This is a genomic window from Streptosporangium sp. NPDC051022 (assembly GCF_040683035.1).
Classification (GTDB): Bacteria; Actinomycetota; Actinomycetes; order Streptosporangiales; family Streptosporangiaceae; genus Streptosporangium.
The window spans coordinates 1-41,818 of record NZ_JBFBCF010000055.1 but is presented as its reverse complement, the minus strand read 5'-3'; the positions used below and the strand labels follow the sequence as shown (position 1 = coordinate 41,818).

Sequence of the window (41,818 nt, the reverse complement as noted above, 5' to 3'; positions counted from 1 at the left end):
CTTTTTCGTGTCAAACCGATCCGTTCGGATCCATTTGATTCGATCTTGCTTGCCTGAGGGGAATTCAGACCGCCCCGTCTCCGGAGCAACCCTTCAAACTTACCAGCCTCTGAGCGGCTCTGCGAACCGATCTTCAAAAGCGTTGGTCTGACGGGATCGCCGACGAACACGGAACAAGCCACACCGGTATCACCGGAGTGAGTGGAGTGGTTTGTGCCGAACCCTGCCGACGCCAGAACATTAGCAGTCCTCGAAGACCGCTCGGGACCTAACGGCGAAGCTCGTACGGAAGATCACCGCCGACGGGAGGGCCGCGAAAGGACCGCGAGACGCCTGCGAGAGGACCGTGAGAGGCCCGTGATCGGCGTGACGGGAAACATAGACTCGGCTGGGTGAGCAGCCAGACACCGCCTACGGCGAAGAAGGTTCCCAGCGAGCGCGTACACCACGGGGACACCGTGGTCGACGACTACGCGTGGCTGACGGTCAAGGACGATCCCGAGACGATCGCCTACCTCGAAGCGGAGAACACCTACACCGAGCAGGCGACCGCCCATCTGAAACCCCTCCAGGAGACGATCTTCCAGGAGATCAAGTCCCGGACCCTGGAGACGGACCTGTCCGTCCCCAGCCGGAAGAACGGCTGGTGGTACTACTCCCGTACCGAGGAGGGCAAGCAGTACGGGATCCAGTGCCGGGTCGCGGCGGACGGGGACGCGCCTCCGGAGCTGAAGGCGGGCGAGGCGCTCCCCGGCGAGCAGATCCTGCTCGACGGCAACGAACTGGCCGGGGACAGCGACTTCTTCTCCGTCGGCACCAGCTCGGTCAGCCCCGACGGCACCCTGCTGGCCTACTCCGTCAACTTCACCGGCGACGAGCGCTTCACCCTGAGGGTGAAGGACCTCACCACCGGCGAGACCCTCGACGACGAGATCCCCGGCATCTTCTACGGCGGAGCCTGGGCGGCCGACGGCAGCGCGTTCTTCTACACGACCGTCGACGACGCCTGGCGGCCCAACCGCGTCCACCGGCACACGATCGGCACCTCCTCCGAGGAGGACGTGCTGGTCCACGAGGAGGGCGACGAGCGGTTCTGGATCGGCATCGGCCTGAGCCGCAGTGAGCGCTACCTCGTGCTCTCGGCGGGCAGCAAGATCACGAGCGAGGTCCGCATCCTGGAGGCGGACGATCCGACGGGCGAGTTCCGCCTCGTCAGGGCCAGGGAGACCGGGGTCGAGTACGGCCTCGACCACGCGGGCGACCGCTTCCTGATCCTGCACAACCGGGACGCGGAGAACTTCGAGCTGGCCACCGCGCCGCCCGACGCCCCCGGTGAGTGGACCCCGCTGATCGAGCACCGCGACGACACCCGGCTCCTGAACGTCGAGGCCTTCCAGAGCCACACCGTCGTGCACTTCCGCCGCGACGGCCTGACCGGCATCCGCATCCTGCCGGCGGTGTCCGGGGAGGCGGGGGGCGCCGAGCCGTACGAGATCTCCTTCCCCGAGCCGATCTACGACGTGGCGCCGTCGGGCAACCCGGAGTTCGTCAGCGAGCGGCTGCGTCTCGGCTACACCAGCATGGTCACCCCGCCCTCGGTCTACGACTACGACCTGCGGACGCACGAGCTGATCCTGCTGAAGCGCAAGGCCGTGCTCGGCGGCTACGACCCGGCCGACTACGAGCAGTTCCGCGAGTGGGCGACCGCCGCCGACGGCACCCGCGTGCCCATCTCGATCGTGATGCGCAAGGGCACGGAACGCCCGGCGCCGACCGTGCTGTACGGCTACGGCAGCTACGAGATCTCGATCGACCCGTCGTTCTCGGTGGCCAGGCTGAGCCTGCTGGACAGGGGCTTCGTCTTCGCCATCGCGCACGTCAGGGGAGGCGGTGAGATGGGGCGCCGCTGGTACGAGGACGGCAAGTTCCAGAAGAAGAAGAACACCTTCGGCGACTTCGTCGCCGCCGCCGAGCATCTCAGGGCGGCCAACTGGTCGAGCGCGGTCATCGCCAGGGGCGGCTCGGCGGGCGGGCTGCTCATGGGGGCGGTCGCCAACCTCTCGCCGGAGACGTTCGCGGGCGTGGTCGCCGAGGTGCCGTTCGTGGACGCGCTGAACACGATCCTCGACCCGTCGCTGCCGCTGACCGTCATCGAGTGGGACGAGTGGGGCGACCCGCTGCACAACGCGGACGTGTACGAGTACATGAAGTCGTACACGCCCTACGAGAACGTGGACGACCGGGTCTATCCGCCGATCCTGGCGATCACCAGCCTCAACGACACCCGCGTCTTTTACCACGAGCCGGCCAAGTGGATCGCCAGGCTCCGTGACACCGCGCGGGGCGGGCCGTTCCTGCTCAAGACGGAGATGGGCGCCGGGCACGGCGGCCGCAGCGGGAGATACGACTCCTGGCGCGAGGAGGCACTCGTCCTGGCCTGGATCCTCGACACGGCCAAGGTGGACCGATGACCTATGTCGCGGACGGCGACAGGTACGACGGGCGGCAGCCGTACCGGAGGGTGGGCAGGAGCGGCCTCAAGCTGCCCGCGGTCTCGCTGGGGCTCTGGCACAACTTCGGCGACGACAAGCCCTTCGAGACGCAGCGGGCCGTCCTCAGGAGGGCGTTCGACCTGGGGGTGACCCACTTCGACCTGGCCAACAACTACGGCCCGCCGTACGGCTCGGCGGAGACCAACTTCGGCAGGCACCTCCGGGAGGATTTCGCGAAATACCGCGACGAGCTGGTCATCTCGACCAAGGCGGGATACGACATGTGGCCCGGCCCCTACGGCGAGTGGGGGTCGCGCAAGTATCTGCTGTCCAGCCTGGACCGATCGCTGGAGCGGATGGGCCTGGACTACGTCGACATCTTCTACAGCCACCGGTTCGATCCGGAGACGCCGCTGGAGGAGACGATGGGCGCGCTGGACCAGGCGGTCCGGTCCGGCAAGGCGCTGTACGCCGGGATCTCCTCCTACTCCCCCGAGCAGACCGCGCGGGCCGCGCGGATCCTGCGGGAGATGGGCACGCCGCTGCTGATCCACCAGCCGTCCTACTCGATGCTCAACCGGTGGATCGAGGACGGGCTGCTGGACGTCCTGGAGGAGGAGGGCGTGGGCTGCATCGCGTTCTCGCCGCTGGCGCAGGGCATGCTGACCGACCGGTACCTCGACGGCGTCCCCGAGGGGTCGCGCGCCTCCCTCGGGCACTTCCTCACCCCGGAGATGCTGACCGAGGAGACCATGCGACACGTCCGGGCGCTCAACGGGATCGCGGCGCGGCGCGGCCGGTCCCTGGCGCAGATGGCGCTGGCGTGGGTGCTCCGTGACAGGCGGGTGACCTCGGTGCTGGTCGGCGCGAGCAGCGTCCGGCAGCTGGAGGACAACGTCGCGGCGGTGAACCACCTGTCGTTCACCGCCGAGGAGCTGGAGGAGATCGACAGGGACGCGGTGGAGTCGGGCGTCAACCGCTGGGCCCGCTCCAGCGAGGCCTGAAGGCCCTTTCCCGACCGGTGGGAGGCCCTCTGATCCCGTGACGTCACGGGATCAGAGGGCCTCCTGCCGTTGCAGGTAGGTGAACGAGGCCCAGCCGGGCAGCACCGGCAGCCAGAAGGTCAGCAGCCGGAACAGCAGGACGGCGGAGGTCGCGACCTCGCCGGGGAGGCCGGACAGGGTCAGGCCGAGGGACAGGGACGCCTCGACGGCGCCGAGGCCGCCGGGGGTCGGCGCCGCCGAGCCGATGGCGTTGCCCGCGAGGAAGACGATGGCGACGGCGGCGAAGTCGAGCGATCCGCCGAAGGCGCGGATGGAGGCGTCGAGGCAGCTCACGAAAGCGATCGTCAGCAGCAGGGTGCCGGTGCAGCCCTCGAGGATCTTGCTGGGCGTCTGGAGCACGTCCAGCAGGCGCGGGATCACGCCGGAGAACAGTGAGCGGAGCCGCGAGGTGAACAGCCGTCGCAGGGGCGGGACGCTCATGATGACCAGGATCACCACGGCCACGGCCAGCAGGACGAACACCAGCGTGCGCGACGGGGTGAACGACGAGGCCGCGCTGGAGCCGGTGATGTAGGCGAACAGCAGGAGCAGCATGATGTGCGAGACGAGGCCGATGAGCTGGGAGGCGCCGACGCTGGCCACCGCCTGCCCCGGGGGGATACCGCGTTTTTGCAGGTAGCGGGTGTTGATGGCGACGCCGCTCACCGCCGCGGGGGCGACCAGTTTCACGAACGATCCGGCGAACTGGACGAGCACCGTACGGCCCAGCGGGAGTTTCTCGGGCACGAAGCCCCTCAGCATCAGCGCGGCGGCGACGTAGCTCAGCGCCGCGGCGACGAACGCCACCCCGGTCCAGCCCCACTTGGCCGAGGTGATCATGTTGAGGTTGATCTGCGTGAGGTAGTAGACCAGGAAGTAGGCGGCGAAGGCACTGGCGATGATCGTGATGAGGGTCCTGGGCCGGAAGCGCTCCAGGCGGACCTCCTTGGCCTCGACCTTGGGTTCGAGGGCGACGATCCGCTCGCGGATCGCGGTCAGCAGCTCCTTGTCCTTGCTGAGAGCGGCCCTGGTCTCGCGGGTGAGCGCGATGCGCTGGAGCAGCGGGAGGGCGCCCGCCAGCGTGTTCGGGCCCGCGACGGCCGCGGCGGCGGCGACCGCGCGGTCGGCGCCGACGCGCAGGCTGAGGTAGGTGAGCAGCTGGGCGATGTCGAGGCGGAGCAGGAGGTCTCCGGCGGCGATCTCGCCGCTGCGGGCGTCCATGAGGACGACCCGGCCCTCGCCGTCGACGTGGATGCTGTCGCCGGTCAGCCGCCGGTGGGCGAGCCGCTGGACCTGCAGGAGCAGGACCTGCTCCCAGATCTGGGCGAGCAGGTTGTCGTCGATCTCCTCGTCGGGGATGTCGTCGAGGGCGCGGGTGGCGATGTGCTCGTAGGCGAGCAGCGCGGCCTCGGTGCCGATCTCGCTGGTGCCGACGAGCCTGGGCGTGCTGACTCCCGCGGCCTGCGCGGCGTACGCCATCAGGGCCTCGCGCTCCAGCTCGGCGCGCAGGGAGCGGATGGCCCGGCGGCGGGTCTCGGTGTTGAGCCGGATCCGGCGCCAGATGCGGTAGAGCACTCCTGCGACCTGGCGGTCGCGGTCGAGGACGGTGACGTCGAGGCGGTTGCCGTTCCTGAGGCCGACGGCGTATCGCCTGCTGCTCTGGTGGTCGTCGTCCAGCCTGCGTGCCTTGACCGGGTCGAAGCCCAGTTTGGCGAGTGCCGCGACGACCGCGCTGCCGGGCGGGCGGGTGTTGGGGCTGCCGATGCCGTACAGGATGGCGTAGCCGACGGCCAGGCCGACGAGGATGGAGACGACGATGCCGAGGATGGTGGCGGCCGTCGCGGCGAAGAGCGCGACGGCGTTGAGCGCGACCGCGCTCCACATGGCCGCCCGCCAGGTGGGGCGGCGGGATATGCGCACCGCGGTGACGTAGGCGATGATCGAGGTGAGCAGCGTGTTGAGCGGTTCGACGTCCTCCCTGCCGCCGGTCAGCAGGAGCCGCAGGTCCTCGGGGCCCGCCTTGAGGATCCACTCGCCGAGGGCGAAGGACAGGACCATGCCCGCGATGGCCGCGAAGAGGCCCTCGGCGACCCGCAGGCCGTCGCGGTGCAGCACCCGCTCGATCGCGTAGGCGGTGGGCACCCCCAGCATGGCGGCGCCGCTCAGCACGCCGGCCAGGCCGCTGAGCAGGAACGGCGCCCGGTTCGTGCCGTCGATGACGTCGCCTTCGAGTCCGTTGAGCGTCTTCTGCGCGACGAGCGCGAGCAGCACGACGGCCACGAGCCCGAGCAGGGTCGCCAGGAAGCGCAGCAGGTCGGACGGCCTGCGGATCCGCTGCGGGAGCAGCGGCTCGACGACGAGCACGGCGGGATCACCGCCTGTCCTCGGCTTCGTGCCGTCGGCGGGGGACACTTCCTCGCGGTCTCTGATTTCCGTCACCGCCAGCGATTCTGCACGTTCCGCATTACAGGTGCGTCACCGATCTTCTCTTCCAGTGTCCACAATCGGAGTCATGCGTATCTCACTGGCCACCGACAGCCTTGACGGCGTGGCTTCCATCCTCGTGTCGGAGATCGAGAAAAGAGGGCACACGGTGATCCCGCACGGTGCCGTGAGCGACGAGCGCGCCGACTGGGCGTGGTGCTGCGCGCGGGCCGCCGAGGACGTCGCCTCCGGCGTGGCGGACCAGGCGGTCGTGTGCTGCTGGACGGGAACCGGGGCCTCGATCGCGGCGAACAAGGTGCGGGGGGTACGGGCCGCCCTGTGCCCGGACGCGGCGACGGCCGCCGGGGCCCGGCGGTGGAACGACGCCAACGTGCTGGCGATCAGCCTCCGGCTGACGTCGGCGCCGTTGCTCGAGGAGATCCTGGACGCCTGGTTCGCCGAGGCTGCGAGCCCCGATGAGACCGATCTGGCGAACATCGCGTACCTATCCGAGATTGAGAATGAATTGACTCGCTGAACTGCGGCGATGCTAGCCGGAGCGAGCGGCCGGCTGAAAAGCTGATCTTCATGCGCCGCAGTCCGTTCGCCGCCGTCGCGGTTCCATCGCACCTGACCATAGCCATCTCCGGCAAACCTCGCTTCTCCAGGGACGGTGCGCAACTTTCCGGACGGACGGTCTCGGACCGGGCACGTGTCGGCACACGACCGTGAGTCGCCACGCCTGTGACGCCACGACCGTCAAGTGGCGCGGGGGAACGCCCCGAACGCTGATCCGACTCCGCTCTATAACGAATGTGGAGCCGGTCTTTAAAGATCGCGATCGCCCATACTACGTTCCGATTATCGCGATCACGGGGGATTTCCTGCTCCACTCTTGTTAGAGGAGTTTCGCATGCGCGCACGCGCGTACAAGGGCTTACTGGCTGCGGTCACCGCGGCTTCGGCCATGAGCCTGTCCTTCGTTCCGGCCGCCTCCGCCAGCGCCGAACCGGACCCCGCGGCCTTCGGCCGTTCGGTCAAGGCACCGGCCGTCAAACGACACCTGGAGAAGCTCCAGCAGATCGCCGACGCCAACGGCGGCACCCGCGCCTCGGGCACTCCCGGCCACGAGGCGTCGGTCGCCTATGTGGCGGACAGGCTGCGCGCCGCCGGATACAAGGTGACGTTGCAGGAGTTCGAGTTCCCCTTCTTCCGCGTCATCGGCAAACCCGTGCTCGACCGGGTCGCGCCCGGCGCGAAGAGCTACGTGTCCAACACCGATTTCAGGCCCATGACGTACTCCGGCTCGGGCAACGTCACGGCCGCGGTGCAGGCCGTGGACCTGGTGCTGCCGCCGAGCCCGACGCCGAGCTCGACCTCGGGCTGTGAGGCGAGCGACTTCGCGGGGTTCACCCCGGGCAACATCGCGCTGCTGCAGCGTGGCACCTGCAACTTCCAGATCAAGGCCGAGCTGGCCCAGGCCGCGGGCGCGTCCGGCGTGATCATCTTCAACGAGGGCCAGCCGGGCGAGGGCTCCAACGACCGCCGCCCCCTGCTGAGCGGCACGCTCGGCGAGCCCACCACGCACATCCCCGTCGTCGGCACCAGCTTCGCCGTCGGCAACGAGCTGGCCGCGCCGGGGACGAGGGCCACGCTCTCCGTGAACGCCGAGAGCGACCTGCACCGCAAGACGCGCAACGTGCTGGCCGAGAGCCGCTGGGGCGACCCCGGCAAGGTCGTCATGCTCGGCGGCCACCTCGACAGCGTGGCGGAGGGGCCGGGCATCAACGACAACGGCTCCGGCAGCGCGGGCGTGCTGGAGACCGCGCTGAGGCTGGGCTCCCTGCCGACCAGGAACAAGCTCCGCTTCGCCTTCTGGGGGGCCGAGGAGCTCGGCCTGCTAGGCTCGCAGCACTACGTGGCGAGCCTCTCCGCCGAGGAGAAGGCCAAGGTCAAGCTGTATCTGAACTTCGACATGATCGCTTCGCCGAACTTCGTCTACGGGATCTACGACGGCGACGACTCCGACGCGACCGGCGCGCCCGCCGGTCCTCCCGGATCGGACAAGATCGAGAAGCTCTTCGAGTCGTACTTCAAGGCGATCGGCCAGCCGTACCAGGGCACCGACTTCACCGGCCGCTCCGACTACGGCCCCTTCATCGCGGCGGGCATCCCCGCCGGCGGCCTGTTCACCGGCGCCGAGGGGATCAAGACCGCCGCGGAGACGGCCAAGTTCGGCGGCGTGGCGGGGGTGGCCTACGACAAGTGCTACCACCAGGCCTGCGACACCATCGCCAACATCGACGACAGGGCCCTGGCGGTGAACACCGGCGCGATCGCGACGGCGGCGCTCGTCTACGCCTACAGCCCCGACCTGCCCGGTGGCACTCCGGTTCCGGCTCCGCTCTCCAACCAGCGCAGGGGCGGTGACGTCCCGGCCCAGGACCACGACCACGCGGGCGTGGCCCAGTAGTTCCGGCGGTCCCGGCGACCGTCGACGGTCCATGTGAGAGGGGGTACGGCCCGGCGGCCGTGCCCCCTTCTCGACGCCCCCTTCTCGACACTCCCTCCCGATGCCCCCTCTCAACGCCCCCTTTCGGCCCGTCTGGCTAGAGTCGGGGCATGGCGCTGGATGAACTACGCGTTCTGGGGGCGTGTCCGCTGGACTGCCCGGACACGTGCTCGTGGGTGGTGACCGTCCGGGACGGCGAGGCGACCGGCCTGCGCGGCAACCCCGACCACCCCTACACGCGTGGCGCGCTCTGCGTGAAGGTCAACCGCTATCTGGAGCACACCCGGGCGGCCGACCGCATCCTCCACCCGATGCGCCGCGTCGGCCCCAAGGGGTCGGGCCGCTTCGAGCGGATCGGCTGGGACGAGGCCCTGGAGGAGATCTCCGTACGGCTGCGCGCCATCGTGGCCGAGCACGGCGGCGAGGCGATCTGGCCCTATCTGGGCACCGGCACGCTGGGATACGTCCAGGGGTGCGAGGGCGTCGCGGGCAGGCGGTTCTGGAACGTCCTGGGCGCCTCCAGGCACTATCTGAACATCTGCTCGACCGCGGGGAACGTCGGGCTGTGGCGCACCAACGGCACACCCGCCGGGATGGACCCGGAGACGTTCGCGCTGTCGCGGCTGATCCTGCTCTGGGGCACCAACACGCTGACCAGCGGTCACCACATGTGGAAGTTCGTCCAGGAGGCCAGGGCGGCCGGGGCGCACGTGGTGGCGATCGACCCGATCCGCACCAGGACCGCCGAACAGGCCGACGAGCACCTGCCGATCCGGCCCGGCACGGACGCGGCCCTCGCGCTCGGGCTGATGAACGTGGTCCTGTCGGAGGGCATGGAGGACCGCGACTACCTCGACCGGCACACCAGCGGCTGGGAGGACTTCCGCGCGGAGATCCTGCGCCATCCCCCCGGGCGGGTCGCGGAGATCACCGGGCTGCCCGAGGCCGACATCCGCGCCCTGGGCGTACGGCTGGCGCACACCCGGCCGACCGGCATCCGGGCCACGATGGGCCTCCAGCGGCACGCGGGCGGCGGTGCCGCGCTGCGCGCGATCGCCGCCATCCCCGGCGTCACGGGCGACTGGCGCCATCCGGGCGGCGGGGTCGCCTACTCGACCAGCGGCCACATCCACCTGAACATCGACAGCCGGGACGACCTGCTGGCCGCGCCGGTCAGGCGGCTGACGATGACCCGGCTGGCCGAGGGGCTGGACGAGTCGGTCAAGTGCCTGTGGGTGTACGCGGCCAACCCGATGGGCTCGACCCCCGACCAGAACCGCGTCCGCGAGAGGCTGCTGCGCGAGGACCTGTTCACCGTCGTGATGGAGCAGTTCCCGACCGACACCGTGGACTACGCCGACATCGTGCTTCCGGCGACCATGCAGACCGAGCACGTCGACCTGCACGCGGGCTACGGGCACATGTACCTGATGTGGAACGAGCCCGCGGTCGAGCCGCCGGGCGAGTGCCTGTCGACCACGGAGACGTTCCGCCGCCTGGCCCGCCACATGGGCCTGACCGAGCCGTCCCTGTACGACTCGGATCTGGAGCTGGCCGAGCAGCTGCTCGCCTCCGGTCACCCGTCGCTGGAGGGCGTCACGGTCGACCGGCTGCGGAAGGAGGGCTGGGTCAGGCTCAGCGTGCCGCGGCCGTTCGTGCCCTTCGCCGACGGCTTCCCGACGGCCTCGGGGAGGATGGAGTTCGGCCGGGGACCCGCCTACGTTCCTCCGCGCACGGCCTCGGCGGGGGACGGGCCGTACCCGCTGGCGCTGATCACCCCGGCCTCGCACACGTTCCTCAACACGACCTTCGGCAACAACCCCGAGCTGCTGCGGCGTTCGAAGGGGCCGCGGGTCCTGGTCAACCCCGAGGACGCCGTCCGCAGGGGACTCGGCGACGGGGACCGCGCCCGGGTGTTCAACGACAGCGGCGCGTTCGAGGCGGTGGTCGAGGTCACCGACCGGGTACGGCCCGGCGTCGTGGCCTCGTCCAAGGGGCACTGGCGCAAGCTGAGCGCCGGGGGCGCGACGGTGAACGCCGTGGTGGAGGAGCGCGACGCCGACATGGGCCGGGGCGCGGTCTATCACGACAACCTGGTCGAGCTGGCCCCCTGCGCCCCGCCCGACGCCCTGCCCGACACCCCGCCCGACGCCCTGCCCGGCACCTCCGTCCGGCCCGGTCACGTCCGGTCCGGCATAGGTAAAGCCCCCGTGCCGCACGCCGACGACGCGTGAGATCCTGCCGCGATGACCTCCACACTCGGATACGCGATCCTCACGGTGCTCGCCCGCGGGCCGAGGTCCGGATACGAGCTGGCCACGGCCATGGGGCATCCCCTGGGATATTTCTGGACCGCGCGGCACAGCCAGATCCATCCGGAGCTGCAGCGCCTGGTGGCGGCCGCGCTGGTCGGCTTCGAGCAGGTCCCCGGGCCGGGACCGCAGCGCAAGAAGATCTACTCCATCACCGGCCCCGGGCTGGCCGCGCTGCGGGAGTGGGTGGTCGAGCCGCCGCAGCCGCGCCCCGAGCGCGACGAGCTGGTGCTCAAGGCGTACGCCGCCTGGCTCGCCGATCCGGCCGAGCTCGCCAAGCTCTTCCGGAGCCGGCTGGAGGCGCACGAACTGCGGCTGGCGGCCTTCGAGGCGGAGCGGGCCGCGTTCCCTGGAACACCCGGCTACGGCAGTGAGCGGTTCGGCGAGTACGCGACCCTGTGGTGCGGGATCGGTTACGAGAACCACCGCATCGCCTGGTGCCGCTGGATGATCGACCAGCTGGAGACGGGCCGGTGTCCCGATCAGCCGAGCGTGAGCTTGTATCCCTCGTGTGAGGCGACGAAGCCCAGCGAGTCGTAGAACCGGTGGGCGTCCTTGCGGGCCTTGTCGGTGGTGAGCTGGACCAGGGCGCAGCCCCTCGCCCGGCCGCGCTCGACGGCCCACTCCATCATCTGCCGGCCCAGCCCCCGGCCGCGTAGCGCGGAGGCGATCCTGACCGCCTCGATCTGCAGCCGGAGCGCCCCCTTGCGGGAGATGCCGGGGATGTAGGTGAGCTGCATGGTGCCCACGATCTCGCCGTCCAGCTCGGCGACGATCAGCTCGTTGTTGGGGTCGGCCTCGATGGCCTCGAAGGCCGCGCGGTGCTCGTCGCCGAAGTCACCCTGGCGGGCGGCGGCGATCGTGTCGTCGGCGATCAGGGCCACGACCAGCGAAACGTCATCGATCCGGGCGGCCCGGAAGGTTATCGGCATGACGGTCAACCTAATAGAGGGGTGGGTGTCAGGGGTGGATCAGGGTTCCTCCCCGATGCGGACAAGGGGGTTGGAAGGGCAATCTGATGACATGAACGACGAACTCACTCGACGTGATGAGATGTCTCTCGCCGGCGCGGCCCTGCGCGGGGCGCCCTGGCGGGCCGCCGCGGTGACCGGGGGCACGGTCGCGGTCACCAGCCTCGGCATGGGGGTGATCCTGCCGGGCAGCCCGGACTTCACCTGGGCGCTGTCGCTCGGCATCGCCCTGTTCACGATGGTCGCGGCGATCGGTTCGATCGGCAGGCCCAACTCCGGCGACCGGGTGACGCGGCAGGCCCGTCTCTGGGCGCTCCGCCGTCCCTGGCGGTTCTCGCTCTACCCGGCGCTCGGCGCGGCGGCGCTCATGTATCCGGTGCAGCTCATCCTCGACGACGAGGGCGTGTTCGGCGCGGCGTTCGACGCGCTCCAGGGCGGTGTCGTGGTGTATCTGATCACCGCGATCGTGGCCCTGACGCTCAGAGGACGGGGACGCCCCTCGCTGCCCCACGGCCGCTGACCGGGCTCGGCCCGCTCGACGGGCTCAGCGCCGGAACGCCGTCACGCCGTCACGGCTTCCGCTCGTAGTCGGCGCGGCAGACGCAGAACTCGTTGCCCTCGGGATCGAGCATGGTCACCCAACCGGTGCCGTCGGGGTTGCGCCGGTCGTCGTGGACCGTGGCGCCGATTTCGGCCAGCCGCTCGACCTCCTGGTCGCGGGTGGTGCCGTCGGTGCCGGTGACGTCGAGGTGGACGCGGTTCTTGACCGCCTTGCCCTCGGGAACCCTGATGAACAGCAGGTTGGGCGTGCCCGGGATGAGGACCTCGTCGTCCTCCTTCTCCGTCTCCGGGTGGAGCTCCCGGCCCGTGGCCAGGCTCCAGAAGGTCGCCAGCTCGTACGGCCGGGCACAGTCGAAAGTCACGTAGTGAACGTCAATCATGCGCACACCCAACCGCGACACCACCTATCCCGTCAAGCCGGTTTCATCTCGACACGCGGCGACGGGACAGGGGTGGGTCGGCGGCCGCCCTCGACGGCCTCCCTCGGTGGCCGCCGTCATTGGCCGCCGTCATCGGCCGCCCTCGGTGATCGCCGTCAGTGACCGCCGCCGGCGAGGTTGAGGCCGACGACGCCGACGAGGATGAGGGCGATCGAGGCGATCTTGAGGAATGACACGTCGTCGCCTAGGACGAGCATGCCCAGGGACGCGGTGCCGACGGCGCCGATGCCGGTCCAGACGGCGTAGGCCGTACCGACCTCCAGGCTCTTGAGGCCCATCGCGAGGAGGCCGAAGCTGAGCACGGCGAAGACGACGAACCCGATGCTCGGCAGCATCTCGGAGAATCCATGGCTCAGCTTGAGCGAGTACGCCATGGCGACCTCGAACAGACCCGCGACGATGATGACCACCCAGGCCACGACGGCTCCTTCCATCAGGAGCGTCGTCTTTTCAGACCGGGTACGGCGCGTCTCGTCCGGGAGCGTCTCGACTGAGCGCTCTATGGGGACAACACGACGGCTGTCATGATGATTCCCACCAGAGCGTGAACCACCGGTCACGCGGAAGCGGCCACATGTCGAGCGCGACCACCGCCGCGACGACCTCCTCCGCCCGGTCCGGGTCGAGGCAGAGCCGCCTGCAGGCGCTCTCGGCCAGGTCCTCCAGCCTGGTGAAGCGGGGCAGCGGGGCCAGGCGATCCTCGTGGCACACCTTGTGGCCGAGCGCCTCGGCGACGGCGATCACGTCGTGGACCGTGGGCCGCTCCGGGCGGACGAGCCCGTGAAAGTGCGCCCAGAGGGGGTTGAGCCAGCTCATCGGGTGGCGCTCGGTGAGCTCCAGGACGACCCGCGCGCGGGCGTGGCCGGACAGCTCGGTGAGGAAGGCCGCCAGGTCGGGGACGTTGTAGACGACGTGGGAGGCGACCGCCACGTCCGCGGCCGGGGTCTCGGCCGCCACGTCGGGCCAGCGCCCCATGACGACCCTGAGGGGGACGCCCAGCGCGGCCGCCCGCGCCTCCAGCTCGGCGAGCATCCCGGCGGAGGTGTCCACCGCGATCAGCTCCCCCAGGCGCGCGGCCAGCGGCAGGGAGGCCGCACCGGTGCCCGCGCCGACGTCCAGCACGCCTCCCCCCTGCGGGAGCGCCTCGGCGATCCGCTCCAGGGTCGGCCCTCCGAGGTCGGCGAGCGCCAGGTCGGTCCGCTCGGCGAACCGCGCGGGCGAGTGTCCCCAGGGATTCGTCCGCGCCCGCGCCGCGATCTCGTCGGGAATCGCCCACAACGCGAGGTCGGCACGCCACCGCTCGTCCATGTTGACGAGCCTAGGAGATCCGCCGCCGATTCGCCGGGCGGGGCGCCTCGGACCCGCCGATTCCCTCGCTGAAGTGTGACAAACGTCCCTACGCGGACAGTTTCCAAGGGTTACCGACGGGTAGCATTACCGGTAAGGTTACTGACGAGTACAAACGGTCGGGTTCCCCCCGGTTTCAAGGAGCAGACCCCATGGGCCACTACAAGAGCAACCTCCGGGACCTGGAGTTCAATCTCTTCGAGGTGTTCGGGCGCCGGGACATCCTGGGCACCGGCCGCTACGCCGACCTGGACGAGGACGTCGTGCGGAGCATCCTCGACGAGGTCAACCGTCTCGCGACGGGCGTACTGGCGGACTCCTTCGAGGAGGGCGACCGCAGGCCGCCGGTCTTCGACCCCGCGACCGGCACGGTGACGATGCCGGAGGGCTTCAAGAAGTCCTTCGCCGCCTACCGCGACGCGGGCTGGACCAACATCGGCCTGCCCGCCGAGCTGGGCGGCCCCGGACTGCCCAGCACCGTCAACTGGGCGCTGGCCGAGCTGGTCCTCGGCGCGAACCCCGCCGTCTGGATGTACGCCAGCGGCCCCGCCTTCGCCTACGTGATGCACCTCATCGGCACCGAGGACCAGAAGCGCTTCGCCCGGCTGGCCATCGACGGGCAGTGGGGCGCCACCATGGTGCTCACCGAGCCCGACGCCGGCTCCGACGTGGGCGCGGGCCGGGCGAAGGCCGTACGGCAGCCCGACGGCACCTGGCACATCGAGGGCGTCAAGCGCTTCATCACCAGCGCCGAGCACGACCTCGCGGACAACATCTTCCACCTGGTGCTGGCCCGCCCCGAGGGACACGGCGTCGGCACGAAGGGCCTGTCGATGTTCCTGGTCCCGAAGTACCACGTGGACCTGGAGACCGGCGAGCTGGGCGAGCGCAACGGCGTCCGCGTCACCAACGTCGAGAAGAAGATGGGCCTGAAGGTCTCCACGACCTGCGAGCTCACGTTCGGCGGCGAGCGCCCGGCCGTGGGCACGCTGATCGGCGACGTGCACCAGGGCATCAGGCAGATGTTCATGATCATCGAGCACGCCCGGATGATGGTCGGCACCAAGGCGATCGCCACGCTCTCCACCGGCTACCTGAACGCGCTCGAGTACGCCAAGGCCCGCGTGCAGGGCGCCGACCTCACCCAGATGACCGACAAGTCCGCCCCGCGCGTGACCATCACCCACCACCCCGACGTGCGCCGCGAGCTCATGCTCCAGAAGTCGTACGTCGAGGGCATGCGGGCGCTGGTGCTGCTGACCGCCACCTACCAGGACGCGGTGCAGATCGCCGAGTTCGAGGGCCGCAGGGACGAGCACGCGGAGGCGATGAACGACCTGCTGCTCCCCCTGGTCAAGGGCGTGGGCTCCGAGCGCTCCTACGAGCTGCTCTCCCGCTCGCTGCAGACCCTGGGCGGCTCGGGCTACCTGCAGGACTACCCGATCGAGCAGTACATCCGAGACGCCAAGATCGACTCCCTCTACGAGGGCACCACCGCGATCCAGGGCATGGACCTGTTCTTCCGCAAGGTCCTGCGCAACCAGGGCGCCGCCCTCGGCTCGCTGTATGCCGACATCAAGGCCTTCGCCGCCTCCGAGGCGGGCAACGGCCGTCTCAAGGAGGAGCGCAGGCTGCTCGACGAGGCCGCCGACGAGGTCAAGGCCATGGCCGACACGATGGCGGGCTGGGCCATCGGCGCGCTGGAGAGCCCGGCGGAGATCTACCGGGTCGGCCTCAACACCACCCGGTTCCTGCTCGCCCTGGGCGACGCGGTGATCGGCTGGCTGCTCCTGCGCCAGGCGGAGGTGGCGCTGGCCGCGCTGGACTCCGCCGGCGACGCGCCGGACTCGGGAACCACCGGGCGGGACCAGGCGTTCTACACCGGTAAGGTGGCGGCGGCGTCGTTCTTCGCCAGGGCCGTTCTGCCCCGCCTCGCGGCCGAGCGCCGCGTGCTGGCCGACACCGACCAGAGCCTGATGGAGCTGCCGGAAGACGCCTTCTGAGCTCTCCGCTCCGCCGGACCGAGCTCTCCGCTCCGCCGGATCCGTCCCGGATCCGCGCCCCGGACCACCTGCTCCCGCGGCAGGCGAGAACGAGGGGTGATCCCGCTCACGGGATCGCCCCTCGTTCGTTTCGTCCCGGGACTCCGGGCCCGGGTTCGCGCGACGGGCACGACGGGCGGCAAGCGCGGCAGGCGGCGGGCACAACGGGACAACAGGACAACAGGCGCGGCGGGCGGCGGGCGGCGGGCACGACGGGTGCGGGGCCGGTGCGCGTTGTTGACGTCCACGACAAGTTATTCTCATAATGAGATTATCTTGATCCGAGAAGGACGTGTCATGGACGAAGACGAATCCGAGTTCCTGGCCGGATACGACCCGCGGGCCTACCCCGCGGTCGCCGTGACGGTCGACGTGGTGGCGCTGACCATCCGTCAGGACGCGCTGCACGTGCTGCTGGTCGAGCGGGGCGGACAGCCCCAGGCGGGACGGTGGGCCCTGCCCGGAGGATTCATCCGGCCGGGCGAGGACCTGCACGAGGCGGCCAGGCGGGAGCTGGCCGAGGAGACCGGCCTGGCCCCCCGCGCGCACATCGAACAGCTGGCCAGCTACGGGTCACCGGAGCGGGACCCGCGAATGCGGGTCGTCTCGATCTCCTACCTGGCCTTCGCCCCCGGCCTGCCGGATCCGCGGGCGGGCTCCGACGCCGCGGACGCGGCCTGGCACCGGGCGGACCGGCTGCCCGATCTGGCCTTCGACCACGCGCGCATTCTCGCCGACGGCCTGGAGCGGGCCAGGGGCAAGCTGGAGTACACACCGCTGGCCACCACGTTCGTGGACGAGCCGTTCACGATCTCCGAACTTCGCGGCGTCTACGAGGCGGTGTGGGGCGTCCCGCTGCACGCCGGCAACTTCCACCGCAAGATCCTGTCGGTGCCCGGGTTCGTGGAGAGCACCGGGGAGAGCACCGAGAGCGGCGGGACCCGCGGCGGTCCCCGGGCCAGGCTCTACCGGGCGGGGAAGGCCCGCCTCCTCCATCCGGCGCTGCTGCGCCCCACCCGTGAGGACGAGGCGCGATGACCACGACGACCGAGGCGATCGCGCTGGTGTCCGCCGCCCGGACCCCCGGGGAACTGTTCGGCGGAACGTCACCGAAACGGGTCTACCGGCGGCTGGCCCGGCTGCTCCACCCCGACCTCTCCCCCGGCCCCGAGGCCGCCGCGGCGTTCGCCAAACTGGCCCGGCTGTGGACGGCGCACGGCGCGGACCCCTCGGCGTCCACGCACGGCGGGAGCGGCGCGCGGGCCGCGGGAGGCGGGGACGCCGAGACGGTGATCATCACCCCGCGGGACTCCCACCGGATCGGAAAGGTGTTCCGCCGGGGCGCGACGGCCGTGCTGTACGAGAGCGGGGCCGGGACGCTGCTCAAGGTCCCGCACAGCCACGCCGACAACGACCTCATGCGGCGCGAGGCGGACGCGCTCAGGACGATCGAGCGGGACGGCGATCCGCGCTTGCTGCCGTACGTTCCCCGGCTGGTCGACTCCTTCCGGCACCGCTCGGGCGGGGTCGAACGGCAGGCCAACGTGATCAGCCGGGTCCCCGAGGGGTTCGTGAGCCTGGCGGAGGTCGCGCGGCTGCGGCCCGCGCTCGATCCACGGGACGCGGCGTGGATCTGGCGGCGGCTGCTGGTCGCGATCGGGACGGCCCATCGGGCCGGGGTCGTGCACGGCGCGGTGTTCGGGCACCACGTCCTGGTCCACCCGCTCGACCACGGCCTGGTGCTCGTCGACTGGAGCCAGTCCGTTCCGCTCGGCAGCCCGCTGAGCGTGCTCGTGGCCCGGCACCGCGACGACTATCCCCGGGAGGTCCTCGCCGGGGAGCCCGCGACCGAGGCCGTCGACATCCGCCTCGCCACCCGCTGCGTCGCCGCCCTCATGGGCGATCGGGCGCCCGGCGCGATCCGCCGCTTCGTGCGCGGCAGCCTGCTGAGCCCGCCGCGTGACGCCTGGCGGCTCCTGGGCGAGCTCGACGACCTGCTCGACGACCTCTACGGTCCCAGGAAGTATCGGCCCCTCCAGCTCTGAGGCGTCTCCGCGAGCTCATCGTCACGACCGCGCTGGACCTGTTCGCCGAGCGCGGCGCCGCCGTGTCGATGGAGGAGATCGCCCGCGCCGCGGGCCTGGGCGTCGGCACCATCTACCGCCACTTTCCCGACCGGCAGTCCCTGATCGAGGACATCGCCGTCGACGCGCTGCGCCGGCTCATGACGTTCAGCGAGGCCGTCGCGGCGGAGGGAAGGCCGTGCTGGCAGACCCTGCGCCTGGTCGTCGAGCACTGCGCCGGACTGCCCCTGGCCCTGATCAAGTCACTGTCGCCCGCGACGACCTCCCACCCCGAGCTGCCGCGGCTCGAAGGCGACCTCAACGCCCTGTTCGAGCGGCTCGCCAGGGGCGCGCAGGAGGAGGGGGCACTGCGCGAGGACATCCCGCCCGGCGAGGTCGTCGGCCTGCTCAACGTGGCCGTCTGCCGCCCCGGGGCCCGCGCGGACGACTACCTCACCACCGTCATACTCGACGGCCTCAGGCGCTGAGCGCGCCGTACCGGACCCGGGGAACACACGCGAGGCGGATCCGCACGGGTTGACGGGTTGACGCGGTCCATCGTTCTTCTCATAATGAGACTAACTCAGGGTGAGAACAACTAGGGAGAATCCCTCCGACACCCCTCCGAGGCTCCTTCGACGCTCCTTCGACGACCTTCACGGGCCTGGCAGACGCCGGCCCCCGACCCCGGAACCGGGAGATCCCATGGGAAGCGGAATCTGGTCAACCGACGTCTACACCGCCGCCGCGAGCTACCGGGCGGCCAAGGGCACCAGCGCCTTCGCCTACAGCGACGGCGGCGCGCGCTCCGTGCACGACGCCCTGAACCCGTACGGCGTGGCCGCCCGCGAGAGCCGGGACTCCGACGAGCACCCCGAAACGCTCGCCATCGCCGTCCTGTTCGACGTGACCGGCTCGATGGGCGGGGTGCCCCGCACTCTCCAGACCAAGCTGCCCGACCTGCTCGGCCTGCTGCTGCGCAAGGGTTACGCCACCGCCCCGCAGATCCTCTTCGGCGCGATCGGCGACGCCACCTGCGACCGCGCCCCGCTGCAGATCGGCCAGTTCGAGTCGGACAACCGGATGGACGACGACCTCGGCAGGATCCTGCTGGAGGGCGGGGGCGGCGGCCAGAAGACCGAGTCGTACGAGCTGGCGATGTACTTCATGGCCAGGCACACCACGCTCGACTGCTTCGAGAAACGGGGACGCAGGGGCTACCTGTTCATCATCGGCGACGAACTGCCCTACCCGAAGGTCAGCCGCCGCCAGGTCGCCCAGGTGATCGGCGACCGGCCGGCGCGGGACATCCCGACCCGGGAGATCGTCACCGAGCTGACCAGGATGTACGACGTCTACTACATCCTGCCCGCCGGGGCGAGCTACGCCGGGGACGGCCAGGTGCTGACCGCCTGGCGCGAACTGCTCGGCCAGAACGTCCTCGAACTGGACGACCTGGACGCGGTCTCCGAGACCATCGCGCTCACCGTCGGCCTCGGCGAGGACGCCATCGACCTGGACGAGGGGCTGGACGACCTCGGCGAGCTCGGTTCGTCCACCGGGAAGGCCGTGGGTAAGGCGCTCGCCAGGCTCGGCCGGCGGGCGCTCGTGGTGACCGAGGGGCTGGACGCCGGCGGTGAGAGCGGCGTGATCCGGCTGTGAACGCACGGCGGACCGGCCGGGAGGCGGGACACCTCACGGGCGAGCACGTGATCGTCACCGACCTCGGGTACGGCGACGCGGGCAAGGGCACGGTCGTGGACTGGCTCTGCGCGACGGGATCCGCCGGGGCGGTCGTGCGCTTCAACGGGGGCGGGCAGGCGGCGCACAACGTCGTCCTGCCCGACGGGCGGCACCACACCTTCGCCCAGTTCGGGGCCGGGACGTTCAGCGGCGTGCCGACCCACCTGTCGCGGTTCACGGTCGTGGACCCGCTTGCCCTGGCCGCCGAGGCCGCCCACCTGAGGGAGATGCGGGTCCCCGACCCGTTCGGGCTGCTCACCGTGGACAGGGACGCCCTGCTCGCCACGCCGTACCACGTGGCGGCGGGACGGGCGCGGGAGCTGGCGCGGGGCGGGGGCCGGCACGGGTCGTGCGGGATGGGCGTGGGCGAGACCGTCTCCTACGCCCTGCGACACCCGGACCTCGCGCCGACCGTCGGTGACTGCGAGAATCCCGCGCGGCTCGCGCGCAAACTGCACGTGCTCCGTGAGGCGCTGAAGACGACGCCGACGACGGGGGTGGTGGCGGAGCCGTCGGTCGAAGACTGTGTGGCGGCCTACCGGGCGTTCGCCGAACGGGTGACCCTCGCGGACTCATCGTTCCTGGCCGCGCTGCTGCGCGGGGGGCCGGTGATCTTCGAGGGAGCCCAGGGGGTGTTGCTCGACGAGTGGCACGGCTTCCACCCCTACACCACCTGGAGCACGACGACCTTCGCCAACGCGCTGACCCTGCTCGACGGGGCGGCCGCGGTACGGCTGGGCGTGCTGCGCTCCTACACCCCGCGCCACGGCCCCGGCCCGCTGGTCACCGAGGATCCGGCCCTGACCGCGGCCGAGCCGCACAACGAGACGGGCCCGTGGCAGGGCCCCTTCCGGATCGGTCACTTCGACGCGGTCGCCCACCGCTACGCGCTGGCGGTGACCGGAGGTGCCGACGCGCTCGCGCTCACCCATCTGGACGTCCCCGTGTCGCGGATGTGCGTCTCCTACGACATCGGCGAGATCCCGGTGGGTACGGCGGGCGACCTCGACGGGCAGGCGAGGCTGACCCAGCGGCTGACTGAGGCGCGTCCCCGCTACGTGGACGGCGTGGACGACTGGCCCGCGGCGGTGACCGAGGCGGTCGGCGTCCCGGTGCTCCTGGGGTCCTGGGGACCCACTTCCACCGACAAAACGCTTCTGGGAAGCATGAGCTCTCCGCATCGGGTATGACCAATGTAAGGACTTCGTTTACCCGTCCATTACTCGCATCCGGAGGGCCTGATGGGAGTCGGGGTCAGCATCTTCTTTCTCACGGTGGGCGCCATCCTTCGATTCGCCATCGAGCCCGACGTCCTGGGCAAGAACGTGCACATCGACGTCATCGGCCTGATCTTCATGATCGTCGGCGCCGTCGGGATCGTACTGAGCGTCGTGCTGGCCCCCAGACGCGGGCACACGTCGGACGGCCGCCTGATGCACCGCGAGAACAACCCGCCCGGCGTCTGACGCGGTAACCGCCCCCCTTCACCGACTCCGCGACCGCCCGGGCGCCGATCCGGCGAGCCGCGGAGCGGAGCGGACCGGCGCCGGCGAAGCCACCCCGTGTCAGAAGGTGAACTGCGCGGCCGCCCTGGAGGCGACGATGGGCTTGATGTACTGGGCGATCACGGCCTGGTGGTCCGGGTGGTCGCGGTAGACCAGGTAGTCGTCGACGTTGTCGAAGTCCGCGACGACGGCGAACTCGTGGTTGCCGGGGTTCACGCCCGCGTCTGCGCCGAGGGTGTAGGCGCGGATCTCCGGGATGATCCCCGTCAGCTTGGCCAGCTCGGTCTCGACCGCGGCCTTCTGCTCGTCGGTGGCGTTCTCGGTCCAGGTGAACAACACGACATGCCGGAACATGATCTTCCCTTCGTTCGGGTGCTCCGCCAGCGTACGGCCACGCTCTTCGGGAATCGACCGCGGGTGCCGAATCACATTCAGCATGGCACCGACTTCGCCGCCCAAAATGACCCGATATCCACCATTTATTTCTTATTTATACACATCTGTGGGCCTTTGCCAAAGCATAGGTGCTTTGCGGTGTCGTGGTAGATGCGCCTCCTGCGATGTTTGGGGTGTTCGGAGCCCAGGAGGACGGAACCGTCTTCTCGTGAAATCGGAGGATCGCATGACATCGAAGATTGCTACCTCGTTCGTCGCGAGCACTGTGGGCGCAGGGCTCCTCGTCGGAGCCCTCATGGCGACTCCGGCCGGAGCCACGGTCACGCAAACAGCGAAGACCACGGCCGCCCAGAACATCACGTCCACGGGCTTCATCACCGGCTGCGGATGCGGCTGGCGGCGCGGCTGCTGCTGGCGGCGCAGCTGTTGTCGCTGCGGTGGCGGCTGCGGCTGGAGGAACAACTGGCGGTGGAGTGGCTGGGGCGGCGGCTGGGGCGGCGGTTGGGGCGACGACTGGTGGTAGGCCAACGGCGGGACGCCCCGCTCGCCTGAGAACCGCACCACCGGGATGAGATTGCGTTTCCCGCTCCGGCCGGTCCGGGGGAACCCGGCCGGCCGGAAAGCGGAAAGGCGGTAAAGCCTCGGAAGCCGAAACGGCGTGCCGCCGGAAACAGCGCCGACGCCGATTACGGGAAGCGAAAACGAGCAGACCGTTTCGCTCCGCGACGAACCCGTTCCCCACGCCTCTCAGTGGGGAACGGGTTCGTCGCGCACGCTCCGGGTTCGGCCCGGAGGACACGGCCCGGAGGACACGGCCGGGAGCCGCGGGCCTGGCTCACGGGAGCCGCCGGGATCACGGGAGGCAGGGGGCACGGGCCCGGAAGAGGGCCAGAGGGGGAGTCACCGGCCGGAAGGGAAGGTCAGGCCGGGCGCGGTGTCGTGCCGTGGAAGGACGTCGCGCCGTGAACACCGACGAGCCTGACGCGGTCCCGCCTTGGACAGGCCACGGTGTCGAGGACGATCGTACGGGCCGTCTCGGGGATGAGACGAAGATCGTGGGTGATGAGGACGGTCGTACGGCCGGCCATCAGACGCCCGAGAGGCTCCATGATCCGTGCCACGGTGCGCGCGTCGAGGCCGGTCATCGGTTCGTCGAGGACGAGCACGGGAGCGTCGCGCAGGATCGCCCTGGCGATGGCGATGCGCTGGCGCTGACCGCCGGATATGAGGCGGCCGCGCTGCCCGACGGACGTGTCGTACTTCTCGGGCAGCGTGCCGATGAACTCGTGCACGTCCGCCAAGACGGCGGCCCTGACGATGTCGTTCATGTCCGCGCCCGGACGGCCGTAGGCGATGTTGTCACGCACGGTCCCGGAGAAGAGCAGGTTCTCCTGCTGGAGGACGGTGACGTTGTCACGCAGCCAGCGGCGCGGCAGGTCGCGGATGTCCACCCCGTCGAGCAGGATGCGCCCCTCCGTGGGGTCGTAGAAGCGCAGCAGGAGCTTGGTGACGGTGGACTTGCCCACACCGCTGGGCCCGACACACGCGACGAGCTCGCCCGGTTCGGCACTGAAGGACAGGTCCCGCAGCGTGGGCCTCGTCCTGCTGGGATAGGTGAAGCCGACCCCCTCGAAGCGGATCGCACCACGACTCGGCACCGCCGGGGACACGACTCCGGCGCGGTCGGTGACGGCGGGCCTGGCCCGCAGGATCTGGATGACGCGGTCGGAGCCTGCCGCGGCCTCGGAGACGATGAGCGCGAGCTGCCCGAGGTTCTGGACCGCGGGGTAGAGGTAGGCGAGATACGCCGCGAAGGCGAGCAGCCCGCCGATGGTGAGGCGGCCCGCCGCGATCTCCCACGCGCCGACGCCGATCACCGTGAGCAGGCAGACGGTCTCGATGATCTGGACGACCGGGCCGTACAGCGCCGACAGCCTGGCCCTGGCCACGTTGGCCCGCAACCAGGCGTTCCCCTCGTCGTGCAGCCGCCGTGCCTCCGCCTCCTGGCGGTTGTATGCCTGGACGAGGGACTGGTTGGCCAGGCCCTCCTCGACGACGCTGCTCATGGCCGCGTTGCTGAGCCGCTCCCGCGCCGCGGCGTTTCTGAACCTCGACGCGAAGGACTTGGAGACGATCAGGAACGCCGGGGTCAGCGCGAACGTCACCAGCGCCAGATCCCACCGGAGGTACAGGGCCGCCCCGGCGAAGAAGATCACGCTGATGATCGTGGTGAGGAGCCGGACCAGTCCGGAGCCGACCAGTTCCTCGATGGCCTCGATGTCGCCGGTGAGCCGTGCCATCAGGTCGCCGAGTCTGCGGTTGTCGAAGAAGTCGGGGGTCAGTGTCTGCAGGTGCGAGAACGCCTCGTCCCGCAGGCGCAGCAGAAAGCGCTCCCCGCCCACGGAGGTGGCGTAGGAACCGACGAAGGAGGCCGCGCCCGAGATGACCACCAGGATGAGCCAGGTGAGCGCGGGAGACCAGAACGCCGCCAGGTCCTGCTTGCTGAGCACCTCGTCCGTGATGAACCCGAACAGCCCGATCGCGGTCACCTCGCAGAGGATCGACACGACCGCCAGCAGGACACCGGCCACGAACAGCCTGCGGAGCCCCCAGGTGAGGGGCCAGAACCGCCGGAAGGTCTTCCGGATGGCGACCGTGGGCGCGATGGCCGGCGGGGAGTTGGCCACGGGTTCCGCCCCGTCCGGGCCGCCTGACACACCTGACACACCTGGCCCGCCCGGCCCGTTCCGTACGGGGGATCCGCCGTCACGCAGGGGGGAGTCAAAGGAGAACCGGCGGGTTATCCGCCGGTTCTCGCTCGATCTCGCTACCACCACCAGCCGCCCCCGCCACATCCGCAGCGACGACGACGGCAGCCGCCCCAGGCGAGCGGTGCAGGGTTAGCCGGGAAGAACCTGTCCAGTCTCATTGACTTTCCCTTCTGGCTGACCTTTCATGAACTTTCAATTTCCGACGATAGCACCAATATGCGTATTCACTACTAAACCAAAAACGGATTGAAGATGTTTTGACCGCCCATTCCACGGGCTCGCCCGGCCCGACGGGCGAGATCTTTGAAATTCTCTCCCGGCAGGCCATGCACACCGTCAATCAAAAGGCATGTCCGGCAAAGCCGGTCCCACAAAGAATGCAAGAGAGATCCGGCGTGATTTCACGGGAGGGTCATCACCATGCATGGCAAAAAGGTTGCACCGAACGCCTCACCACCCCCATGGATCCTCCACGGAAGAAACACAGGACCGACATGAAGGCAAATGAGGGACAAATGGCGCGGGCGCGCCCCGGCGGCGCCGGTGAGACTCCGAGGATGCCCCGGCGAGATCCACGGGGCGTCCGGGCGGACTCCGTGCCGCCCGGCGGCCACACCACAGCCCGGGAACCGTCCGGAAGCCATCGATCGAGGGCCGTCACGGGCCGTCCGAGACTGTCGGGGCTTGTCGGGGCTTGTCTGGGCTTTTCGGGGCCGCCGGGTCCGGCAGGGGCGGGACCCGTCAAAGGTCGCGGGGGCCGTAGAAAGCCGTTGAGGGCTGCCGAGGGTCGTTGAGGGCCGTCAAGGACGGTCGGTGAACGAGCCCGCCCCCCTTTCGGGGAGCGGGCCCGTCGCGTTCGCGTGCCGGCTCCGGCCCTTCCAGGTTGTTCCAGCTTGTTCTAGGTTGTTCCGGGTCGTTCCAGGTCATGTCCGGTGACGACCGGCCGCCCGGTACCGCGGCGCCGGCCGTACCGGGGGGCGGTCAGCCCCAGGCGAGCATGCGCAAGGGATCCTCGAGCATGGCCCCCACGTCGCGGAGGAACAGCGAACCGAGCTCGCCGTCCACGATCCGGTGGTCGAAGGAGAGCGCGAGCGTGCACACCTTACGCGGCACGATCTGCCCGTCCACCACCCACGGCAGGTCCCTGACCTGGCCGAAGGCCAGGATGGCCGACTCGCCCGGGTTGAGGATCGGGGTGCCCGCGTCGACTCCGAACACGCCCACGTTCGTGATCGTGATCGTGCCCCCCGCCATGTCCGCGGGCTGGGTACGGCCCGCACGGGCGGTCTCCACGAGAGCTCCCAGGGCTGCGGCGAGCTCCGGCAGGGGCAGGGCGTGGGCGTCCTTGACGTTGGGGACGAGCAGGCCGCGGGGGGTCGCGGCGGCGATGCCCAGGTTCACCCGGTGTTTGACCACGATCTCCTGGCTCGCCTCGTCCCACGCCGAGTTGATCATCGGGTAGCGGCGGGCGGCCACGAGCACCGCCTTGGCTACCAGGAGCAGCGGCGAGACCTTGACCTCGGCGAAGTCGGGAAGCGCCCGGAGCCGCACGACCGCGTCCATGGTCCCGGTCACGTCCACCTGGAGGAACTCGGTGACGTGCGGTGCGGTGAACGCCGAGGCGACCATCGCCTGGGCGGTCGCCTTGCGGACCCCCTTGACGGGGATCCGCTCCTCGTCGGCCTGGGTACCCCGTACCGCCGGCCCGGCCACCGAGCCGACCGCCGAGCGGACGTCGTCCCGGGTGATCGTCCCCTGCGGGCCGGTGCCGCTGAGCGTGGTCAGGTCGACCCCGAGGTCCTTGGCCAGCTTCCGCACCGGGGGCTTGGCCAGTACGGCGACCCGCCCGCCCCGCGTGGCCGCGCCCTCGTCCCTGGTGTCCCCGACGTCCCCGGCAGCCCCGGGAGCGCTCCCCACGACGGCCTGCGCGGACGGCCGGACGGCGGGCCGGGCGGGCGGCTGGGTGAGAGGCCGAACCGGGGACTGCGCCGAAGACTGAGCCGACGCCTGGGCCGACGCCTGGGCGGGCGGCTGGCCGGAGCCGGTCTGCGACGACTTGCGGGGGCGGCGCTTGGTGGGGCCCGTCTTGACGCCGTAGCCCACCAGAACGGGCTGACGCTCCGGCTTGGGAGCGGCGGGCACCATGTCGTCGGCCAGGGCCTGCCGGTTCTCCGGGGCGGCGCCGGACTCGGCACCGGCTCCCACGCCGGGTTCCGCGACCGGGGAGGAGACGGGACCGCTGCCGTCGTCGACCGTGATGATCGGCTTGCCGACGTCCACGGTCTGTCCCTCGTCCGCCAGGAGAGCGACCACCACCCCTTCGAACGGGCAGGGCAGCTCGACGACGGCCTTGGCGGTCTCGATCTCCACGATGATCTGGTTGATCTTGACGGGGTCTCCGGCCTTCACGTGCCACCGGACGATCTCGGCCTCCAGCAGGCCCTCTCCCACGTCGGGGAGCTTGAACTCCTTCATCGTCGTCTCCCCTCCTCTAGAACGCGAACGCGCGGTCGACGGCGTCGAGGACCCTGTCCAGATCCGGCAGGTAGTGATCCTCCAGCCTGGAGGGCGGGTAGGGGGTGGACGGCCCGCCGACGCGCAGCACCGGCGCCTCCAGGCTGTAGAAGCACTTCTCGGTGACCCTGGCCGCGATCTCCGCGCCGAAGCCGTTGTAGATCGGGGCCTCGTGGACCACCACGCAGCGCCCGGTCCGGCCGACCGACTCCACGACGCGCTCGATGTCCAGCGGGTTGAGCGAGCGCAGGTCGACCACCTCCAGGGAGCGGCCGTCCTCCTCCGCCGCCGCGGCGGCCTCCAGGCAGGTCTTCACCATCGGCCCGTAGGCGAGCAGGGTCACGTCCGTGCCCCGCCGTACGATCCGGGCCTGGTCGAAGGGCGTCCAGTCGGCGAAGTCCGAGGAGGTGTCGACGTCGGCCTTCTCCCAGTAACGCCGCTTGGGCTCGAAGAAGACGACCGGGTCGTCGGACCGGATCGCCTGCTGGATCATCGTGTAGCCGTCGGCGGGGTTGGAGCAGGCCACCACACGCAGGCCCGCGGTGTGGGTGAAGTAGGCCTCCGGCGACTCGCTGTGGTGCTCGACCGCGCCGATGCCGCCGCCGCAGGGGATCCGCACCACGACGGGCAGCTTCAGCTTGCCCAGGGAGCGCAGCGGCATCTTGGCGAGCTGGGTGATGATCTGGTCGGCGGCCGGGAAGACGAACCCGTCGAACTGGATCTCGCACACCGGACGGTAGCCCCGGAGCGCGAGGCCGATGGCCGTGCCGATGATGCCCGACTCGGCCAGCGGGGTGTCGATGACCCGCTGCTCGCCGAAGTCCTTCTGCAGTCCGTCCGTGACCCGGAACACGCCGCCGAGCTTGCCGACGTCCTCGCCCATGATGAGGACCTTGGGGTCGTCTTCCATGGCCTTGCGCATGCCCTCGTTGAGCGCCTTGGCCAGCGTGAGAGTCGTCATCCCTCGAACCCCTCCAGGTAGGCGGCGAACTCGGCGCGCTCGTCGTCCATCAGCCGGTGCGGCTCCCGGTAGACGTGGTCGAAGATGGCAAGTGGCTCTGGATCGGGCAGGGCCAGACAGCGTTTGCGCACGTCCCTGCCCAGTTCGTCGGCCTCGGCGTCGACCGCGTCGAAGAACTCCTGGTCGGCGAACTGGTTCTTGAACAGGTAGGCGCGGACCCGCTCGATCGGGTCCTTGAGCTTCCACGCCTCCAGCTCGCTCGCCACCCGGTAACGGGTCGGGTCGTCGGAGGTGGTGTGCGCGCCCATCCGGTAGGTGAACGCCTCGATCAGCATCGGCCCCTGACCCGCCCTGGCGTCGGCCAGCGCCTTGCGGGTGACCGCGAGGCAGGCCAGGACGTCGTTGCCGTCGACCCGGATCCCCGGGAAGCCGAATCCGCTGGCCCTGCGGTACAGCGGGATGCGGGACTGCTTCTCCAGCGGCTCGGAGATGGCCCACTGGTTGTTCTGGCAGAAGAAGACGATGGGCGCGTTGAAGACCGAGGCCCAGATGAACGACTCGTTCACGTCGCCCTGGGAGGTGGCTCCGTCGCCGAAGTAGACGAGGGTCGCGTCCTCGGCGCCGTCGCGCTGCACACCCATGGCGTAGCCGACGGCGTGCAGGGTCTGGCTGCCGATGACGATCGTGTAGAGGTGGAAGTTGTGCTCGGCGGGATCCCATCCGCCGTGGTTGACCCCTCGGAACATGCCGAGCAGGTTGACCGGGTCGACGCCCCGGCACCAGGCGACGCCGTGCTCACGGTAGGTCGGAAACACCATGTCGGTGGCGGCCAGTGCCCGCCCCGAGCCGATCTGCGCGGCCTCCTGGCCGAGGAGGGAGGCCCACAGGCCCAGCTCGCCCTGACGCTGCAGGGCGACCGCCTCCAGGTCGACGCGACGTACCAGGACCAGATCGCGGTAGAGCTCGCGGATCTCCTCCGGAGTCAGATCGATGTCGTAGTCGGGATGCTCGACCCGTTCCCCCTCTGGGGTCAGCAACTGGACGAGTTCCGCAGGTGCTTCCGCACCACGAGGGGCCTCGATTGTCACGTGCCACTCCTGTGTGCTCGGGGCCGGAGAGGAGATGGGTTCACCACCACTGTTCGGCCGGTTAGCAGCGCATCCGACCCGACTGGTGGTGGTTCGTCTGCGTTTGTGGACATCGTGGCAGAGGGCACATACCTGTGCGCAAGACCCGCTTCGGCATCCATACCGCTCCCCTGTTCCCCGCCGGATCTACTTTCACCCTCGCACGGACACCCTCGCACGGACGGCTTCCCGCCCCGGCGACGAACTGCCGCCGGAGCCCGTTACGCTTGATGCGCCGAACCGTCCCCGCTCCAACCAGGAGGAACACCGTGGCGCGCGTCATCGTCGAGGTCATGCTGAAGCCCGAGATTCTCGACGCGCAGGGCCAGGCCATCGCCCGGGCACTGCCGCGACTCGGCTTCTCCGGCGTCTCGGCGGTACGGCAGGGCAAGCGGTTCGAGGTCGAACTGGAGGGCCCGGCCGACGACGCCGCCCTCGCCGAGGTACGGAAGATGGCCGAAACCCTGCTGGCCAACACCGTGATCGAAGACTACCGAGTTACCGTAGAGTCCTAGATCGTCACTTATCACGTAGGTAGATTCCCTACGTCCGGGTAGATCACCCTCTGAGCGTGTCGCAATCCCACAGCTTGACCAACACTAAATAACATTAAGGTTATTTTGCGGTTAGCCCGGATTCTGGGGGGAAACCTTGACAGGGTGACGTCTGGCCCCGGGAGGGATCCGGTGGATATCGAGTTCTCGCTGGCTCTGCCCAGAGAGGCCGTCGGCATACCAATGGTCCGCAGGGCCCTGGGCGATTCACTGCGCTCGCTCGGCGTCACCGAGAGCTGCGTGTCCGACATCCTGCTCGCCGTCACCGAGGGGTGCGCCAACGCCGTCCGTCACGGCGGACCGGCCAACCGCTACGAGGTCGACGTGGCGATCGGATACGGCCGCTGCGACGTCCGCATCACCGACCGGGGACAGGGCCTGGCGCGACTTCCCGAGCAGTACCCCCCGGCCGACACCGAGAACGGCCGGGGCATCCTGATCATGCAGGCGGTGGTCGACGAGATCTCCTTCGGCACCACGCCCGGCCGGGGGACCACCGTGCATCTGCGCAAGCACCTCGCCTGGAACGAGGACGCCGCCGTCCTGCGCGGCGACCGCGTGCTCGCCGCGGTGTGACCCGACGATCGCCCTGGAGCGCGGCCCGAAGCACGACCCGGAGCGCGACCCGGAGTGCGAGCCAGAGCAGGAGCCGGAGTGCGACCCGGAGTGTGACACCGCCCACAGCGCGCCGTGAGCTGCGCCGTCGCGCGGCGCCGCGTGTGACCTGCATGCCGGGAGCGGATAGCCTGGGCGCACCGCCGCAGACCGATGTCCGACGTGAGAGACGCCGGCGCGGCGCTCGTTTGTGGAGGGGAACGCTGTCATGAGTGCTGCCCGCGTGGGCGTGGTCACTTTTCCCGGAACTCTTGACGATCAGGACGCGGCCCGTGCCGTGCGCCACGCGGGCGGCGAAGCCGTACCGCTGTGGCACGCGGACCCCGATCTCAAGGGTGTGGACGCGGTCTTCCTGCCCGGCGGGTTCTCCTACGGGGACTACCTCCGGTGCGGGGCGATCTCCAGGTTCGCGCCGCTGATGGAGGAGCTGATCCCGGCGGCCAGGGCCGGGCTCCCCGTGCTGGGCACCTGCAACGGCTTCCAGATCCTCTGCGAGGCCCACCTGCTGCCCGGCGCGCTGATGCGGAACGCCGGGCTGCACTACGTCTGCCGGGACCAGGGCATCCGGGTCGAGAGCACCGACACGCCCTGGACCTCCGACTTCACCGAGGGCCAGGAGATCGTGCTGCCGATCAAGCACGGCGAGGGCCGCTACGTCGCCGACGAGGCGACCCTGCGGGCGCTGGAGGCGGGCGGCCAGGTCGTCTTCCGCTACGTCGGAGGCAACCCCAACGGCTCGCTGAACGACATCGCGGGCATCCGCAACGAGGCCGGGAACATCGTCGGCCTCATGCCCCACCCCGAGCACGCGGTCGAGGACCTCACCGGCGCCCCGAGCACGGACGGCCGCGGGTTCTTCTCCTCCATCCTGAAGAAGCTGGTGAACCTGTGAGCGAGCACGTGAGCGAAGACGGTGCCCGGGAGCGGGCCACCCTGGACACCGTCAAGCGGGCGCAGGACACCCCCGACGAGCGTCAGCCGTACGCCGAGCTGGGCATGAAGTCCGACGAGTACGAGCGGGTCCGCGAGATCCTCGGCCGTCGGCCGACCAGCTCCGAGCTGGCCATCTACAGCGTCATGTGGAGCGAGCACTGCTCCTACAAGTCGTCCAAGGTGCACCTGCGCCAGTTCGGCACCAAGGCGCCCAAGTCGGAGGCGCTGCTGGTCGGCATGGGCGAGAACGCCGGCGTCGTGGACATCGGCGACGGCTGGGCGGCCACCTTCAAGATCGAGTCACACAACCACCCGTCCTACGTCGAGCCGCACCAGGGCGCGGCCACCGGCGTCGGCGGGATCGTCCGCGACATCATGTCGATGGGCGCCCGGCCCATCGCGGTGATGGACGCCCTGCGCTTCGGCGCCGCCGACGCCCACGACACCCGGCGCGTACTGCCCGGCGTGGTCGAGGGCATCAGCCACTACGGCAACTGCCTGGGCCTGCCCAACATCGGCGGGGAGGTCGTCTTCGACCCCTGCTACATCGGCAACCCGCTGGTCAACGCGCTGTGCGTCGGCCTGCTCCGCAAGGACCAGATCAAGCTGGCCACCGCCCCGGGCCCCGGCAACAAGGTCGTGCTGTTCGGCGCGCTGACCGGCCCCGACGGCATCGGCGGCGCGTCCGTGCTGGCCTCGGCCACCTTCGAGGACGAGTCGCACGCCAAGCGCCCCAGCGTCCAGGTGGGCGACCCGTTCATGGAGAAGCTGCTGATCGAGTGCTGCCTGGAGCTGTACCAGGCGGACGTGGTCGTGGGCATCCAGGACCTCGGCGCGGCCGGTGTGTCGTGCGCGACCACCGAGCTGGCGGCCAAGGGCACCGGCGGCATGGACGTCAGGCTGGACCTCGTACCGCTGCGCGACCCGTCGCTGCGGCCCGAGGAGATCCTGATGAGCGAATCGCAGGAGCGCATGATGGCCGTCGTCACACCCGACGACATCGATGCCTTCATGGCGATCTGCACCAAGTGGGACATCCCCGCCACCGTGATCGGCGAGGTCACCGACGGCGGTCGCCTCGTGATGACCTGGCACGGCGAGACCATCGTCGACATCCCGCCGGGCACCGCGGCCGACGAGGGCCCGGTCTACGAGCGGCCCTTCCACGAGCCCGCGGGCCAGGCCGCGCTCAACGCCGACCACCCGGCGCGGCTGACGCGCCCCGACGACCTGCGGGCGACGCTGCTGCGGCTGCTCGGCTCGCCGAACCTGGCGTCCAAGGAGTGGGTCACCTCCCAGTACGACCGCTACGTCCGGGGCAACACCGTGCTGGCCCAGCCCGCCGACGCCGGGGTGCTGCGGATCAGCGAGGTCATGCCCGGGGCCGAGGAGACGACCAGGGGCATCGCGCTGTCGACGGACGGCAACGGCCGCTACGCCAGGCTCGACCCGTACGCCGGCGCGCAGCTCGCGCTGGCCGAGGCCTACCGGAACGTCGCCGTGACCGGCGCGACGCCGCTCGCGGTGACCAACTGCCTCAACTTCGGCTCCCCCGAGGACCCCGAGGTTATGTGGCAGTTCGCCGAGGCCACGCGCGGCCTGGCCGACGCCTGCAAAACCCTCGGCGTACCGGTGACCGGCGGAAACGTCTCCTTCTACAACCAGACCGGTTCCACCCCGATCCACCCGACCCCGGTCGTCGGCGTGCTGGGCGTGATCGGCGACGTGGCGAACCGGGTGCGCAGCGGCTTCACGGCCCCCGGCCAGAAGGTGCTGCTGCTCGGCGAGACCGAGGAGGAGTTCGGCGGCTCCGAGTGGGCCCACGTGGTCCACGGTCACCTCGGCGGCCTGCCGCCCAAGGCGGACCTGGAGGCCGAGCGCGCCCTGGCCCTCGTGCTCACCGAGGCCGCCTCGCGCGGCCTGCTGACCGGCTCCCACGACCTGTCCGACGGCGGCCTGGCCATCGCGCTGGCCGAGTCGTGCCTGGCCCAGGGCGTCGGCGCCACGGTCTCGCTGCCGGACGACGACGCGTTCGTCGAGCTGTTCAGCGAGTCGACGGCCCGCGCGCTGGTGACGGTGGCCCCGGAGTCCTTCGAGGCCTTCGCCGAACTGTGCGCCGCCCACGAGGTGCCCTGCCAGAGCCTGGGCACCACGGGGGGCGACGCCCTGGTCGTGCGGAACGTCCTGGAGGTCCCGGTCGCGGAGCTCAAGGAGACCCACACGGCGACCCTGCCGGGCATCTTCGGCTGATCCACCGCACTGTAGATCACCAAGAGGGGGTACGGCTTCGCGGCCGTACCCCCTTTGGCGTGTCATCTCCATGAGGGGTTACGGCGATGGAGCGCGAGGCGCGATCGAAGCCTTCGGCGCCGTCTCGCCCGTCCCGCGAGCGGCACCGTCCTGCCACTTCCCTGCCGGCTCGGCACCCAGGCGTGCCCTGACCGGGAACGGCGCGGTCAGCCGCGCTTGGCGGGCGGCCAGCCGTGACCCCAGCCGCCCTGGACCATGGTCTGGAACGCCCACCCGTCCTCGGCGCGCACCAGCAGGTCGGCGTAGTGCATGTGGTGCTCCCGGCCCTCGATCGTCATCGTCGCCTCGGTCTCCACGACCACCAGGTTCGGGCTGAGAAAGCGCGGGGTGCGCGTCGAGCGCAGGCCGAGCCCGGCGGTGCCGCCCCCCATGGACTCCTTCATCGCCTCGACGTACTCGGCTCGCGTCCACTGGCGGACGCTCGCGTGGCCGCCCGGCACGTCGGTGGCCACGTTCATCGGGAAGACCGCCAGGTCGGCCAACTCCTCGATCGCGCCCCGCTCGGCCAGCGCGTCGTAGTCGGCGAACCATTCCTCAATGCTCTTCAGCTCCTCGGCGCTCGACTGGTACATGCCACCCCTCCTCGTATCGTACGGCGTACCGTACACTATACGGAATGCTGGTTCCCGTACAGGACGACGTACCTGTCGAGTGGCCATCGTCCTTCGCAACGCCGAAACCTCGTCCTTCTCAACGTGCGGGTACGGCCTGCGGCACGAGCTCGGACGGCTTGCCCAGCCACACCTCCTGACGGCCGTCGACGGTGACGGTCAGCCCGAACTCCTCGTGCCTCGGCCGCCCCCGTTCGATCCACCAGCTATGGGCGGCCTCCACCTCGTCCCACAGGCTGCGCGGCCCGCCCTGGTAGACGTTCGAACGCGCGGGGTCGCCCTCGTTGAAGAAGGCCACCGCCCAGGACAGGTCGGTGAGCCCGAACAGCCACATGGTCTGCCTGTCCTGCAGGTTACGGCCGTAGGTGTAGACACAGCCGGGTACCAGCAGGCCGAGAACGAACTCCACCGCGCTGTAAGGGCCGTCGGGAAGAACGTCCGCCTCGGTGAGCGCGGTCACCGACTCGCGGGTGTCCTCGGGCCAGCCGCCACCGGGCAGGTAGTCACCGAAGTTCCAGTCCACCCGCTGGGACCGCACGTGCATGAACCCGGCGGCTCCGCCGAAACGTCCACCGGCGGAGCCGTCGCCGCCCACGACCAGACGCACGACGGCGTTCTGCCCCGTGAAGACCGGTCCCCACGGCATCACGATCACCCCGCCGGGCCGGGTCTGCTCGATCCAGGCCCGGGGAACCCGCCGAACACCTGCGGTCACCAGGATCCGATCGTACGGCGCTCCCTCCGGCCAGCCGAGCAGGCCATCGCCGACGACGAGGCGTGGATGCCATCCGGCGGCGACCAGGGCTTCGCGCGCGGTCTCGGCCACGGCCTCGTCGAGCTCGACCGAGACGACGTTCGCCTCCCCGAGACGCGCCGACAGCAGTCCGGCGCACCAGCCCGTTCCGGTACCGATCTCCAACACTCGTGCCCCGTCGAAAACCGACAGGTCCCGAAGCATGGCGAACACCGCACCCGGCATGGAGCTGGAGCTGGTCGGCCGTTCCCCGGGCTCTGGGCCGATGTGGTGCCCGTCGTCCCACTGGGTGACGATGGGCACGTCGGCATCGGCCCAGAGCCGCCACTCCACCGGATCGTCAGACCTGGAGACGGCGATGTGTTCATCCGTGATGGAGGGCCACATCACGTCGGGCAGGAACAGCTCGCGAGGCACCGCCTCAAACGCCGGCACCCAGTCGGGGGTCATCGTCCCGGACTCCAGCAGCAGATCACGCAGCTCAAGTCGCCCCCGCTTCACGGTCACTTCTTCGGAGTCTCGGGAGTCGGCTTCTCGTGCTTACCCGGCTCGACGTAGCCGTCCTTCTGCCCCGGTGTCAGCTTCGGCGGCTCGAATATCTTCTCTTTCTCGGCAGGCTTGCCTTCGTGCTCTCCCACAGAGGGCTCCTTTCTCTCCGGGCTCCCGAAACGCAGCACTCACAGTGACTTTAACTTCACTTTGAGTATCAATGAGGAGGTAATCCAATCACTGGCGATCCGGTTACGACGCCGAGTGAGGCGGGTCCACCGTCCGTGGTGCGATTCCCTCAACTTGCGGCGGGTCCACCCACCCGTGGTGCGGTCCCTTCGCCGAGGCGCCCGTTGCCCACCCCTCCGAACCCCACCCACGTCCCCAGCCCCCCACGACGGCAACAGAGACGGTTACGGCGGCGCCCGCCCCGCCGAACCCCCACACCCTCGATTCCCGCAAGGGCGATGACGACGTCAGGGTGCCCGGCCGGGGTGAGATCCGGCCGAGCACCAAGAGCGCCGGCCCCGGGGCGCGTGACCGGCGCACGGCTCCCCTTCCCCGACGTGCGGGAACCGCATTGAGTGTGCGACCCGGGCCCCTCCCTCCCGAGTCGCACGTCGAGGGCACGGCGGCGAAGACGGCACTCTCCGCCGCCGTGCCGGTCTCAGGAGGCGCCGGTCCTACGCCGCGTTCCGGTAGGGGCGGCGGCCGTGCCACGGCATGACGGCGGACACCCGGGAGGTGGTGTCGCCACGCCCGCCTGGAGAACCACTTCTGCCCGAAGAGGGATGAGGGGACGGATCCGAAGGAGGATGAGGAGGCGTGGAGGGCCGCTGCCGGGCGAGGGCCGCCTCCGCCTCCCGCACCCGCCGCTCCAGCCCCTCGGCGGTGTCGTCGGAGACGGTCAGCGGTTCGGGTGCGGGCCAGGACGCGATGGCGTGGAAGCGGCGCTCACCAAGGCTGTAGAGCACGAGCCAGCCTGGCCATTGCCGGTCGAGTCGTTCCGCCTCGGAACGGGCCGGGCCGTCCCACAGGCGCCGGTGGACGGCGGTGCGAGGCCGCCCCTCCCGATGCCGACCCGGCCCACGGGACAGGCGCCCGATCATGAGGCCACCTGCCGGGCGATGTCCTCCTGTTGTTCCACCTCTGCCTGGATCTCGGCGAAGGTGTCGGCGTCCACCGCCGGGTCGGCCCCGGCGCGCATCGCCTCGACGGGAAAGGGCGCCTGACGAAGAGCCCAGAAACGCCCGGCGTCACTGATGATCAACCGCCATCCCGGAATGGCCGGTGCGGGCAGAGTGGTCCTAGCATCTTCCATGGGTCGCAGTCCTTTGCGATCAAGGAACCCCGTACGGCCTGCTCGCCTGCGGGGTTCCGCTTTCGTAAGCCGACCGATGTCACAGGTGCGGTCACCAAGAGCGCCAGGGGAGAAGCACCACATCGAAGTCGGCGTTCGACCGCCTCGATCTCACATGGGACCCGATCAGATCCTGTCTCGTTCGTGCAGGGTGCTGACAAGGGTTGATCCCCCTCCTGACAGTGAGGTCACGTCTGACGACGTCTCGACACAGGAGGAACCGTAAGCTCACGCCAACCGGCGAAGCCGTACCACGGTGATGTCAAAAAACCCGCACTTTTGTGCGGGGCGGCGTATCAGGAGATACCGACCCGACCGGCCAGGGCTCGAAGCTGTGGAGTGCTGGCTCGGTGTTCGCGCTTGAGGAGTTGGGTCAGCAGTTCACGAGTGCGCGTGCCGTAACGCACGAGCTCCGGGGAGAGTTGCTCAGCCGCGAGCAACATGTTCACCGACGCGGCGTCCTTACGCTGAACCGCGTAAGCCCGTGCCAGGTCCAGGTGGATTTGGGCCCGTCGCCCGATCAGGCCGGGCGCCATGCCGCCGAAGTCGATCGGTTCACTCTTGCTGATGGCCTGACGTGCGTCCCCGGATTCCACCGCCGCCGACACCTCATGAATGGCGACGTTGGTCGGGCCGAAGGCTGTCCAGAAGTCGTTTCGATCTTCTCCGAGCCTTTCGGCGATACGGCGGGCTCGGGTGAGGAAGGCAGCCGAAGCCGCTTGGTCGTACTGAGCGGCGGCGGCGGTGACCGCCACCAGATAAAGCGCGCCGAGCACCGACAGCAGTTGGGGATTGGCATGACGGGGGGACCTGTGCAAAGCCTCCGTCGTCTGGAGTACAAGCCGAAGCGCCTTGTCAGGCTCACGTAAACGCACGAAGACGTAACCAAGCCGGTAGACGCTCACGGCGGCGAGTAATGACCGGCCGGCCTCTTCTGCGGCAGCCATCGATCGATCCGCCGCCAACCAGGCGAGGTCGGGATCTCCCACACGGCGCAGCGTGGTCGCGGCGCAGTGATAGACCAGCGAACGAAGTGTCTGGTAGCTCCGGCGCTGACGGGCGGGAGCGTGACGGCTACCGAGTTCGGTCGCGATGATCAGGCCGGGCAGACGGCCGCCGACTTCGTCGTACCGCGTCGCCTGGTACAGCCGATTCACCCGACGGATCTCGTGACGCAGCCAGATGAGGCTTTCCGGCGAACCTTCCGTCCGGCGCGGATCAATCAAATAGGAAAGACCGTCGTAATCCATCATGGCGTGGCGAATAGCAGAGGCAGCTGCATAGCGTGTCATGACATCTGTCTTCGCACTAACAAGATCTTTAGCGGATATATCCAGAATTTCGCATAGTGCGGTGATCACACTATGGCTGTCCACCGAGCGTTGCCCGCGCTCAACCTGGCTCAACCAGCTTTCCGAGCGACCGATCAGTCCTGCGAGCACGGCTTGCGACAGACCGCGACGACGACGCGCCCGAGCGATCAACTGACCGATGTTCTTGAGAGCGGTGGTGTCTGCGCGAGCCTCCATGCCATCACCTCTGAGGGCGCCGGTCTCCAATAACTGTGCGTAACTCCTGCATCACGCTTTCCCAGGATGGCATGCGCGCATGAGGCGGCGCGTCAGAATCGAACAGCACCCGCACCCCCATCTCACGCAGCGTTCTCAGGCTCCGGCCGAACGCCGGATGACGGGCCAGAGCATCCTTCAGCAACGGAACCGCCAGGGTGGGAACACCGAACCCCACCACCTCGCACAGCAGGCCGACCGCGAACGTGTCCGCCATCCCGGCAGCCCACTTGTTGATCGTGTTGAACGTCGCCGGCGCCACCACCACGGCATCGGCGAGAGGCAGTCCCTTCGGCTCCCCCGGCATGCGGTAAACACTGCGGACCCGATCACCGGTCAGCCGCTCGATCTCCTCGGTGGCGACGAAACGCGCCCCCATAGGGGTGGTGACCACGTGCACCTGCCAGCCGTCCTGCTGAGCGAGTACGACCAAGCGGGCGAGATCGGCGGCGGCCGGAGCTGCACACGCGATCACATACAGCACTCCGCGCTCGTCCACGGCACGTGATCCTAGTCACGGTCGACTCGACCGACATGGCCAGATGGAGAACCAGCGATCGAAGGACCGTCGGAGCCTCATCGACCGTCGCCCCGGGAAGTTATCGGCCACAGGGCTGTGCCGGGTTTCCGGTCCAGCGCATGCGACATTGTCTCCGATCACCCTCCACGGTCTTCCACGCCACCTTGACCGATCCGGGATTGAGGGACGCCAGACGCCTCATGAGGAGAGCGCACCACGGGTGGAGGGCGCGACTTTCCATGGATCGGCCGCACCACATCTGGTCGGCTATGCAAAAGCTCAGACAACCCCTTCGGAAGGGAGTCTCCGTGAGTAAGAAGTCCCGCAGAGTCGACTACTGGCAGGACCCCGAAGCGCCGGAGCCCACCAGCCGCAAAGCCTCGGCGAGCGTGTTCGTCCGTGACGACGCCGGTGCGCTGCTCCTGCTCCGCCGTACCGACAACGACCTGTGGACCATCCCCACGGGCGGCATAAAAACGGGTGAGACCGTCGCCGAGTGCGGTATCCGCGAATGTCGCGAGGAAACCGGCCTTGAGATCGAGGTCACGGGCTTCGTAGGCGTCTTCTCCGATCCTGGACACGTGATCGTCTACATGCACGGAGACAAGATCGACGAGGTACGGCAGCCGATCAACATCTGCCTACGAGGGCGCGTGACGGGCGGGAAAATCCAACCGGATCCTCGTGAAGCTCTCGAAGTGCGTTGGGTGGATCCGGGCGAGCTCGACGGCTATGCGATCCACCCCGCTCTGCGACGACGAATCGACTGGGGCCTGCACCATCAAGATCCATATATGGGATGACGTCTCCCGGCGCGGCGTGTGGCGTAGGTTCCCCACGAGGGACGAGCCCCTCGGCGTCCTTGCAGGGACCAGGTCCGCGCCACTTCGGTGAGAGCCGGGGACGTGGACGAGAGTGATCGGGGTGGGCAACGACCGTCCCACCGAAGGGACAGCACCATGGGTGGGCGGACCCGTCCTAACCGGCGCAGCCTCCAAAAAGTGGCCGCCGGAGGGGGTCAGTGGTGGCTCAGGATGTTGATCACTCGGCCGTTGGGGTCGCGGACGAAGAAGCGGCGCACGCCCCACTCCTCGTCCCGCAGCGGGTGCACGATCTCCGCGCCGCTGTCCCGCATGGCCGCGTAGGCCGCGTCCACGTCGTCCACCTCGACGCTCAGGTCGGGGACGACCGGCGCGGTCCTGTCCTCGGCCATGAGGCTGATCTGCGCCGCCGGAGCGGACGGCGAGGCGAGCGTCATGATCCAGCCGTGGTTCATGACCTCCTCGAAGCCCAGCAGGCCGTAGAACTCCCGGCTCTCCCTGACGGCTTCGGAGCGGACGTTGGGCACGACGCGGCGAACGGTCATCGACGGCTCCAGGTGAGACCAGAGGTGTACGGGCTCCCAGCAGTACTACGCCCCACCGGAGATCGCAAACGTTTTCGAAACCGGGCTAGCCGGTCAGGTCGTCGAGATGGGCCCGGAGGACCTCGACACACCGTTCGGGGCCGAGCAGCCCGGGGTGCAGCGCGGCGTTGAGGCCGAGGCCGTCCAGCAGTGAGCTCAGCCGTTCGGTTTCGATGTCGAGATCCAGGCCGGCCCGCAGGAGCTCCGCATCGCCCATGCGGGTGAGGGTCCGCCTGACGAGGGTTCTCACACCGATGGCGGCCTGGCGGGCGAGCTCGGCGTCGATCGCGGGATGGGTCCTGGCCGCCGTGACGAAGTCGAGGAAGACCGCGATCTCGGCCCGGCGGGCCTCGTCGAGGGGGAGCAGCTCGGACAGCATGTCCGTGGCCAGGTTCCGTCGCTGTTCCCGGGTGAGGGAGGCCGTGTCCCCCGCCTCGTCGACACGGCGGAGCAGCCTGCCGCTCACCCGGTCGAGCATCGCCCGCATCGCGAACCCCATCAGCTCCTGCTGATTGGCGAAGTAGTGCCGCAGGGAGCCGATGTTGAGCCCGGCCTCGTCCGCGACGGCACGCAGTGACGCCCGTTGCAGGCCCTCACGGAGGGCGACCCTGAACAGCGCGTCGACCACGTCGGCGCGACGGGCCACCGGATCCACTTGCTTGGGCACACCTCTTTTTATCACATCTGTGATACCTTCGATTTATCACAGATGTGATAAATCGAAGGCGAAGGAGGACCCGTGGAAACGGTGCTCACCCTGTTGCTCATCAGATTCGGCGTGATCGTGGGCGCGCTCGTGGTGCTCACCCTGGTCGTGTTCGCCGTCGTCGTGGCACTCAGACGCCGGGGCGGGCTCGGCCGGGCCCGCCGGTACGCCGAGCCGGCGGCCCAGGCCGTCGCCCGATACCTGAGCGACCGCGACGCCCCGCGATCCGGACGGGGCTCGTCCCGTGGAAACCCGGCCTCCGGCGCGGTACGGATGGCCGCCCGCTACCTCGAAGAGGACCGGCGCCGGAACGGTGACCGGTGAACGGCGGCCCGCACACGCCGACGGCCGGGGGCGAGGATTCCGATCTCGCCCATCATCTGCTGTCCGACCTCCTGGTCAAGGGGGTCATCGTGATCGTCGCCCTGCTGGTCCTCGCGGTGGGCATGGTGGTCGTCTGGAGGACGATCGGAAGGGAGGGCACCCGCCGCCGCGACCGGTGACACGCCTGACGCGACCGTCCCACGCGACACCCGGAGGTCATGGACGACCGACACCCGGGGACGCGAACAGGGGCTGGGACGGGGCGAGTAACGGGTGCCTCATCGAGGCGACGGCGCCACGAGCGGTCCATGGACACACGAGCGGTCCATGGACATGGGAAAGGCCTCCCGGCCTAGGTTCTAGTGATCGTTGCAACACCTGATCTATTCAGGAGTTGCGGTGTTCGAGATCCGGCAGGATCGGTCCCCGCAGGGCCGGAAGAAGC

At 69.6% G+C, this 41,818-nt stretch carries 41 protein-coding genes and 1 riboswitch; of the genes, 22 read left to right on the top strand and 19 right to left on the bottom strand.

The window, feature by feature from the left end; all coding sequences use genetic code 11:
* Positions 1–392: 392 nt before the first annotated feature.
* Entirely contained in the window at positions 393–2,471 is a 2,079-nt protein-coding gene (locus tag AB0N02_RS45590; protein ID WP_363961099.1) for a S9 family peptidase, read from the top strand.
* Complete coding sequence (gene mgrA, locus AB0N02_RS45585) at positions 2,468–3,496, top strand: L-glyceraldehyde 3-phosphate reductase (protein WP_363961097.1); 1,029 nt, start codon at positions 2,468–2,470, stop codon at positions 3,494–3,496. The genes AB0N02_RS45590 and mgrA overlap by 4 nt, the downstream gene beginning before the upstream one ends.
* A gap of 51 nt (positions 3,497–3,547) precedes the next feature.
* On the opposite strand, the gene AB0N02_RS45580 is transcribed toward mgrA, so the two are convergent.
* Positions 3,548–5,974, bottom strand: a complete 2,427-nt coding sequence (locus AB0N02_RS45580) for a lysylphosphatidylglycerol synthase transmembrane domain-containing protein (RefSeq protein ID WP_363961095.1) — start codon at positions 5,972–5,974, stop codon at positions 3,548–3,550.
* Between the two features lie 73 nt (positions 5,975–6,047).
* Between AB0N02_RS45580 and AB0N02_RS45575 the strand changes: the two genes are divergently transcribed.
* From AB0N02_RS45575 to AB0N02_RS45560, 4 genes are all read left to right on the top strand, one after another.
* Complete coding sequence (locus AB0N02_RS45575) at positions 6,048–6,497, top strand: RpiB/LacA/LacB family sugar-phosphate isomerase (RefSeq protein WP_363961093.1); 450 nt, start codon at positions 6,048–6,050, stop codon at positions 6,495–6,497.
* 375 nt (positions 6,498–6,872) lie between these two features.
* Positions 6,873–8,432, top strand: a complete 1,560-nt coding sequence (locus AB0N02_RS45570) for a M28 family metallopeptidase (RefSeq protein WP_363961091.1) — start codon at positions 6,873–6,875, stop codon at positions 8,430–8,432.
* A 149-nt stretch (positions 8,433–8,581) separates the two neighbouring features.
* Positions 8,582–10,705, top strand: coding sequence for a molybdopterin oxidoreductase family protein (locus AB0N02_RS45565; RefSeq protein WP_363961089.1), 2,124 nt, complete (start codon positions 8,582–8,584; stop codon positions 10,703–10,705).
* Between the two features lie 12 nt (positions 10,706–10,717).
* Positions 10,718–11,323, top strand: coding sequence for a PadR family transcriptional regulator (locus AB0N02_RS45560; protein ID WP_363961087.1), 606 nt, complete (start codon positions 10,718–10,720; stop codon positions 11,321–11,323).
* Here AB0N02_RS45560 and AB0N02_RS45555 read toward each other — a convergent pair.
* A complete protein-coding gene (locus AB0N02_RS45555) occupies positions 11,266–11,715 on the bottom strand; it encodes a GNAT family N-acetyltransferase (protein ID WP_363961085.1) in 450 nt (149 codons plus the stop codon). The two genes, AB0N02_RS45560 and AB0N02_RS45555, sit on opposite strands and share 58 nt — an antisense overlap.
* A 91-nt stretch (positions 11,716–11,806) precedes the next feature.
* Here AB0N02_RS45555 and AB0N02_RS45550 point away from each other — a divergent pair, with 91 nt between their 5' ends.
* Positions 11,807–12,274 (top strand): hypothetical protein, encoded by a 468-nt coding sequence (locus tag AB0N02_RS45550; RefSeq protein ID WP_363961083.1) that lies wholly within the window; start codon positions 11,807–11,809, stop codon positions 12,272–12,274.
* Between the two features lie 49 nt (positions 12,275–12,323).
* On the opposite strand, the gene AB0N02_RS45545 is transcribed toward AB0N02_RS45550, so the two are convergent.
* The 3 genes from AB0N02_RS45545 to AB0N02_RS45535 all read right to left on the bottom strand — a co-directional run bounded on the left by AB0N02_RS45545 (position 12,324) and on the right by AB0N02_RS45535 (position 14,063).
* Positions 12,324–12,695 carry a VOC family protein gene (locus tag AB0N02_RS45545; RefSeq protein ID WP_363961081.1) on the bottom strand — a complete coding sequence of 124 codons (372 nt, stop codon included), beginning with the start codon at positions 12,693–12,695 and terminating at the stop codon, positions 12,324–12,326.
* Positions 12,696–12,850: 155 nt separating this feature from the next.
* The gene (locus AB0N02_RS45540) at positions 12,851–13,174 is read right to left on the bottom strand and encodes a multidrug efflux SMR transporter (protein WP_363961079.1); all 324 of its coding nucleotides are present in this window, start codon (positions 13,172–13,174) and stop codon (positions 12,851–12,853) included.
* A 17-nt stretch (positions 13,175–13,191) separates the two neighbouring features.
* Positions 13,192–13,258, bottom strand: a riboswitch (guanidine-III (ykkC-III) riboswitch).
* Positions 13,259–13,277: 19 nt separating this feature from the next.
* Positions 13,278–14,063: a class I SAM-dependent methyltransferase gene (locus AB0N02_RS45535; protein ID WP_363961077.1), complete on the bottom strand. Its 786-nt coding sequence runs from the start codon at positions 14,061–14,063 to the stop codon at positions 13,278–13,280.
* Between the two features lie 191 nt (positions 14,064–14,254).
* On the opposite strand from AB0N02_RS45535, the gene AB0N02_RS45530 reads away from it, so the two are divergent.
* The 7 genes from AB0N02_RS45530 (at position 14,255) to AB0N02_RS45500 (ending at position 21,416) form a co-directional block, all read left to right on the top strand.
* Positions 14,255–16,105, top strand: a complete 1,851-nt coding sequence (locus AB0N02_RS45530) for an acyl-CoA dehydrogenase (RefSeq protein WP_363961076.1) — start codon at positions 14,255–14,257, stop codon at positions 16,103–16,105.
* A 336-nt stretch (positions 16,106–16,441) separates the two neighbouring features.
* A complete protein-coding gene (locus AB0N02_RS45525) occupies positions 16,442–17,182 on the top strand; it encodes an NUDIX hydrolase (RefSeq protein WP_363961075.1) in 741 nt (246 codons plus the stop codon).
* A complete protein-coding gene (locus AB0N02_RS45520) occupies positions 17,179–18,189 on the top strand; it encodes a lipopolysaccharide kinase InaA family protein (RefSeq protein WP_363961073.1) in 1,011 nt (336 codons plus the stop codon). The genes AB0N02_RS45525 and AB0N02_RS45520 overlap by 4 nt, the downstream gene beginning before the upstream one ends.
* The gene (locus tag AB0N02_RS45515) at positions 18,186–18,695 is read left to right on the top strand and encodes a helix-turn-helix domain-containing protein (RefSeq protein ID WP_363961103.1); all 510 of its coding nucleotides are present in this window, start codon (positions 18,186–18,188) and stop codon (positions 18,693–18,695) included. The genes AB0N02_RS45520 and AB0N02_RS45515 overlap by 4 nt, the downstream gene beginning before the upstream one ends.
* Before the next feature lie 217 nt (positions 18,696–18,912).
* Positions 18,913–19,869: a hypothetical protein gene (locus AB0N02_RS45510; RefSeq protein WP_363961071.1), complete on the top strand. Its 957-nt coding sequence runs from the start codon at positions 18,913–18,915 to the stop codon at positions 19,867–19,869.
* A complete protein-coding gene (locus AB0N02_RS45505; RefSeq protein ID WP_363961069.1) occupies positions 19,866–21,140 on the top strand; it encodes an adenylosuccinate synthetase in 1,275 nt (424 codons plus the stop codon). The genes AB0N02_RS45510 and AB0N02_RS45505 overlap by 4 nt, the downstream gene beginning before the upstream one ends.
* Positions 21,141–21,191: 51 nt before the next feature.
* Complete coding sequence (locus tag AB0N02_RS45500) at positions 21,192–21,416, top strand: DUF6458 family protein (RefSeq protein ID WP_363961067.1); 225 nt, start codon at positions 21,192–21,194, stop codon at positions 21,414–21,416.
* Positions 21,417–21,515: 99 nt separating this feature from the next.
* On the opposite strand, the gene AB0N02_RS45495 is transcribed toward AB0N02_RS45500, so the two are convergent.
* Positions 21,516–21,809, bottom strand: coding sequence for a Dabb family protein (locus AB0N02_RS45495; protein WP_363961065.1), 294 nt, complete (start codon positions 21,807–21,809; stop codon positions 21,516–21,518).
* 268 nt (positions 21,810–22,077) lie between these two features.
* Between AB0N02_RS45495 and AB0N02_RS45490 the strand changes: the two genes are divergently transcribed.
* On the top strand, positions 22,078–22,374 hold the full coding sequence (locus AB0N02_RS45490; RefSeq protein ID WP_363961063.1) for a hypothetical protein: 297 nt from the start codon (positions 22,078–22,080) through the stop codon (positions 22,372–22,374).
* Between the two features lie 397 nt (positions 22,375–22,771).
* Here the strand turns inward: AB0N02_RS45490 and AB0N02_RS45485 are convergent, their stop codons facing one another.
* From AB0N02_RS45485 to pdhA, 4 genes are all read right to left on the bottom strand, one after another.
* Entirely contained in the window at positions 22,772–24,538 is a 1,767-nt protein-coding gene (locus tag AB0N02_RS45485) for an ABC transporter ATP-binding protein (protein ID WP_363961061.1), read from the bottom strand.
* Positions 24,539–25,603: 1,065 nt separating this feature from the next.
* Positions 25,604–27,097, bottom strand: a complete 1,494-nt coding sequence (locus tag AB0N02_RS45480) for a dihydrolipoamide acetyltransferase family protein (protein WP_363961059.1) — start codon at positions 27,095–27,097, stop codon at positions 25,604–25,606.
* 16 nt (positions 27,098–27,113) lie between these two features.
* Complete coding sequence (locus AB0N02_RS45475) at positions 27,114–28,097, bottom strand: alpha-ketoacid dehydrogenase subunit beta (protein WP_363961057.1); 984 nt, start codon at positions 28,095–28,097, stop codon at positions 27,114–27,116.
* Positions 28,094–29,185: a pyruvate dehydrogenase (acetyl-transferring) E1 component subunit alpha gene (gene pdhA, locus AB0N02_RS45470; protein ID WP_363961055.1), complete on the bottom strand. Its 1,092-nt coding sequence runs from the start codon at positions 29,183–29,185 to the stop codon at positions 28,094–28,096. The genes AB0N02_RS45475 and pdhA overlap by 4 nt, the downstream gene beginning before the upstream one ends.
* A 308-nt stretch (positions 29,186–29,493) precedes the next feature.
* On the opposite strand from pdhA, the gene purS reads away from it, so the two are divergent.
* From purS to purL, 4 genes are all read left to right on the top strand, one after another.
* Positions 29,494–29,739 carry a phosphoribosylformylglycinamidine synthase subunit PurS gene (gene purS, locus AB0N02_RS45465; protein ID WP_363961053.1) on the top strand — a complete coding sequence of 82 codons (246 nt, stop codon included), beginning with the start codon at positions 29,494–29,496 and terminating at the stop codon, positions 29,737–29,739.
* 171 nt (positions 29,740–29,910) lie between these two features.
* Entirely contained in the window at positions 29,911–30,354 is a 444-nt protein-coding gene (locus AB0N02_RS45460) for an ATP-binding protein (RefSeq protein WP_363961051.1), read from the top strand.
* Between the two features lie 247 nt (positions 30,355–30,601).
* Positions 30,602–31,285 (top strand): phosphoribosylformylglycinamidine synthase subunit PurQ, encoded by a 684-nt coding sequence (gene purQ / locus AB0N02_RS45455; protein WP_363961049.1) that lies wholly within the window; start codon positions 30,602–30,604, stop codon positions 31,283–31,285.
* Positions 31,286–31,326: 41 nt separating this feature from the next.
* Positions 31,327–33,576 (top strand): phosphoribosylformylglycinamidine synthase subunit PurL, encoded by a 2,250-nt coding sequence (purL, locus tag AB0N02_RS45450; protein ID WP_363961101.1) that lies wholly within the window; start codon positions 31,327–31,329, stop codon positions 33,574–33,576.
* Between the two features lie 206 nt (positions 33,577–33,782).
* Here purL and AB0N02_RS45445 read toward each other — a convergent pair whose 3' ends face one another.
* The 7 genes from AB0N02_RS45445 to AB0N02_RS45415 form a co-directional block, all read right to left on the bottom strand.
* Complete coding sequence (locus tag AB0N02_RS45445; RefSeq protein WP_363961047.1) at positions 33,783–34,208, bottom strand: nuclear transport factor 2 family protein; 426 nt, start codon at positions 34,206–34,208, stop codon at positions 33,783–33,785.
* A gap of 118 nt (positions 34,209–34,326) precedes the next feature.
* Complete coding sequence (locus AB0N02_RS45440) at positions 34,327–35,502, bottom strand: methyltransferase domain-containing protein (RefSeq protein ID WP_363961045.1); 1,176 nt, start codon at positions 35,500–35,502, stop codon at positions 34,327–34,329.
* 2 nt (positions 35,503–35,504) lie between these two features.
* On the bottom strand, positions 35,505–35,639 hold the full coding sequence (locus AB0N02_RS45435) for a hypothetical protein (RefSeq protein ID WP_363961043.1): 135 nt from the start codon (positions 35,637–35,639) through the stop codon (positions 35,505–35,507).
* Between the two features lie 534 nt (positions 35,640–36,173).
* Positions 36,174–36,599 carry a hypothetical protein gene (locus AB0N02_RS45430; protein WP_363961041.1) on the bottom strand — a complete coding sequence of 142 codons (426 nt, stop codon included), beginning with the start codon at positions 36,597–36,599 and terminating at the stop codon, positions 36,174–36,176.
* On the bottom strand, positions 36,596–36,811 hold the full coding sequence (locus AB0N02_RS45425; protein ID WP_363961039.1) for a hypothetical protein: 216 nt from the start codon (positions 36,809–36,811) through the stop codon (positions 36,596–36,598). The genes AB0N02_RS45430 and AB0N02_RS45425 overlap by 4 nt, the downstream gene beginning before the upstream one ends.
* Before the next feature lie 335 nt (positions 36,812–37,146).
* Complete coding sequence (locus tag AB0N02_RS45420; RefSeq protein ID WP_363961037.1) at positions 37,147–38,379, bottom strand: helix-turn-helix transcriptional regulator; 1,233 nt, start codon at positions 38,377–38,379, stop codon at positions 37,147–37,149.
* Between the two features lie 4 nt (positions 38,380–38,383).
* Positions 38,384–38,917 (bottom strand): flavoprotein, encoded by a 534-nt coding sequence (locus AB0N02_RS45415; RefSeq protein ID WP_363961035.1) that lies wholly within the window; start codon positions 38,915–38,917, stop codon positions 38,384–38,386.
* Positions 38,918–39,246: 329 nt separating this feature from the next.
* Here AB0N02_RS45415 and AB0N02_RS45410 point away from each other — a divergent pair, with 329 nt between their 5' ends.
* Complete coding sequence (locus tag AB0N02_RS45410; protein WP_363961033.1) at positions 39,247–39,741, top strand: NUDIX domain-containing protein; 495 nt, start codon at positions 39,247–39,249, stop codon at positions 39,739–39,741.
* A 215-nt stretch (positions 39,742–39,956) separates the two neighbouring features.
* Here AB0N02_RS45410 and AB0N02_RS45405 read toward each other — a convergent pair whose 3' ends face one another.
* Together AB0N02_RS45405 and AB0N02_RS45400 are read right to left on the bottom strand one after the other, a co-directional pair.
* The gene (locus AB0N02_RS45405) at positions 39,957–40,304 is read right to left on the bottom strand and encodes a VOC family protein (protein ID WP_363961032.1); all 348 of its coding nucleotides are present in this window, start codon (positions 40,302–40,304) and stop codon (positions 39,957–39,959) included.
* 85 nt (positions 40,305–40,389) lie between these two features.
* A complete protein-coding gene (locus AB0N02_RS45400) occupies positions 40,390–41,010 on the bottom strand; it encodes a TetR/AcrR family transcriptional regulator (RefSeq protein ID WP_363961030.1) in 621 nt (206 codons plus the stop codon).
* 72 nt (positions 41,011–41,082) lie between these two features.
* On the opposite strand from AB0N02_RS45400, the gene AB0N02_RS45395 reads away from it, so the two are divergent.
* Positions 41,083–41,373, top strand: coding sequence for a hypothetical protein (locus AB0N02_RS45395; RefSeq protein WP_363961028.1), 291 nt, complete (start codon positions 41,083–41,085; stop codon positions 41,371–41,373).
* On the top strand, positions 41,370–41,552 hold the full coding sequence (locus tag AB0N02_RS45390; RefSeq protein ID WP_363961026.1) for a hypothetical protein: 183 nt from the start codon (positions 41,370–41,372) through the stop codon (positions 41,550–41,552). Before AB0N02_RS45395 ends, AB0N02_RS45390 begins: the two co-directional genes overlap by 4 nt.
* The last annotated feature ends 266 nt before the right edge of the window (positions 41,553–41,818 follow it).

Excerpts from the sequence above, each read along its gene's own strand:
- mgrA (WP_363961097.1), top strand. The coding sequence starts at position 2,468 with ATGACCTATGTCGCGGACGGCGACAGGTACGACGGGCGGCAGCCGTAC.
- AB0N02_RS45575 (WP_363961093.1), top strand. The coding sequence starts at position 6,048 with ATGCGTATCTCACTGGCCACCGACAGCCTTGACGGCGTGGCTTCCATC.
- AB0N02_RS45570 (WP_363961091.1), top strand. The coding sequence starts at position 6,873 with ATGCGCGCACGCGCGTACAAGGGCTTACTGGCTGCGGTCACCGCGGCT.
- AB0N02_RS45565 (WP_363961089.1), top strand. The coding sequence starts at position 8,582 with ATGGCGCTGGATGAACTACGCGTTCTGGGGGCGTGTCCGCTGGACTGC.
- AB0N02_RS45560 (WP_363961087.1), top strand. The coding sequence starts at position 10,718 with ATGACCTCCACACTCGGATACGCGATCCTCACGGTGCTCGCCCGCGGG.
- AB0N02_RS45555 (WP_363961085.1), bottom strand. The coding sequence starts at position 11,715 with ATGCCGATAACCTTCCGGGCCGCCCGGATCGATGACGTTTCGCTGGTC.
- AB0N02_RS45550 (WP_363961083.1), top strand. The coding sequence starts at position 11,807 with ATGAACGACGAACTCACTCGACGTGATGAGATGTCTCTCGCCGGCGCG.
- AB0N02_RS45545 (WP_363961081.1), bottom strand. The coding sequence starts at position 12,695 with ATGATTGACGTTCACTACGTGACTTTCGACTGTGCCCGGCCGTACGAG.
- AB0N02_RS45535 (WP_363961077.1), bottom strand. The coding sequence starts at position 14,063 with ATGGACGAGCGGTGGCGTGCCGACCTCGCGTTGTGGGCGATTCCCGAC.
- AB0N02_RS45530 (WP_363961076.1), top strand. The coding sequence starts at position 14,255 with ATGGGCCACTACAAGAGCAACCTCCGGGACCTGGAGTTCAATCTCTTC.
- AB0N02_RS45525 (WP_363961075.1), top strand. The coding sequence starts at position 16,442 with ATGGACGAAGACGAATCCGAGTTCCTGGCCGGATACGACCCGCGGGCC.
- AB0N02_RS45520 (WP_363961073.1), top strand. The coding sequence starts at position 17,179 with ATGACCACGACGACCGAGGCGATCGCGCTGGTGTCCGCCGCCCGGACC.
- AB0N02_RS45510 (WP_363961071.1), top strand. The coding sequence starts at position 18,913 with ATGGGAAGCGGAATCTGGTCAACCGACGTCTACACCGCCGCCGCGAGC.
- AB0N02_RS45500 (WP_363961067.1), top strand. The coding sequence starts at position 21,192 with ATGGGAGTCGGGGTCAGCATCTTCTTTCTCACGGTGGGCGCCATCCTT.
- AB0N02_RS45495 (WP_363961065.1), bottom strand. The coding sequence starts at position 21,809 with ATGTTCCGGCATGTCGTGTTGTTCACCTGGACCGAGAACGCCACCGAC.
- AB0N02_RS45490 (WP_363961063.1), top strand. The coding sequence starts at position 22,078 with ATGACATCGAAGATTGCTACCTCGTTCGTCGCGAGCACTGTGGGCGCA.
- AB0N02_RS45480 (WP_363961059.1), bottom strand. The coding sequence starts at position 27,097 with ATGAAGGAGTTCAAGCTCCCCGACGTGGGAGAGGGCCTGCTGGAGGCC.
- AB0N02_RS45475 (WP_363961057.1), bottom strand. The coding sequence starts at position 28,097 with ATGACGACTCTCACGCTGGCCAAGGCGCTCAACGAGGGCATGCGCAAG.
- purQ (WP_363961049.1), top strand. The coding sequence starts at position 30,602 with ATGAGTGCTGCCCGCGTGGGCGTGGTCACTTTTCCCGGAACTCTTGAC.
- AB0N02_RS45445 (WP_363961047.1), bottom strand. The coding sequence starts at position 34,208 with ATGTACCAGTCGAGCGCCGAGGAGCTGAAGAGCATTGAGGAATGGTTC.
- AB0N02_RS45430 (WP_363961041.1), bottom strand. The coding sequence starts at position 36,599 with ATGATCGGGCGCCTGTCCCGTGGGCCGGGTCGGCATCGGGAGGGGCGG.
- AB0N02_RS45425 (WP_363961039.1), bottom strand. The coding sequence starts at position 36,811 with ATGGAAGATGCTAGGACCACTCTGCCCGCACCGGCCATTCCGGGATGG.
- AB0N02_RS45420 (WP_363961037.1), bottom strand. The coding sequence starts at position 38,379 with ATGGAGGCTCGCGCAGACACCACCGCTCTCAAGAACATCGGTCAGTTG.
- AB0N02_RS45405 (WP_363961032.1), bottom strand. The coding sequence starts at position 40,304 with ATGACCGTTCGCCGCGTCGTGCCCAACGTCCGCTCCGAAGCCGTCAGG.